This window comes from Urbifossiella limnaea, from assembly GCF_007747215.1.
Classification (GTDB): Bacteria; Planctomycetota; Planctomycetia; order Gemmatales; family Gemmataceae; genus Urbifossiella; species Urbifossiella limnaea.
In genome coordinates this window covers 3036654-3090617 of the sequence record NZ_CP036273.1, presented here as the reverse complement: position 1 = coordinate 3090617, position 53964 = coordinate 3036654, and the positions used below count along the sequence as shown (strand labels likewise).

The 53964-nt window shown below is 69.6% G+C and carries 62 protein-coding genes and 1 tRNA gene (2 of these 63 running past the window's edge); 26 read left to right on the top strand and 37 right to left on the bottom strand.

Annotated features, from left to right (window positions below; translation table 11 throughout):
• The 5 genes from ETAA1_RS12625 to dnaX form a co-directional block, all read right to left on the bottom strand.
• Positions 1–147, bottom strand: the 5' portion of a protein-coding gene (locus ETAA1_RS12625; RefSeq protein ID WP_202920850.1) for a class I SAM-dependent methyltransferase. Its footprint begins 690 nt before the window's first position; the window shows 147 of its 837 coding nt (coding positions 1–147); its start codon is at positions 145–147; the stop codon falls past the left edge of the window.
• 85 nt (positions 148–232) lie between these two features.
• Entirely contained in the window at positions 233–1771 is a 1539-nt protein-coding gene (rpoN, locus tag ETAA1_RS12620; RefSeq protein WP_238389431.1) for an RNA polymerase factor sigma-54, read from the bottom strand.
• A 45-nt stretch (positions 1772–1816) separates the two neighbouring features.
• Positions 1817–2416 carry a recombination mediator RecR gene (gene recR, locus ETAA1_RS12615; RefSeq protein WP_145238477.1) on the bottom strand — a complete coding sequence of 200 codons (600 nt, stop codon included), beginning with the start codon at positions 2414–2416 and terminating at the stop codon, positions 1817–1819.
• Positions 2417–2441: 25 nt separating this feature from the next.
• Complete coding sequence (locus ETAA1_RS12610; protein WP_145238474.1) at positions 2442–2786, bottom strand: YbaB/EbfC family nucleoid-associated protein; 345 nt, start codon at positions 2784–2786, stop codon at positions 2442–2444.
• The gene (dnaX, locus tag ETAA1_RS12605; protein WP_145238471.1) at positions 2786–4561 is read right to left on the bottom strand and encodes a DNA polymerase III subunit gamma/tau; all 1776 of its coding nucleotides are present in this window, start codon (positions 4559–4561) and stop codon (positions 2786–2788) included. Before dnaX ends, ETAA1_RS12610 begins: the two co-directional genes overlap by 1 nt.
• A gap of 107 nt (positions 4562–4668) precedes the next feature.
• On the opposite strand from dnaX, the gene ETAA1_RS12600 reads away from it, so the two are divergent.
• Positions 4669–5964: a PQQ-binding-like beta-propeller repeat protein gene (locus ETAA1_RS12600; protein WP_145238468.1), complete on the top strand. Its 1296-nt coding sequence runs from the start codon at positions 4669–4671 to the stop codon at positions 5962–5964.
• A 12-nt stretch (positions 5965–5976) separates the two neighbouring features.
• Here ETAA1_RS12600 and sthA read toward each other — a convergent pair whose 3' ends face one another.
• A complete protein-coding gene (gene sthA / locus ETAA1_RS12595) occupies positions 5977–7416 on the bottom strand; it encodes a Si-specific NAD(P)(+) transhydrogenase (RefSeq protein WP_145238465.1) in 1440 nt (479 codons plus the stop codon).
• Between the two features lie 139 nt (positions 7417–7555).
• Here sthA and ETAA1_RS12590 point away from each other — a divergent pair, with 139 nt between their 5' ends.
• Complete coding sequence (locus ETAA1_RS12590; RefSeq protein WP_145238462.1) at positions 7556–9844, top strand: WD40 repeat domain-containing protein; 2289 nt, start codon at positions 7556–7558, stop codon at positions 9842–9844.
• A 4-nt stretch (positions 9845–9848) separates the two neighbouring features.
• Here the strand turns inward: ETAA1_RS12590 and ETAA1_RS12585 are convergent, their stop codons facing one another.
• Positions 9849–10847, bottom strand: a complete 999-nt coding sequence (locus tag ETAA1_RS12585; protein WP_145238459.1) for an isocitrate/isopropylmalate dehydrogenase family protein — start codon at positions 10845–10847, stop codon at positions 9849–9851.
• Positions 10848–11016: 169 nt separating this feature from the next.
• On the opposite strand from ETAA1_RS12585, the gene ETAA1_RS33425 reads away from it, so the two are divergent.
• Positions 11017–13530: a zinc ribbon domain-containing protein gene (locus tag ETAA1_RS33425; RefSeq protein WP_202920849.1), complete on the top strand. Its 2514-nt coding sequence runs from the start codon at positions 11017–11019 to the stop codon at positions 13528–13530.
• Positions 13531–13578: 48 nt separating this feature from the next.
• Here the strand turns inward: ETAA1_RS33425 and ETAA1_RS12570 are convergent, their stop codons facing one another.
• Positions 13579–16086 (bottom strand): ComEC/Rec2 family competence protein, encoded by a 2508-nt coding sequence (locus tag ETAA1_RS12570; protein ID WP_145238457.1) that lies wholly within the window; start codon positions 16084–16086, stop codon positions 13579–13581.
• 90 nt (positions 16087–16176) lie between these two features.
• On the opposite strand from ETAA1_RS12570, the gene aroB reads away from it, so the two are divergent.
• From aroB to ETAA1_RS12555, 3 genes are all read left to right on the top strand, one after another.
• Positions 16177–17262: a 3-dehydroquinate synthase gene (gene aroB / locus ETAA1_RS12565; RefSeq protein WP_145238453.1), complete on the top strand. Its 1086-nt coding sequence runs from the start codon at positions 16177–16179 to the stop codon at positions 17260–17262.
• Positions 17259–18485 (top strand): glycosyltransferase family 87 protein, encoded by a 1227-nt coding sequence (locus ETAA1_RS12560; protein WP_145238450.1) that lies wholly within the window; start codon positions 17259–17261, stop codon positions 18483–18485. The genes aroB and ETAA1_RS12560 overlap by 4 nt, the downstream gene beginning before the upstream one ends.
• A 77-nt stretch (positions 18486–18562) precedes the next feature.
• A complete protein-coding gene (locus tag ETAA1_RS12555) occupies positions 18563–19756 on the top strand; it encodes an inositol-3-phosphate synthase (RefSeq protein WP_145238447.1) in 1194 nt (397 codons plus the stop codon).
• 9 nt (positions 19757–19765) lie between these two features.
• Here the strand turns inward: ETAA1_RS12555 and ETAA1_RS12550 are convergent, their stop codons facing one another.
• The 3 genes from ETAA1_RS12550 to ETAA1_RS12540 form a co-directional block, all read right to left on the bottom strand.
• Positions 19766–20614, bottom strand: a complete 849-nt coding sequence (locus ETAA1_RS12550; RefSeq protein WP_145238444.1) for a phytanoyl-CoA dioxygenase family protein — start codon at positions 20612–20614, stop codon at positions 19766–19768.
• Positions 20615–20675: 61 nt separating this feature from the next.
• Positions 20676–21908 carry a PKD domain-containing protein gene (locus tag ETAA1_RS12545; RefSeq protein ID WP_145238441.1) on the bottom strand — a complete coding sequence of 411 codons (1233 nt, stop codon included), beginning with the start codon at positions 21906–21908 and terminating at the stop codon, positions 20676–20678.
• 70 nt (positions 21909–21978) lie between these two features.
• On the bottom strand, positions 21979–23298 hold the full coding sequence (locus tag ETAA1_RS12540) for a Gfo/Idh/MocA family protein (RefSeq protein WP_145238438.1): 1320 nt from the start codon (positions 23296–23298) through the stop codon (positions 21979–21981).
• Between the two features lie 133 nt (positions 23299–23431).
• On the opposite strand from ETAA1_RS12540, the gene ETAA1_RS12535 reads away from it, so the two are divergent.
• Positions 23432–24274 carry a sugar phosphate isomerase/epimerase family protein gene (locus ETAA1_RS12535; protein WP_145238436.1) on the top strand — a complete coding sequence of 281 codons (843 nt, stop codon included), beginning with the start codon at positions 23432–23434 and terminating at the stop codon, positions 24272–24274.
• A 91-nt stretch (positions 24275–24365) separates the two neighbouring features.
• Positions 24366–24454 (top strand) — tRNA-Ser (locus ETAA1_RS12530).
• Between the two features lie 97 nt (positions 24455–24551).
• Here the strand turns inward: ETAA1_RS12530 and ETAA1_RS31860 are convergent.
• The 3 genes from ETAA1_RS31860 to ETAA1_RS12515 form a co-directional block, all read right to left on the bottom strand.
• Positions 24552–25139: a helix-turn-helix domain-containing protein gene (locus ETAA1_RS31860; protein WP_202920848.1), complete on the bottom strand. Its 588-nt coding sequence runs from the start codon at positions 25137–25139 to the stop codon at positions 24552–24554.
• On the bottom strand, positions 25136–25954 hold the full coding sequence (locus tag ETAA1_RS12520; protein ID WP_145238433.1) for a hypothetical protein: 819 nt from the start codon (positions 25952–25954) through the stop codon (positions 25136–25138). Before ETAA1_RS12520 ends, ETAA1_RS31860 begins: the two co-directional genes overlap by 4 nt.
• Before the next feature lie 475 nt (positions 25955–26429).
• Positions 26430–27512 (bottom strand): ParB N-terminal domain-containing protein, encoded by a 1083-nt coding sequence (locus tag ETAA1_RS12515; protein ID WP_145238429.1) that lies wholly within the window; start codon positions 27510–27512, stop codon positions 26430–26432.
• A 398-nt stretch (positions 27513–27910) separates the two neighbouring features.
• Between ETAA1_RS12515 and ETAA1_RS12510 the strand changes: the two genes are divergently transcribed.
• The 4 genes from ETAA1_RS12510 to ETAA1_RS12495 all read left to right on the top strand — a co-directional run bounded on the left by ETAA1_RS12510 (position 27911) and on the right by ETAA1_RS12495 (position 31377).
• Positions 27911–28246 carry a hypothetical protein gene (locus ETAA1_RS12510; protein ID WP_145238426.1) on the top strand — a complete coding sequence of 112 codons (336 nt, stop codon included), beginning with the start codon at positions 27911–27913 and terminating at the stop codon, positions 28244–28246.
• A gap of 215 nt (positions 28247–28461) precedes the next feature.
• Entirely contained in the window at positions 28462–29451 is a 990-nt protein-coding gene (locus ETAA1_RS12505; protein ID WP_145238423.1) for a hypothetical protein, read from the top strand.
• Complete coding sequence (locus tag ETAA1_RS12500; RefSeq protein WP_145238420.1) at positions 29451–30104, top strand: sigma-70 family RNA polymerase sigma factor; 654 nt, start codon at positions 29451–29453, stop codon at positions 30102–30104. The genes ETAA1_RS12505 and ETAA1_RS12500 overlap by 1 nt, the downstream gene beginning before the upstream one ends.
• 238 nt (positions 30105–30342) lie before the next feature.
• Entirely contained in the window at positions 30343–31377 is a 1035-nt protein-coding gene (locus tag ETAA1_RS12495; RefSeq protein WP_145238417.1) for a toprim domain-containing protein, read from the top strand.
• Between the two features lie 363 nt (positions 31378–31740).
• On the opposite strand, the gene ETAA1_RS12490 is transcribed toward ETAA1_RS12495, so the two are convergent.
• The 9 genes from ETAA1_RS12490 to ETAA1_RS12465 form a co-directional block, all read right to left on the bottom strand.
• Entirely contained in the window at positions 31741–32583 is an 843-nt protein-coding gene (locus tag ETAA1_RS12490; RefSeq protein ID WP_202920847.1) for a TIGR02996 domain-containing protein, read from the bottom strand.
• Positions 32584–32597: 14 nt separating this feature from the next.
• A complete protein-coding gene (locus ETAA1_RS31855; protein ID WP_202920846.1) occupies positions 32598–33926 on the bottom strand; it encodes a hypothetical protein in 1329 nt (442 codons plus the stop codon).
• Between the two features lie 133 nt (positions 33927–34059).
• Positions 34060–34530 (bottom strand): hypothetical protein, encoded by a 471-nt coding sequence (locus tag ETAA1_RS12485; protein ID WP_145238411.1) that lies wholly within the window; start codon positions 34528–34530, stop codon positions 34060–34062.
• Between the two features lie 231 nt (positions 34531–34761).
• Positions 34762–34890 carry a hypothetical protein gene (locus ETAA1_RS33420; RefSeq protein WP_261342013.1) on the bottom strand — a complete coding sequence of 43 codons (129 nt, stop codon included), beginning with the start codon at positions 34888–34890 and terminating at the stop codon, positions 34762–34764.
• Positions 34891–35200: 310 nt separating this feature from the next.
• Positions 35201–36052: a hypothetical protein gene (locus tag ETAA1_RS12480; RefSeq protein ID WP_145238408.1), complete on the bottom strand. Its 852-nt coding sequence runs from the start codon at positions 36050–36052 to the stop codon at positions 35201–35203.
• A gap of 239 nt (positions 36053–36291) precedes the next feature.
• Entirely contained in the window at positions 36292–36792 is a 501-nt protein-coding gene (locus tag ETAA1_RS12475) for a hypothetical protein (protein WP_145238405.1), read from the bottom strand.
• 77 nt (positions 36793–36869) lie between these two features.
• On the bottom strand, positions 36870–37097 hold the full coding sequence (locus ETAA1_RS12470) for a hypothetical protein (RefSeq protein ID WP_145238402.1): 228 nt from the start codon (positions 37095–37097) through the stop codon (positions 36870–36872).
• Positions 37098–37107: 10 nt separating this feature from the next.
• Positions 37108–37254 carry a hypothetical protein gene (locus ETAA1_RS31850; protein WP_202920845.1) on the bottom strand — a complete coding sequence of 49 codons (147 nt, stop codon included), beginning with the start codon at positions 37252–37254 and terminating at the stop codon, positions 37108–37110.
• Positions 37255–37309: 55 nt separating this feature from the next.
• The gene (locus ETAA1_RS12465) at positions 37310–37738 is read right to left on the bottom strand and encodes a hypothetical protein (protein ID WP_145238399.1); all 429 of its coding nucleotides are present in this window, start codon (positions 37736–37738) and stop codon (positions 37310–37312) included.
• 169 nt (positions 37739–37907) lie between these two features.
• On the opposite strand from ETAA1_RS12465, the gene ETAA1_RS12460 reads away from it, so the two are divergent.
• A complete protein-coding gene (locus tag ETAA1_RS12460) occupies positions 37908–38255 on the top strand; it encodes a hypothetical protein (protein ID WP_145238397.1) in 348 nt (115 codons plus the stop codon).
• 25 nt (positions 38256–38280) lie between these two features.
• On the opposite strand, the gene ETAA1_RS12455 is transcribed toward ETAA1_RS12460, so the two are convergent.
• From ETAA1_RS12455 to ETAA1_RS12435, 5 genes are all read right to left on the bottom strand, one after another.
• Positions 38281–38532 (bottom strand): hypothetical protein, encoded by a 252-nt coding sequence (locus ETAA1_RS12455; RefSeq protein WP_145238394.1) that lies wholly within the window; start codon positions 38530–38532, stop codon positions 38281–38283.
• A 26-nt stretch (positions 38533–38558) separates the two neighbouring features.
• Positions 38559–39410 (bottom strand): GP88 family protein, encoded by an 852-nt coding sequence (locus ETAA1_RS12450; protein WP_145238391.1) that lies wholly within the window; start codon positions 39408–39410, stop codon positions 38559–38561.
• Positions 39411–39822: 412 nt separating this feature from the next.
• Positions 39823–41217 carry a transposase gene (locus tag ETAA1_RS12445; RefSeq protein ID WP_145233609.1) on the bottom strand — a complete coding sequence of 465 codons (1395 nt, stop codon included), beginning with the start codon at positions 41215–41217 and terminating at the stop codon, positions 39823–39825.
• 119 nt (positions 41218–41336) lie between these two features.
• Complete coding sequence (locus ETAA1_RS12440; protein WP_145238388.1) at positions 41337–41852, bottom strand: hypothetical protein; 516 nt, start codon at positions 41850–41852, stop codon at positions 41337–41339.
• A gap of 88 nt (positions 41853–41940) precedes the next feature.
• Positions 41941–42297 (bottom strand): hypothetical protein, encoded by a 357-nt coding sequence (locus ETAA1_RS12435; RefSeq protein WP_145238385.1) that lies wholly within the window; start codon positions 42295–42297, stop codon positions 41941–41943.
• Between the two features lie 482 nt (positions 42298–42779).
• Here ETAA1_RS12435 and ETAA1_RS12430 point away from each other — a divergent pair, with 482 nt between their 5' ends.
• From ETAA1_RS12430 to ETAA1_RS12410, 4 genes are all read left to right on the top strand, one after another.
• Positions 42780–43151, top strand: coding sequence for a hypothetical protein (locus ETAA1_RS12430; RefSeq protein WP_145238382.1), 372 nt, complete (start codon positions 42780–42782; stop codon positions 43149–43151).
• Between the two features lie 138 nt (positions 43152–43289).
• Positions 43290–43976, top strand: a complete 687-nt coding sequence (locus ETAA1_RS12420) for a hypothetical protein (RefSeq protein WP_145238379.1) — start codon at positions 43290–43292, stop codon at positions 43974–43976.
• Positions 43977–44154: 178 nt separating this feature from the next.
• Positions 44155–44481, top strand: coding sequence for a hypothetical protein (locus ETAA1_RS12415; RefSeq protein ID WP_145238376.1), 327 nt, complete (start codon positions 44155–44157; stop codon positions 44479–44481).
• 9 nt (positions 44482–44490) lie between these two features.
• Entirely contained in the window at positions 44491–44730 is a 240-nt protein-coding gene (locus ETAA1_RS12410; protein WP_145238373.1) for a hypothetical protein, read from the top strand.
• A 24-nt stretch (positions 44731–44754) separates the two neighbouring features.
• On the opposite strand, the gene ETAA1_RS12405 is transcribed toward ETAA1_RS12410, so the two are convergent.
• Positions 44755–45054 carry a hypothetical protein gene (locus ETAA1_RS12405; protein ID WP_145238370.1) on the bottom strand — a complete coding sequence of 100 codons (300 nt, stop codon included), beginning with the start codon at positions 45052–45054 and terminating at the stop codon, positions 44755–44757.
• Positions 45051–45236: a hypothetical protein gene (locus ETAA1_RS12400; RefSeq protein ID WP_145238367.1), complete on the bottom strand. Its 186-nt coding sequence runs from the start codon at positions 45234–45236 to the stop codon at positions 45051–45053. The genes ETAA1_RS12405 and ETAA1_RS12400 overlap by 4 nt, the downstream gene beginning before the upstream one ends.
• A gap of 210 nt (positions 45237–45446) precedes the next feature.
• Here ETAA1_RS12400 and ETAA1_RS12395 point away from each other — a divergent pair, with 210 nt between their 5' ends.
• Positions 45447–45827 carry a hypothetical protein gene (locus tag ETAA1_RS12395; protein WP_145238364.1) on the top strand — a complete coding sequence of 127 codons (381 nt, stop codon included), beginning with the start codon at positions 45447–45449 and terminating at the stop codon, positions 45825–45827.
• A gap of 15 nt (positions 45828–45842) precedes the next feature.
• Here ETAA1_RS12395 and ETAA1_RS12390 read toward each other — a convergent pair whose 3' ends face one another.
• Positions 45843–46436, bottom strand: a complete 594-nt coding sequence (locus ETAA1_RS12390; RefSeq protein WP_145238361.1) for a hypothetical protein — start codon at positions 46434–46436, stop codon at positions 45843–45845.
• A gap of 216 nt (positions 46437–46652) precedes the next feature.
• On the opposite strand from ETAA1_RS12390, the gene ETAA1_RS12385 reads away from it, so the two are divergent.
• From ETAA1_RS12385 to ETAA1_RS12370, 4 genes are all read left to right on the top strand, one after another.
• Complete coding sequence (locus ETAA1_RS12385) at positions 46653–47165, top strand: NUMOD4 motif-containing HNH endonuclease (RefSeq protein ID WP_202920844.1); 513 nt, start codon at positions 46653–46655, stop codon at positions 47163–47165.
• Between the two features lie 105 nt (positions 47166–47270).
• Entirely contained in the window at positions 47271–47576 is a 306-nt protein-coding gene (locus tag ETAA1_RS12380; RefSeq protein ID WP_145238332.1) for a hypothetical protein, read from the top strand.
• Between the two features lie 2 nt (positions 47577–47578).
• Complete coding sequence (locus ETAA1_RS12375; RefSeq protein WP_202920843.1) at positions 47579–48148, top strand: sigma-70 family RNA polymerase sigma factor; 570 nt, start codon at positions 47579–47581, stop codon at positions 48146–48148.
• Positions 48149–48210: 62 nt separating this feature from the next.
• Positions 48211–48927, top strand: a complete 717-nt coding sequence (locus tag ETAA1_RS12370; RefSeq protein ID WP_145238326.1) for a type 1 glutamine amidotransferase domain-containing protein — start codon at positions 48211–48213, stop codon at positions 48925–48927.
• Between the two features lie 93 nt (positions 48928–49020).
• On the opposite strand, the gene ETAA1_RS12365 is transcribed toward ETAA1_RS12370, so the two are convergent.
• The 4 genes from ETAA1_RS12365 to ETAA1_RS32865 form a co-directional block, all read right to left on the bottom strand.
• The gene (locus tag ETAA1_RS12365) at positions 49021–49605 is read right to left on the bottom strand and encodes a hypothetical protein (protein ID WP_145238323.1); all 585 of its coding nucleotides are present in this window, start codon (positions 49603–49605) and stop codon (positions 49021–49023) included.
• Positions 49602–50237: a hypothetical protein gene (locus tag ETAA1_RS12360; RefSeq protein WP_145238321.1), complete on the bottom strand. Its 636-nt coding sequence runs from the start codon at positions 50235–50237 to the stop codon at positions 49602–49604. Before ETAA1_RS12360 ends, ETAA1_RS12365 begins: the two co-directional genes overlap by 4 nt.
• An 87-nt stretch (positions 50238–50324) precedes the next feature.
• Positions 50325–50894, bottom strand: coding sequence for a TapB family protein (locus ETAA1_RS12355; protein ID WP_145238318.1), 570 nt, complete (start codon positions 50892–50894; stop codon positions 50325–50327).
• A gap of 28 nt (positions 50895–50922) precedes the next feature.
• A complete protein-coding gene (locus tag ETAA1_RS32865) occupies positions 50923–51627 on the bottom strand; it encodes a hypothetical protein (RefSeq protein WP_238389430.1) in 705 nt (234 codons plus the stop codon).
• Positions 51628–51705: 78 nt separating this feature from the next.
• Here ETAA1_RS32865 and ETAA1_RS12345 point away from each other — a divergent pair, with 78 nt between their 5' ends.
• The 4 genes from ETAA1_RS12345 to ETAA1_RS12335 all read left to right on the top strand — a co-directional run bounded on the left by ETAA1_RS12345 (position 51706) and on the right by ETAA1_RS12335 (position 53576).
• Complete coding sequence (locus tag ETAA1_RS12345; protein WP_145238315.1) at positions 51706–52230, top strand: hypothetical protein; 525 nt, start codon at positions 51706–51708, stop codon at positions 52228–52230.
• A gap of 30 nt (positions 52231–52260) precedes the next feature.
• Positions 52261–52410 (top strand): hypothetical protein, encoded by a 150-nt coding sequence (locus ETAA1_RS31845; RefSeq protein WP_202920842.1) that lies wholly within the window; start codon positions 52261–52263, stop codon positions 52408–52410.
• A 180-nt stretch (positions 52411–52590) separates the two neighbouring features.
• A complete protein-coding gene (locus tag ETAA1_RS12340) occupies positions 52591–52791 on the top strand; it encodes a hypothetical protein (RefSeq protein WP_145238312.1) in 201 nt (66 codons plus the stop codon).
• Positions 52792–52928: 137 nt separating this feature from the next.
• A complete protein-coding gene (locus ETAA1_RS12335) occupies positions 52929–53576 on the top strand; it encodes a hypothetical protein (RefSeq protein ID WP_145238309.1) in 648 nt (215 codons plus the stop codon).
• A 14-nt stretch (positions 53577–53590) separates the two neighbouring features.
• On the opposite strand, the gene ETAA1_RS12330 is transcribed toward ETAA1_RS12335, so the two are convergent.
• Complete coding sequence (locus ETAA1_RS12330) at positions 53591–53821, bottom strand: hypothetical protein (protein WP_238389429.1); 231 nt, start codon at positions 53819–53821, stop codon at positions 53591–53593.
• On the bottom strand, positions 53818–53964 hold the 3' end of the coding sequence (locus tag ETAA1_RS12325; RefSeq protein ID WP_145238307.1) for a hypothetical protein. Its footprint extends 240 nt past the window's final position; only the last 147 of its 387 coding nucleotides appear in the window; its start codon lies beyond the right edge, outside the window; the stop codon is at positions 53818–53820. The genes ETAA1_RS12330 and ETAA1_RS12325 overlap by 4 nt, the downstream gene beginning before the upstream one ends.

Genomic DNA, 53964 nt, shown 5'->3' with positions numbered 1-53964 from the left:
GAGGGTGAGCACCCTGCCGAGTTCGACGAGGTAGCGCGGGCAGTCGTCGTGCGAGAAGGGCTTGTCCAGCATGAAGCGGGTGCCGGCCTGGGCATCGACACCCGCGAAGAACCGCTCGATCTGGGCGACTTCACCTGCCTTGGGCATGACGGGTTCTCGGCGGCCAGTGGAGGCTCGACCGCCGGAATTACCCATTCTTCGGTCCCGAGGTCAACCCGAACTCCCCACCGGCTCACACCCGCGACCAGTCCTTCCGCTGCCGGCTCGACGGGATTTTCAGCATCTTGCGGTACTTCGTCACCGTCCGCCGGGCGACCGGGTAGCCGGCGTCGTTCAGCCTCGTCACCAACTCCTCGTCAGAAAGCGGGTTCGCCTTGTCCTCGTCGCTCACCAGCTCCATCAGCTTCTGCTTCATCACCTCGTAGGCCACGTCCTCCTGCGTCTGGACGTTCACCTTGCCGCCGCCGAAGAACCGCTTCAGCGGGAACACGCCGCGCGGCGTCTGCACCCACTTGTCGTCCACGGCCCGGCTCACGGTCGTCACGTGGACCTTCACCAGGTCGGCGATCTGCTGCATCTTCAGCGGGTGGATGTGCTCGGGGCCGGCGTCGAGGAACGCCCGCTGGTGGTCGATGATGGCCTTCGTCACCTTCATCAGCGTGTTCCGCCGCTGCTCGACGGCGGACACGAGCCACTGTGCGGACTGCAGCGACTTCCGGAGCTTCTCCTTGGCCGCCTCGTCGAGCCCCTTCGACTTGTACAGCTCGAAGTACCGCTTGCTGATGCGGATGTTCGGCACCCAGTCGTCGGTCAGCCGCACGTCGTAGTCGCCGTCGTCGTTCCGCTCGACCACCACGTCGGGGACGACGTACTGCACGCCGCTCTCCGCGAACTTGAGGCCCGGCTTCGGGTCGAGGTGGTGCAGCGCCTCCACCGCCTCCTGAATGGTGGGGATGTCGAACCGCGTCGCCTTCTGGATCACGGGGATGCGGTTGTAGCCGATGTCGTCCAGGTGGTCGCGGACGAGCACGCGCAGCACGTCGGCACACGGCGTCTCGTCGGTGATTTGCAGGAGCAGGCACTCGCGGAGCGTGCGGGCGCCGATGCCGGGCGGGTCGAGCTTCTGGATCACGCTGACGAGCACGTCCTCGACCTCGTCCTCGGTGACGAGCTGGTCGTAGGTCTGGGCGATCTCCAGGAGCGTGATCGGGCTGAACGTCTCGCGCGCCTCCGACTCGTCGTCGGTCTCGCGGCGCTTCGTCTTGATCCGGGAGCCGAGGTAGCCGGTGCGGTCGATGAAGCTGCACACGTGCTTGGCGAGGGCCCGCACCTCGGGGTCGAGTTCCAGCTCGCCGAGCTGCTCGTCGAGGTGGTCCTGCAGCGACCGCGGGCGGTCCGGCATGTTCGCCATCGCGTCCATCTTGCGGTCGCCCTCTTCTTCGAGGGCGCCGCGGCTGCCGCGGTGCTCCTCGTTGAAGTGGTCGTCCCAGTCGCGGTTCAGCGCCTCCAGCCGGCTGAACTCCAGGTCGCCGGTGTCGTCGTGCTTCAGCGGGGCGTCGGGGTTGAACTCCTTCTCGGCCCCCTCCTCGTTCTCGCCGAGTTGCTCCTTCTGCTCCAGGAACGGATTCTCCTGGAGTTCCTTCTCGATCTTCGCCTGCAGGTCGATGATGGGGAGCTGCAGGATCTCCATCGACTGGATCATCCGCGGCGCGAGAATCATCTGCTGATTCATGCGCACCGAAAGGTCCATGCCGATCCGCATCCCGCTCATATCGTCTCCGCCTAAGGTCAACCCGGGCCGCCCGGGTGGGTCGGGTCAGAACGCCCGCCGCCCCTGGAGGGCGTCGGTCAGCATCTGCGCATTCGCCAACTCAAGGGACGCACCGGAAGGCAACCCGCGTGCCAACCGCGTCACCGCCGCACCGCTCCCCGAAAGTACGTCGGCCGCGTACAGCGCCGTGCCGTCGCCTTCCAGCGTTGGGCTCGTCGCCAGGATCACCTCCCGCACGCCGCCGCGCTTCACGCGATCGACCAGCGGCGCGAACGTCAGCCGGTCCGGGCCGACGCCGTCGAGCGGGGCGAGCCGTCCGCCGAGGACGTGGTACAGCCCGCGGAAGCTGCCGGCGCGCTCGAACGAGGCCACGTCGCGGGGCGTCTCGACGACGCACAGCAGGGCGGCGTCGCGGCGCGGGTCGGAGCAGATCTCGCAGACTTCCCGGTCCGTGAGGGTGAAACACTCCCGACACGGCCGGACGCGGTCGGCTACGGCCCGCAGCGCGTCCGCGAGCTTCGTCGCCTGCGACCGGTCGCCCGCCAGCAGGAAGTGGGCGATGCGCTCGGCACTCTTCGGCCCGATGCCGGGGAGTTTGGCCAACTCCTCCAGCAGCCGCCCGATCACCCCCTGCGGTTCGCCCACGACGCCCTCACAGACTTGCGGTTCGTCACGACAGCCCCGGCAGCCCGCCGCCCAGCATCCCCGGCGGCAGCCCCATGTTCTCGGCCATCTTTGCCGTCGCGGTGGCGACCTGCTCGCGGGCTTTGGCCATCGCGTTGTTCACGGCCGCGGCAACCAGGTCTTCGAGCATCTCGCGGTCGGTCATGGCGTCGGGCGTGATCGCCACGGACACCACCTCCATCCGGCCGTTCACCTTCGCAGTCACATAGCCGGCGCCGGCGGCCCCCTCGGCGACGATTGTCCCGAGCTGGGTGTTCAGCTTCTCCATCTCCTCCTTGAGCTTGCCGGAGTTCCCCATCAGGGACATCAGCGAGCCGAGCTTTCCGAACATCACGTCGCCTCGTCGGTGTCGTCGGTCGGGGTCGCGGGCTGGGGGGCGACGGCGGCCGGGTCGAACGCCTCGTCCACGTGCCACAGCTGCGCCCCGAGCGAGTCGGCCGCCTTCTGGAAGAACGGCAGCGTCATCAGCGTCTTCTTTCGCTCCGCGGCAGAGGTCGCCGGCAACTTCGCGGGCGATTCGGCGGGCCCGCCACTGGGCGGGGCGTCGAAGCGGACCGTGACCGGCTTGCCCGTCACACGCTTCAGCGCGTCCTGCACGCGAAGCAGACCCTGCTCGGTGGCACTCGCCTGGTAAGCGGAATTATACCCGGGGGGAAACCGGATTGCCAGCGAATTTGGCCCGAAAATTGCAGGCACAAGTGCCGAATCGAGTTGACTGGCGAGAAGCGGCGCCCGCTCGTGCAGAATCCGCTTGGCGTCCTGCCACACCGCGGCGACCGACTCCACGGTCAAGTCTCGCGGAGTACCGTCACCAACTGCCGAATTATCCCATCCGGTTCGATCCGACGCCAGCGTCAGCGGGCTGTTTTTTTTTACGCCGTCGACTGACGCACCGCCCATTGTTGCCACACCGTTGCCGCCAGGCGCGGCATGCGGCGGCCCACCCTGGGCGATCGACCGGAGCAATTGCCCGACGGAAAGCGCCTCGTCCATGCGGGCGAGCCGCACGGCCGCCATTTCTAGCAGCACCTGGCCGTGTCCCATGCCGCGCACACGGGCTTTCGTCGTCGTCCACACGTCGAGCCCGGCCAACACAGTATCGAGGCTGATTCGCCCGACGACCTTACTGACGCTCTCCAGAACGAGTGGCGAATGCGGGAGTTCTTTCAACTCCGGAGCACAACTGACAAGCATGAGCGCCCGCCAGTACTCGATCAGCTGGTCGAGAAGTTCGCCGACCTGGAGTCCGCGGTCGATCCACTCGCTGAGCAGGTTCAGTGCCTTCGCAGCGTCGCGGTCCAGGATCGCGGCGGCGAGCCCGATGACGCGGTCGTCACCGGAGGTGCCCAGCACCGCGTTCACGTGATCGGCGGTCAGCGTGCCCGTCGCCGACGCGAGCAACTGATCGAGCAGTGATTGCGAGTCGCGCATCGAGCCGGCGGCGCGGCGGGCGACGAGCTTCAGGGCGTCGTCGTCGGCCTGGTGCCCTTCCCGGCTCACGATCGCCTTGAGCTGGTCGAAGATGCGGCCGGGGCCGACGTAAGCGAAGTCGAACCGCTGGCAGCGCGACAGGATCGTGACCGGAATCTTCTGTACTTCCGTGGTGGCGAAGATGAACTTGACGTGCGGCGGCGGCTCCTCCAGCGTCTTCAGCAGCGCGTTGAACGCGCTCGTGGACAGCATGTGGACTTCGTCGATGATGTAAATCTTGTAGCGGCCGCGGGTGGGGCGGAAGCCGACGTTCTGCCGCAGGTCGCGGACCTCCTCCACCTTGTTGTTGCTGGCCCCGTCGATCTCCAGCACGTCCACGTCCTCGCCCGCGGCGACGGCGAGGCAGCTGTCGCACTTGTCGCACGGCGTGGGGGTGGTGCCGGTCTCGCAGTTGAGCGCCTTGGCCAGGATGCGGGCGGCGCTCGTCTTGCCGACGCCGCGGGCGCCGGTGAACAGGTAGGCGTGGGCGACGCGGCCCGACTGCAGGGCGTTCACGAGCGCCTGGGCGACGTGCTCCTGGCCGATGAGCTCGGCAAACTGTTGAGGCCGGTAGCGCCGCGCGACGACCGTGTACTCGGCCGCGGCGGGGTCCGGCGGGGGTGGTTTGTTCGCCATGTCTCGGCATCTTACCCGCCGGCCGGGGCCGGTGCCATCACAGTCATTGCCGCTGGCGTGGCGCGAACCCCCGGGGTACGATCACCCCACCCTTCGGGAGAGTCACCATGCTCCGCCGCGCCGCACTCCTTCTTGCACTCGCACCCACCCTCGCACTCGCGGCCGATTGGCCGCAGTTCCGCGGCCCGGCGCGCGACGGGCACTCCGCCGACACCGGACTCCTGAAGTCGTGGCCGGCCGGCGGCCCGAAGCTGCTGTGGACGTTCGCCGAGGGCGGTGTCGGCTACGCCGGCCCGGCGGTGGTCGGCGACCGCCTCTACACCTGCGGCGGCAAGGGCGGTGACGAGTACGTCTACGCCCTCGACCTGACAAAGACCCCGGCGGCGGTGCTGTGGTCGGCGAAGATCGGCCCGCTGTTCACGTGGCAAGGAAACAGCTGGAACGCCGGCCCAAGCGTCACCCCCACCGTGGACGGGGACCGCGTCTACGCCCTCGGCGGCTTCGGCGACCTCGTCTGCGTCGAGGCCAAGACCGGGAAAGAACTGTGGCGCGCGAACTACGCCAAGGACTTCGGCGGCGAGGTGAACCCGATCGGCGGCGGCCTGACGCAGCCGTCGCCGCTGGGCTGGGGGAACAGCGCCGCCCCGCTCGTGGACGGCAGCACGCTCGTATGCGTGGTAGGGGGCAAACGCGGCCTGTTTGCCGGGCTCGACAAGACGACCGGAAAGCTGCTGTGGCGCAGCGCCGACGTACCGGAGCAGGCGCCGTACTCGTCGCCGGTGGCGGCGAAGCTCGGCGGCGTGCCGCAGTACGTGAGCGCCACGAACAAGGGGCTCGTCGGCGTCGGTCTGAAGGGCGAACTCCTGTGGCGGCACGACCGCGCCACGGCGTTCGACGACGTGGTGATCTCGACTCCGGTCGTGCGCGACGGCGTCGTCGCGGTGAGTGTCGGCTTCGGCGAGGGGATCGAGGCCGTAACCGTCGCCCCCGGCGCGGGCGGCAAGCTGACGGCGACGAAGCAGTACGCCTCGAAGGAGATTCAGAACCGCGACGGCGGTCTGGTGCTGCTCGGCGACCACCTGTACGGCCACTCCGAGCAGGGCGGCTGGGTGTGCGCCGAGTTCAAGACGGGCAAGGTGCTATGGACCGAGGGGAAGGCGCTGGGCCGCGGGGTGATCTCGGCCGCCGACGGGAAACTCTACTGCGCCGCCGAGAAGGGCGGGGCCGTGGTGCTGCTCGACGCCGCGACCGACGGCTGGAAAGAAGCGGGCCGGCTGTCGCTACCGGCGACGTCGAAGCTGCGGAAGCCGCAGGGGATGCTGTGGACGCACCCGGTGGTCGCCAACGGCCACCTGTACATCCGCGACCAGGAGCTGCTGTTCTGCTACGCCGTCAAGGGATAGGTGCTCGCTGAGCTAACTCACCACCGCGCGCGGGATGCGGCCGGCGTGCCGGGCTCGCCGGATCAGGGCGTCGTGCGTCGCCAGCTTGTACAGGTCGCCGAGCGTCGGGTAGTTGAAGCACGTGTCCAGGAACAGCTTCGCCCCGCCGCCGGCCATCAGCGCCAGCAGTCCGATGTGTACCAGTTCGCTCGCCTGCTCGCCGATCACGTGGACGCCCAGCAGCTTCATGTCCGCCGCGTCGAACACCAGCTTTAGGAAGCCGGACTTGTCGCCGATAATTTTGCCGCGCGGGTTCTGGGCGTAGTCGGCCCGGCCGACCACCACCGCGTGCCCCGCCGCCAAGGCCTCCGGCTCCGTCAGCCCGGCGGCGCTCACCTCCGGGATCGTGTAAATCCCGGCCGGCAGGAACTTCGCCACCGCGTCCTTCTCGTCCGACCCGAACATGTGGCACGCCGCCACCCGCCCCTGTTCGGCGCTCGTGCTCGCCAGCGCCGGGAAGCCGATCACGTCGCCGACCGCGTAGACGTGGGGCACCGTGGTGCGGAAGTGCTCGTCCACCGCGATCAGCCCCTTCGGCGTCAGTTCGAAGCCCGCCGCCGCCGGGTTCAGCTCCACCGTGCGGGCCGACCGACCGGCGCACACCAGGACCTGGTCCACCTGCAACTCGGCCCCGCTGGTCAGCGTCAGCGTCGTCTCGCCGATCCGCGGCGTGTCGCACTTCGCCACCTTCTCGTTCCACCAGAAGCGGATGCCGCCGGCGGTCATCGCGCCTTGCAGCGCCGCCGACAGGTCGGGGTCGAGGAACGGCAGCAGTTTGTCGCGGCCGTCGACGAGATGGACGCGGGTGCCGAGGGCGGCGAACATGCAGGCGTACTCGCTGCCGATGACGCCGGCCCCGATGACGGCCAGCGACCGCGGCAGGGCCGAGATGTACAGCAGCTCGTCGGAGTCGTGGACGCGGTTCGACTGGAACGGGAACAGGGTCGGCCGCGCCGGTGTGGAGCCGGTCGCCACCAGCACCTTCTCGCCGCGGAGGTACACCTCGCCGCCGGGTGGGGTCGGCCGCACGACGCGGACGGTGTGTGCGTCGTGGAAGCCGCCGGTGCCGTGGACGACGGTGACGCCGTAGGCGTCGAGGCGGGCGCGCATCTGCGTCGCCTCGGTGGCCTTGACCGCGCGCTCGTGGCGGAGCAGGTCGTTGACCGTGAGTCCGCGGCGGAGCGAGAGGTCCACGCCGTGCAGCGCCCTGCTGCGGACGCCGCTGAGGGCCAGGGCCGTCTCGCGGAGCGTCTTGCTGGGGATGGTGCCGGTGTTGACCGCGGCCCCGCCGACGAGCGGCGTCGCCTCCACGATCGCAACCTTGCGACCAAGCAGCGCGGCGGTCTCGGCCGCGGCAACGCCGCCGGGGCCGGCGCCGATCACAACCAGGTCGAACGGCAGGGCGTCGGGCATGTCGCGGCTCCGGGGGCTAAGTCATCCTACGGGCGGGCGCTTCCGGCGCGGGCGGCGGTGTGGTATCACAAACACAGCCGCAGGAGCCGAAGCCATGCCGGGTTCGACACCGTCCCGACGTCCGTCCGCCGGCGCTCAAGTGCTCATCCTCCTCGCTGTGCTCGGCAGCGCGATGCTCGTGTGCGGCGGGGGCGTGGGAGCACTCGTGTTCTTCGCCTTCCAACCGGGGCCGCAGGTCGCCGAGCACCCGCCGGAGGAGCCGCCCCCGCCGGCGCCGGAGCCTGTCCCGCAGCCCGAGCCGCTTACGACGAAGCCGATCACATTCGAGAAGCGCTGGACGACACCCGGCGGCCCCCCGGTAAAGGGAGCGTTCTTGCTCCTGTCCGACGACGGCAAGCGGTTGTTCGCCCAGGACGGCGGCGGGGTGCGCGTGTTCGACGCCAACACCGGCACGCAGACGGCCCGCATCGCCGGCACCGGCGTGCCGCCGGTCGGCGGCGAGTTGCTTCCGATCGGCACCGAGCGCGTGATGGTGACCACGCCGACGTACCCGTTTCCGGTCGTGTTCCACGTGACAGGGACGCAGGCGGGCGAACTCCTCCCGCGGCAGATGCTCCCGCCGCCGGTGCCGCGGAGCGTCACGAAGTTCGCCCTCAGCCCCGACGGCAGGCACGCCTTCGTCGGGTCGAAAAATCCGTCCGGCGGGCCGCCGGGGAGCAACATGTTTCGCTTGTTCGACACCGCCTCCGCTCAGACGATCGGGGCCGGCTTCTGGGAGCCCGGCAGCGCGAAGTTCACGGCCGACGGCACCCGGCTGTTCGTCGCCGAGCCGATGGGCCGGTGCCGGTGGCTGAAGGTGCCCGGCGGGGCGCTCGACGGGGGTTGGCAATATCCGGACGCCCGGGTGCCGACGCCTCTGCTGTCGATGTCCGCGGACGGCGGCGTGATCCTGTACGCCGGAGCTCCGGTCGGCCTGGATCGCGGCCGGTACGTTCTCGACGGCAAGACCGGCCAGGTGCTCCGCCGCCTCAGCTTCGACTTGGCTTCCGGCCCGTCGCACGTCAGCGCGGACGGCCGCCGGTTGATCGAGGTGAGGGACGGAACCGCAATCGTGACCGACACCCGTACCGGTATCGAGCTGGGCCGCGAGAAGGTGGGTGCGGACGGCGAGAACGTCGCGGTGCGCGCTGATGGCAGGGCCGTGGCCGTCCGCGACCCGACCGACGGCGAACTGTCCGTGTTCACGCTCAAGGGCGATCCGCCGGCCGCGTCGAGTCCGCTACCCACACCGCTCAGCCCTGTGCCCGACGCGCTGCCGCCGAATGCCTTCGGCGGCCCGTTCCCGCAGGCCGGCCCGTTCCCGCAGGCCGGCCCGTTCCCGATGCCGCCGCCGACGATCACGCCGACGCCGCGGCCCGCCCCGCCTCCGGCGCTGAAGGCGCGCTGGACGGCCCCGGCGGACGTGGGGCAGCTCGCGCTCAGGCCGGAATTCGCGCCGACGTTCACCCGCGACGGCGCGATCCTCCTCCAACACGGCGGCACCACGGGCCTGATTCTGGCCTACGACTCCGCCGACGGCACCCCGCTCCCCGGGTATGCTGGGCACCCGGGGAGCGAGTCCCTCGGCTGGGTGGCCCCGTTCGCCGACCGCGTGGCGTCGTCCGGTAAGGACGGGAACGTGAAGGTGTGGATGGCCCGGACCGGGGCGCCTGCGTCCGACCTCGTGTTCCCGCAGTTGTCCATCCCCGGGAAGCAGACCTACGCTTCGTACAAGGCCGTGTCGCCCACGGGCCGCTACACGGCGCACGGTCGGCAGTCGCCGATGAGTGGCACGGCGGGGCAGTTCCGGGTCATGGACACGACCACCGGCAAGGACGTGATCGAGGGGAACTGGCTGGCGTCGTCCGGGTCGGGGCACATCTCGTTCACGCCGGACGAGTTGCGGGTATTTGTGGTGAACGGCACCGGTAAGGCGGCGTGGTACAAGCTGCCGTCCGGCGAAAAGGACCTCGAGTGGGGTGGTAAGGGGCCGCAGCCGACGAATAGCGTGGCGTCGGTTTCGGCCGACGGCGGCCGGGTCGTGTTCTACGGCAAGCTCACGAGCTCGCTCGAGACAAACGTCGTCGACGGCAGGACGGGCGAGATCGTGCGGCCACTGCGGGCGCCGTATCAGCCTGCCGTGGCATCACTCTCGCCGGACGGATCGCTGCTGGCGGTGCCGATTTCGGAGCTGCGCGACGGCGTGCAGTGGCACGTGGACGTGCTGGAGGTGGCGAGCGGAAAGAAGCTCGGCCGCATCTCACCCCCGCGGGAGGGTGGCAGCGACCAACCGATTCCGCGATTCTCGCCAGACGGCAAGTCGATCGCGGTGACGTTTCGCGCGGCCCGGCAGATCGCACTGTACGCCCCGAGGCCAGAGCCACCGTAGCGCGTCACCGCGCGACCTGCCGCACCAGTTCGTCGGTGAGCGTGGCCGTGGTGCCGCTGCCGCCTAGGTCGGGCGTCAGCCCCACGCCCGCCTGGAGCGTCGCCGCCACCGCCCGCTCGATCTGCGCCGCCGCCTCGTGCCGGCCCACGTGGTCCAGTAGCATCGCCGCACTGCGAACCACGGCGATCGGGTTCGCCCGCCCCGTCCCCGCGATGTCCGGCGCGCTGCCGTGGACGGCCTCGAACACCGCGTTCCGGCCGCCGATATTCGCCCCCGGCACCACGCCCAGGCCGCCCACCAGCCCCGCGCACAGGTCCGAGATCAGGTCGCCGAACTGGTTCTCCATCACCAGCACGTCGAACCGCGTGGGGTCGGCCGCCAGCTCCAGGCAGACGTTGTCGATGGCCTTCTCGTCGAACAGCACGAACGGGTAGTCGTCGGCCACGGCGCGGGCGCACTCCAGGAACAGGCCGTCCGAAAGCCGCATCACGTCGGCCTTGTGGCAGAAGGTGACGACGCGCCGGCCGCGGGCGCGGGCCAGCTCGAACGCGAACCGCACGATCCGCTCCGCCGCCGCCCGCGTCACCAGCCGCACGCTCTCCACCACGCCCGGCACCACCTCGTGCTCCAGCCCGGCGTACAGCCCCTCGGTGTTCTCGCGGACCACGACCAGGTCCACGTTCTCGTACGGCGTCGTCACCCCGGCCAGCGACGTGACCGGCCGCACGCTCGCGAACAGGTCGAGCCCCTGCCGCAGCCGGACGTTGACGGAGCGGAAGCCGCGGCCGACGGGCGTGGTTACCGGCCCCTTCAGTGCCACGCGGTAGCGGCGGATGAGCTCCAAGGTTTCGTCGGGGAGCGGGTCGCCGTAGTCGGCCGCGGCGGCGGCTCCGGCGGGGGCCCGAATCCAATCGACCTTCACCCCCGCGGCGGCGACGACGCGGCAGGCCGCGGCGGTGACCTCTGGGCCGATCCCGTCGCCGTCGATGAGCACTGCTTGCACGGGTGGCCCTCCGGGTGTGCGGCACGGGGTCAGGATGCCGACGCCGCCCGCCGCCGGCAACCCGGCGGGGCGGGTAGTGGGGGTTCTAACGGGAATACGGCCACGGCGTTTCGCATCGGGAACTTCGTCTGCTAGAATCGACTCCAAGAGGGAAACGAGGGACACACGGATGGACGGGACGATCCGCGCGACCTGCCCGAGCTGTAACACCGGCCTGAAGATTCCTGCCAAGTGGGCGGGGCAGTCGGTGAAGTGCAAGAAGTGCGGGGCCGTCGTGCGTACCAAGAGCGCCGGCGACACGCCCGCGCCGGCGGCCCCCGTCGAGCAGCCGGCGGACAACGCTTTTGCGGAACTCGGCCCGACGCGACCGGCTGCGTACAACCCGTTTGACCCCGATGTCGGCGGCGTAGCCCCACCCCCGCCGGCCTACGACCCCGCCGCGTATCACCCCGCCGGGTACGGCCCACCCCCGGGCTATCCGTATCCCATGCCGCCCGGGTACGGCCCACCCCCGGGCTACCCGTATCCCATGCCGCCCGGGTACGGCCCACCCCCGGGCTACCCGTATCCCATGCCACCCGGCTACGGCCCACCCCCGGGCTACCCGTATCCCATGCCACCCGGCTACGGCCCACCCCCGGGCTACCCGCAGCCGGCGCCGTACGACCCGACCGCGGCGGCATACCCCCAACCCGCCCCAGTCCCCGCCCCCGTGGCGCCCCTGCCACCGACGCCCGCCCCTGTGCCCGAGTCGGTAAACGGGTTCAAGCCCGGCAAAGAGTTCAAGGCCGTCTCGGAGGCAACCGCCGCCCACAGCCGCGGCAAGGCCGGCTACCAGCGCGGCCGCGGCAGCAGCAAGGCGGCGTGGATCGGCGTCGCCGTCGCGCTCGCGGTCAGCCTCGTCGCCGGGGTCGCCGTCGGGGTGCCGTACTTCAAGAAGCTGAAGGAGCAGGCCAACAACCACCCGACGAACCCCGACCCGGGTAACCCGAAGGGCGGCCCCGCGTCGAACCCGAACCGTTCGCCGCTGGTGACCGGCTCGTCCGGCCTGCCGCGGCGGCTGCTGTTCATCCAGGTCAGCAACTACCTCTACCTCAACCCGCTGACGACGGCGTCGATGGTAAACGGCAGCAAGGGGCCGGACCTGACGCTGCACGCCGCGAACCGCCTCGCCCACGAGTGGCGAGTGCCGCGGGACAAGGACAACAACCAGGCGTTCGTCGTCTCCGACAAGGAGCAGCCGATGAAGCCGGTGATGGCCGGGGCCATCGACCTGTTCCTCGACACCTGCCGCCCGCAGGACCGCATCGTCATGTACTACGGCGGCCACGTCTTCACCAAGAAGATGGAAGACAAGGAGGAGGCGTTCCTGGTGCCGATGGAGGGCGACCCCGAGGACGTGGAGACGCTCATCCCCGTTGCCGACGTGTTCGCCAAGGTGAAGGCCTGCAAGGCGACGCAGAAGGTGATTGTGTGGGACGTGTGCCGGTACAACCCGGAACGCGGCCGCTTGAGGCCCGGCAGCGAGCCGATGAGCGAGGCGGTCGCCAAGCTCCTCACCGAGCCGGCACCGGCCGGCGTGCAGGTCATTCTCACGTGCCAACCCGGTGAGAACGCCCTGGAGTATTACAACCAGTCGTTCGACACGCTCGACCTGAACAAGAAGATCGCCGGGAGTGCCTTCCTCGACCTCACCCGCTTCGTGAAGGGCGGCGGCAAGAACCTCGGCGAGAACGACCCGATCCCGGTGGACGACTGGGCCGCGACGCTGGCGAAGAAGGTGAACGAGGCCGCCGCGCTGGCGTCGTCCGGCGAGAAGGGCGGCAAGTTCGCCCAGACGGTGAAGGTCTACGGCACCGCCCCGCAGGCGCTCACAGCGGCCAACAAGGACGAGGCGCCGGCGAAGCGGTTCGAGATGCCGGCCCCGCCGAAGGGTGCGTCGGTGGCCGACCTGGTGGCGGAGTTCGCGCTGCCGCCGATCACCGGCGACGACGCGATCGCCGAGTTGGGGGCGTTCCCGTTCCCGGCCGACACGCTCGCCGCGTACAAGGCCGACGTCTCCGTCAGCGAGATGAAGATGCCCGGGAACAAGGAGAAGTACGCCTTCCAACTGGCGGTCGTCGAGGGCTTCGAGACGATGCGCGACGTGTGGGGCGACTCCGGCCGCGGGAAGCTCCGCGACTCGTTCACCGGGGTCATCGACGAGCGCCTCAAGAAGGAGGTCGGCCGCGAACAGGACTACCTGGCCGTGGCGACGCCGCGGGTCGAGCAGGTGCTGTTCCTCCTGGAGGCGGTCGAGCCGAAAAAGCCCCAGCAGTCGAAGCGGTGGCAGGCCCACTACGACTACGCGGTGGCCCACGCGAAAGCCCGGCTGGCGTACCTCCACGAGTACAACCTGGCGCTGGGCAACATCAAGACCGAGGTGCTGCCGGCCCGCGACCCGAAGTTGCACGACGGGTATCGGCTGGTGTCCAGCCCGACGATGAAGGTGAAGAAGGAGAAGCAGTACCTCGTGGAGGCGCACGAAATCTTCGACGCGATGATCACCACGTACAAGGGGACGCCGTGGGCCATCGTGGCGAAGCGCGACCGGGCGCTGGCCCTCGGCCTGGCGTGGCAGCCGTACAACTCGAAGGGCGACCTGACGCCGCCGGAGCCGCCGATGGCGGCCACGAAGGAGTGACTCGCGCCCGACGCCCGCCCACCCGCCGAGGCGAGTGGGCGTCGGGCGTCACCAGCCCCGCCGCACCACCCGCACCTCCCCCGTCCGAAACGCCTCCACCACCAGTCCCGACGGGTGACTCCGGAGCACGATCGCCCCGGCGGTCGGCGTGTCCCACACGTCGGCTCCGACCGCGCCGTACGCGACACGCAGGTGGTCCGTGGGCCCCGCCTTCTGGCACGACACCGCGAGTCGCGGCCGCGCCCACAGCGCGATCGGGCCTGGCTCCCAGCGGTCGACGCCGGCTCGCCGCGTGTTCGCGTCTTTCGCCCCGTGGTGCGGGGCGAGCATCACGTCAACATGGGGCGCCGGCAGTCGCGTCACGCGATCCTGCCCCTCTCCCTCCAGGTCGCCGGTCAGCAGGACGGTATTTCCCGCGTGGCGGACGAGTAGCACCAGGCTTCGGACGTTCTCCTCGCCCGGCGGGCCGTCGGCCGGGGGGTGTAGCACCTCGAGCGTCACACCCCCCGCAGCGAACACGTTCCCGGCCGAGGCCACCCGCGTCGGCACGGTCCGTTTCTCCAGGTACTCCAGCGTCGCTCGCACGGCCGGGGTTGGCCGGTCGCGGAAGCTCGGCGTCAGCGTGACGAGCCCGACCGGGAATCGGTCGAGGAGCGCAGGCAGACCGTTGTAGTGGTCGAGGTCGGCGTGCGACACGAACACCTCGTCCACGCGCCGGACGCCGCGGTGCCACAGAAACGGCGCGACCGTGCGGCGGATCGCGTCCGGCCCGAGCGTAGTCCCCGCGTCGTAGAGGACGACGCGACCGTCCGGCGGTTCGAGTACGACACACCCGCCGTGCCCGACGTGGAGGAACGTGACGCGCAGTTCGTCCGCGGGCAGTTGCCGGGCCGGCGGCGCGAGGCCGAGTAGCAGCCACGCCGCGGTCGCCGCCACGGCGACGCGGCGGCCGCGCCCGTCGAGCAGCACGACGACCGCGACGGCGGCGTAGAAGCCGACGAGCCACCACGCCGGCGGGGCGGGCGCGTACACCCAGCCGCCAGGGGTCCGCTCCGCGAGATCGACCAGCCACCCGCAGCCGGCGAGGCACCACTCGGTGGCGCGGGCGAAGGGCCACGCCAGCCACCCGGCCAGCGGCGCCGTGAGAAGCACAACAAACCCCGCGACCAGAGCGACCGACGTCAGCAACACCAGCGGCGGACCGAGCACCACGCCGACCGGCGAGGCGATGTTCTGCCACGCGAGTACAAGCGGGCCGTTCGCGGCGGCGAGTATGAGGCTCACCGCAAAGCCGACAGCCGCCCACCGAGCGCCGCGGCGGATGAGTTTCTCCGGTAGCGTCCGCGAGTCCTCAACCAGTTCCTCCAGCGGCGTGAGCGGGCGCGGCGCGAGCCAGCGACCGGCCCCCCACACGAGCACAAACACGGACACGAACGACAGCTGACAGCCGGCGGTGAACGGGTCGGCGGGGTTGAAGCCGAGCACGATCAGCCAGGCCAGCGCGAAGGAGTTCGCCGGCCGCTGCGGACGGCGGAGGACGATCGCGCCGCACACGACCGACACCATCACTGCCGCGCGTACCGCCGACGGCCGTCCGCCGGTCAGTACCGCGTAGCCGACCAGGAGCAGCGCCACGACCCAGGCGCCGCGCCTCCGCCGCACGCCGGCGACACGCAGTACGAGCCACGCGAACCAACCGAGGACGACGAGGTGTTGGCCCGAAATCGCCAGCACGTGGACGACGCCGGTGCGGACGTACGCGTCCCACTCGGCGCGGTCGAGCGCGGTACCGTCGCCGAGCAGGAGCGCCGCGGCGAGCCCGGCCTCGCCGGGGTCGATCGCATCCGAGAGCGTGCGCGCCCCCGAGCCGCGCAGGGCCGCGACCCAGCCCAGCGGCGAGTGCCGCCACCCCTCGTCGAGCCGCGTCACCGCTTCGGTCGAGCCGCGGCCGCGGAGTGACGCGGTGACGCGGCGGTCCCGGAGCAGGGAGGCGTAATCGAGTTCGCCCGGGTTCGATGGGCCGTCCGGCAGCGACAGCAGCGCCACCACCTCGACCGTGTCGCCGAGGTGAAGCCCGTCGAGTCGGCCGTCGACGGTCAGCCGGGCGCGGCCGCTCGCGGGGCGCCAGCCGTCGCGCGTCTCGACAGCAGTCACGGCTAGAGTCGTCGACGCGGTCGCCGGCGACGGCCGGCCCAGGAGTGGGTCCGGCCGCGGCGGCCGAAAGCGGGCGGGCTCCTCGTCGAGGGTGCCGCGGACGCGCGCCGGTGCCGGCCGGGCGGTGGCGAAGGCCGCGATGTCGTCCGCGTCGAAGGCAGCACGGTGCGTGTGATGGTGGGCCGCGGCAACGCCGGCTGCAGCGAGCCACAGCCACGCCGCCCGCCGACTGACGCCCCACGCCACGATACCGGCTCCGGCCGTGAGCAGTTCCGCGGCGAGCGGCCCACCCGCGTACCGATCAAGCACTAACCCGACTGCTGCGGCGAGCGCGACCGGCACGAGCGGCGCGCGGGCGAACTCGCGCCAGGCGGGTTCGGCGGTCGCGGTCGGCTCGCCCATCCGCTCCTGTTTCGCCGCTCGACGGGTGCCCGTCCAGCGAAAACCGCCCGCACTCTTGGCGATGCCGCGGTGGCGTCGTGAAATGCCGGGATGGAGTCCGTCCACGTCCGCCTCGGGCCGCGGTCTTACGAGATCGCCCTGACGACCGCGCAGCCCGCCGGCGTCGGCCCGTTCGCCCGCCGCGCGCTGCCCGCGTCCACAGCGGCGCTCGTCGTTTCCGACGCCAACACCGCCTCCCTTGCCAACGACGTAGAAGCCACGCTCCGAGCCAACGGCTTCCGCACCGCCAGTGTCACCGTCCCCGCCGGCGAAGGGACGAAGTCCCTCGCCGAGTTGTCGAACCTGTACGACGCGCTGTACGCGATGACCGCCGACCGCCGCACCGCGGTCGTGGCCGTCGGGGGCGGCGTCGTCGGCGACCTCGGCGGGTTCGCGGCCGCGACGTACAACCGCGGCCTGCCGCTGCTCATGGTGCCGACCACGATGCTGGCGATGGTCGATTCGTCGGTCGGCGGCAAGACCGGCGTCAACCACCCGAAGGGGAAGAACCTCATCGGGGCGTTCCACCAGCCGGCCGGCGTGTGGATCGATACCGCCTTCCTCGACACACTCCCCGACCGAGAGTTCCGGAGCGGCCTCGCCGAGGTCGTGAAGTACGGCGTCATTCTCGATGAGCCCTTCTTCGACGACCTGGAGGCGAACGCTGGAGACCTGCTGGCCCGCGAACCGGCGACGCTTCGGCACGTCGTCGGCAGGTCTTGTCGGCTCAAGGCCGATGTCGTGGAGAAGGACGAGCGCGAGGAAACCGGCCTCCGGGCGGTGCTGAACTACGGCCACACGTTCGCCCACGCCTTCGAGACGGTCGGCGGGTACGGCGGCTGGCTGCACGGCGAGGCGGTCGCCGCCGGAATGGTGTGCGCGGCACGGCTGGCGGAACGCCACGGGCTTATCGGCCCGGTTCTCGGTCAACGGCAACTCGCGCTCCTGACGAAGTTCGGCCTACCCACCGCTTCGAAGCCCGAGTGGCCGATGGATGAGCTGATCGCCGTGATGCGTCGCGACAAAAAGGCGGCCGGCGGCAATCTGCGGTTCATCCTGCCGACGCGGCTCGGCGAGGTGCGTCTGTTCGACGACGTGCCGGAAGCCCTCGTCCGCGACGTGCTGGCCGCGCCATGACCGACGCGACCACGGCCTCCTGGCTGCGCGACCGGCTGTGGATCGCCTGGGCGACCGCGGTCGCCGTGTGGTCCGTCTGGATCGGCAGCCTGGCGCTTGGTACTCCCGCGTGGAAGCGCGACGCCGAGGGGATGCTCCTGTGCGCGGACCACATCGCGTTCTACTCCGCCGCCACGCTCCTTCGTGACGGCCGGCCCGGCGAGTTGTACACGCCCGACGCCATCGGCGAGGTGCAGCAGAACGCCGTCCGCGCGGACGGCGAGTGGCCGTACCACATGGCCTACCGAAACCCGCCGTTCTACGCCCTGCTGTACGTCCCCACAGCCGGGTTGCCGTTCGTCGGCAGCGTGCTCGTGTGGATGGCCGTCAGCTTCGCGGCGATCGGCTTCGCGGTGTGGTGCCTCCGGCCGGCGCGGCCGTGGCGCACCTTCGCGCGGGCGCTGGCGTTCTACCCGGTATTCACGGCGATCACGTTCGGGCAGAACACGCCGCTGAGCCTCGCCGTCTACGCCGCCGTCTACCGGCTGGCTGCCGACCGGCGGCCCTTCGCGGCCGGGCTCGCCGCGGGTTTGCTGTGGTACAAGCCGCAGTTGCTCATCGGCCTGTTCGTGTGGTGGGGGCTGGCCCCGCGGCGGCACCGGTGGGAGTGGCTCGGCGTCGCCGCCACGGGGTTTCTGTTGGCGGCGGTCAGCTGGCTCGTCATTCCGGAGGCGAGTCGGGCGTTCGTCGAGACGCTCCGGGCTAACGTGACCTACGGCGGCGAGAACGAGTGGAACTTGCACTCGCCGCGGAAATTCTGGGCCGTCCTCCTTCCGGGCGCGGCCGCTGAGCTCCTGATGTCGTTGACGCTGCTCGCCACCGCGGCCGCGGTCGGCGCCGCGGCGTGGTTACGTCTCCGGACGGGCGGGGCGCTCGCGGTGATGTTCCCGGCCGCCGTGTTCGTGACGCTCTGGGCGTCGCCGCACACACTCATCTACGAGTGGGCGCTCCTGTTCGCCGCGGCCGTGGTGCTGTGGGAACGCCTGCCGGCCCGCCGCGACACGTGGCTCACGTGGTTCACGGTCGCCTGGCTCGCACTCACCGTAAGTACCACGGCGACGCTCGTGCAAAAGCGATTCCTGGGGTGGCCCGTGCTTTTCCAGCTGAGCATCCCGGTGCTGGCGGTCGTGGGGGTCCGGTTGTTCCGGTCGCTCGGCGGCCGTGAGGCGGTGCCCGCAACTTGAATCCGCGCGTCGGCCCCGCGAGAATATAAGAACGCCTGCCCGCCCGCGCTCACCTCCCCTCGACGGACCCCCCGGACATGGCCCAGCGGCGCGTCGGACTGTGGATGATCGGTGCCTGCGGCGGCGTCAGCGCCACGACCGCCCTGGGGCTCGCCGCGCTGACCCGCGGCCTCACCCCGACCACCGGCCTCGTCACCGCCCTACCCCGCCTCGCCGCCCTGGACCTGGACGAGCCCGCGGCCTTCGTCGTCGGCGGTCACGACGTGCGCCAGGCGACGCTGCTGTCGGCGGTGCGCGAACTCCACCGTCGGTCCAACGTCTTCGACGAGCGGACGATTTCGGCGTGCGCCCCGGATCTGGAGGCGTGGTCGGCGAACGTCCGCCCCGGCGTATCGTTCCGGCCTAACGCCGCACTCGCCGCCCTGGCCGACCGACCGGACGTGCGCGCCGTACCCAGTCCGAAGGCCGCCGTCGAGTTGGTGCAGCGCGACCTCCGCGCCTTCCAGCAAGCGCACAAGCTCGACCAACTCGTCGTCGTGAACGCCGCCTCGACCGAGCCGCCGTTCGAGCCCGGCCCCGAGTGCGACGCCGCAGACCGCCTCGCCGCCGCGCTGGAGAAGTCGACGACGGCGCTGCCGACGAGCACGCTCTACGCCTACGCCGCGATCGACGCCGGGTTCCCGTACGTGAACCTGACGCCGTCGCGCGGGGCGTCGCTGCCCGCAATCGAAGGTTTGGCCCGCGCCCGCGGCGTGCCCCTCGCCGGGCAGGACTTGAAGACCGGTGAGACGCTGCTGAAGTCGGTGCTGGCGCCGATGTTCGCCCGGCGGAACCTGCGCGTTCACAGCTGGGTCGGCCACAACATCCTCGGCAACCGCGACGGGCAGGTGCTGAACGACCCCGAGAACAAGGCGAGCAAGGTGCGGAGCAAGGACGCGCTGCTCGCGGAGTTGCTCGGCTACCGGCCGCAGTCGCTGGTGTCGATCGAGTACGTGGAATCGCTGGACGACTGGAAGACGGCGTGGGACCACGTCCACTTCGAGGGGTTTCTCGGCACGAAGATGACGCTGCAGTTCACGTGGCAGGGCTGCGACTCGCTCCTGGCGGCGCCGCTGGTGCTGGACGTGGCCCGGTTGTCACTGCTGGCCCAGCGCCGCGGCGAGAGCGGAACGATGGGCCACCTGGCGTGCTTCTTCAAGAGCCCCGTCGGGGTGACGGAGCACGACTTTGGAAAGCAGTTCGAGATGCTGGAGCTGTACGCGGGCGGCTAAGTCGTCGCGTCATTCACGGTCGAGCAGCGACTTCGCGCTGCTGTCCCGCTGGTCTTCGAGCCACGCCACGTCGCCCGAGTCGGCGAAGCGCTTCACCCCCACCTCGCGGATTGCCGCGTCCGGCACCACCTTCAGCGGCGTGTACCGCGGGTGGTGGCTGTCCTTGTACGGGTCGTTCCGCGCCGCGTTGTAGCAGCAGATCATCGCCCAGCGCGGGTGGTCCGACGTGTTCTGATCGGAGCGGTGCAACAGGTTCGGGTGGAAAAACAGCGCGTCGCCGGGGTCCATCTCGACGTACACCAGCGGGAACCGCTCCGGCCGCTTCAGCACCTCGGCCACGCGCTCGCGGTCGGCCCCGGCCTGGTCGCCGGTGAGGACGTGCGTGATGCGGCCGCAGTGGTGCGAGTTCGTCACCACCTGGAGGCAGCCGTTCGCCCGCGTGCACGGGTCCACGGCGATGAACACGCTGGTGAGAAGCGGTTCGAGCACGCCGTTCTGGTACCAGTAGCCGTAGTCCTGGTGCCACGCCCAGGCGCCGCCGACCTTCGCGTCCTTGAGGATCATCTTCGAGTGGTAGTGGTACACCTCGCCGCCCAGCAGCGCCTCGCAGCTGCGGACCAGCCTCGCGCACCGCGCGAACATGCCGTACACGCCGTCGCCGGGGTGGTTCCACAGGCTCAGCCGCACCACGCCGCCCTCGCCGTCGGCCCGGCCGAACGAGCGCCGGTCCAGCTCGTGGTCTTCCTTCGCGGCCCGGCGCAGCAGGTCGATTTCGGCGGCGTCGAAGAAGCCCTTCGCCAGCACGGAGCCGGCGTCGTGGTACTCGCGGACTTGCTCGGCGGTGAGGGGAGAGGGCACGGCACGGCTCCGCGGGGTGGGTGCTGACGGTTTAGCGACCCCACCCCCGGCGGACAGCGGATCAGTTGCCGGCGGTGAGCACGACCTGGCCGCCGACCACTTCGGCCCGCACCGGCACGAAGGCGGCGACGCGGCCGGTCCACGGGAACGTCACGTCCGGCGCCGCCGCGACGACGCGGCCGGTGCCGGCGGGACCCGACTGACGAATTTCCAGTGACATCTTGCGACGCGGGTTCGCGATTCCGGTCGGGGCCGGCGGCAGTGGGAGAGTCAGAGTCGTGCGGCTGCCAAAGGTGGCGAACACGCCGGTGATCGTCTCCGGCATCCCCTGCACGGTCGTCGTCCGCTCCTCGACGAGTTGCACGGGCACGAGCACGTCCGACCCGCCCTTCCCCGCCCACTCACCGGTCACGACGGCGGACTTTCGGTCGGCACTGACCTCCACCCGGAGGTTTCGCACGCCGGCTACGTTCCCGGCGGCGACCGCACTCACGAGCACCGCCCCCGGCCGCGCCGGGATGGCGCGGGTGAAGGCCGCCCGGCGCGAGTCCTTCGGGGCGGGCACCGCGACCGTTTCGTTGTGCGTCTGCCGCTCGACACGCGTGCCGCTGTCGAGCACGCGCAGGACGGCGACGAGTGTTCCCTCGGCGGGCGCGTCCACCTTCACGGACTGGGCCTGCTTCGCGGCGGCGGTGGCGTTGTGCGCCATCAGCTGGATCGGGAACGCGCCTGGTTTATCGAACGTGACGAGCCGGTCGATCCTGCCGCCGCCGGCGACCTCGAGCCGGCCGTCGCCGTAGTCGAAGACGCAGTTGTCGGCGTCGGACACGTCGGCGGTGAGGCGGAAGGTGGCAGGCGCGACCGAGGCCGACGACACCGGGCTGACGGCGAACGTCGAGATCCTCGGGAGCAGGCGCGGACCGGTTTTCGCGCCCCCGCCCACCTCCACGCCCACGGACCGCTCGTTCTCGTCGGCGGTGAAGTTGCGGACGACAAGCTTGATGCTGTAGTTGCCGGCCTTGGTGTAGGTGTGCGTGACGGACGGGACGGACGGCGTGAACGGCTCGAGCGGGCTGCCGTCGCCGAAGTCCCACCAGCCGGTCTCACCGGTGGCGTGGTTCTGACAGGTGACGGTGAGGCCGTCCGCGGCGGCCGCGAAGTTGGCGACCGGTAGCGGCGGCTTGACCACCTTGTCGATCAGGGCGGTGGTGTACGTGCCGGCGGCGCCGCCGCCGAGGCCCAACACGCCGACGACGGCGGCTTTTAGCCAGCCGCCCTTTTTCGCCTCCGCCATGTGCGTACCCTCCCGCGTGGGAGGGGGGAATAGCACGACGGCGGGGGTGGGGCAAGGCGAACCGGCGGCGTCAGGTGCCGGGCAGTTCCCACCCGCGGCGGTACTCCCGCGCCAGGTAGCGGTCCGCGTCCGCCGAGTCGGTGCGGCCCGTCTCGGCGTTCCAAGTAATCGGTCGGCCGGCGCGGTAGGCCACGTTCCCCAGCAACACCGCCTCCGCGAGCCGGCCGGAGTAGTCGAAGTTGCACGTCGTCGGGCCGCCGGTCTTCACCGCTTCGGTCCACTCGCGGTGGTGCCCGATCGACGCCGGGATGGACCGCGGCGGCGCCTTGAAGTCACGCGCGGCGGCGTCCGGCAGCACGCGCAGCTTGCCGTAGTCGGCCAGCAGCTGTGCCTTGTCGCCTTCGAACAACACGCCGGAGCCGAACCCTTCGTGCCGCACCGAGCCGTCGAGCGCCGGCCCCTGGACGCCGTGGTACCACGTCAGATGCACCTCGCCGCGGCCGGCCGCGGCCGGGAATCGGTAATCGACCTGCATCACGTCGGGGACGGTGTTGTCGCCCTGGTACGTCTTGCGGCCGGTAGCCTCGACTCGCGTCGGCAGGCCGAGGTTCAGCGCCCACGCCGGCAGGTCCATGAAGTGGCAGCCGAAGTCGGCCAGCTGCCCGCCGCCGAACTCCCACCAGTACCGCCAGTGGAAGTGCGGCCACGGGCGGCTCGGGCTGGCGTGCGGGCTGCCGGGGTGCTCGGCGTCGAACAGCGGCGTCGTGGACGGGCCGGCCCACAGGTCGATGTCGAGCTTCGGGCTGGCCTTCGGCCCCTTCCGCACTCCCGCCGGCGGCTTCCCCGCGAGCCACACGTGAACCCGCCGCACGTTGCCGAGCAGCCCCGCCCGCACGATCTCGACCACGCGGCGGTAGTTGTCGCCGGCGTGAATCTGCGTCCCCATCTGCGTCACGAGCTTCCGCTCGACGGCGAGCTTGCGCATGAGCCGGCACTCGGCCACGGAGTACGCCAGCGGCTTCTCGCAGTAGACGTGCTTGCCGCGGGTCATGGCCAGCGCCGCGGGCAGGCAGTGCGAGTGGTCCGGCGTGCTGATCACGACGGCGTCGAACCGGTTGCTCGCGCGGTCGAACAGCTGGCGGTAGTCGATGAACGTTTCCGCCATCGGGAAGCGGGCCTTCGCGGCGTCGAGCCGGGCCGGGTCGATGTCGCACAGGACGGCGACGTTCTCGTGCTGCACGCCGGCGAGGTTCGCCGCGCCGCGGTCGGCGACACCGATCACGGCCAGGTTCAGCCGGCTGTTCGCGTTCTGCGCCCGGACGTACATCGGGGCGGCGAGAGCGGCGGGGGCGGCGGCGAGGAAGCGCCGGCGGGTGGTGCGGTGCGACATGACGACCCGGTGGTGGGAGGAACGGACGAGGGCGAGTATACGTCGGGTGTCGCCCCGGCGAAAGGCGCTGGCGGACGGGTGGGGCGCTCGCCATAATCACCGCACGAGCCGCGAACCGAAATCGGAGACGGAAATGGCCATCGAGCCGCTGGCGATCGGGGTGTGCAGTTGGTCGTTGCAGGTGACGAGTATTCCGGAGTTGAAGGGGTTCCTGGACCGACTCGGCGTCGACGTGGTGCAGATCGCGTGCGGCGACCCGCACCACGCCTCCTGGGCCGAGGGCGACGCCATGCCCGCGGCGGCGGTCGCGGCCGGATTCCGCATGAGCGGGGCAATGCTCGGCTTCCCCGGCGAGGACTACACCACCCCGGCGACGATCGAGAAGACCGGCGGCTTCGGCGACCCGGCCACGCGCCCGGACCGCCTGTCGCGCCTGAAGTGGGCTCTGGCCCGCACGCGGGAGTTGGGCCTGAGCGACCTCATGCTGCACGCCGGCTTCATCCCCGAGGTCGGCTCCGACGACCGCAAGCCGTTCCTGGACACGCTCACGACGGTGGCTGAACTGGCCGGCAGCGCTGGCATCACCGTGGCGTTCGAGACGGGGCAAGAGTCGGCGGCGCTGCTGCGGCGAACCCTGGACGACCTGAAGTGTCCGAACCTGAAAGTGAACTTCGACCCGGCGAACATGCTCCTCTACGACAAGGACGACCCGCTGGCGGTGCTCGACCTGCTGGCCCCGGACATCCGCAGCGTCCACGTGAAGGACGCGAACCGGCCGCCGCGGCCGGGGGTGTGGGGCGCCGAGGTGCCGCTCGGCACGGGGCAGACGAACACGGCCGGGTTCGTGAAGGCGTTGAAGCGGGTGGGATACCGCGGTCCGCTGTGCATCGAGCGCGAGGTGGGGTCGCAGGAGGACCGCTTCCGCGACATCGAGCACGGCGTGCGATTCCTACGAGAGTGCCTGGCGACCGCGTGAGGTGTTCGAAAACGCGACCGGGCGGATTGTCGGCCCGGGGTCGGGTGCTAAGATTGCGGTACGTCGTCGCGGGCCTGAGTCCGCGGCGAACGGAGAGGTGGCTGAGTGGTCGAAAGCACCGCTTTGCTAAAGCGGCGTAGGGGTAAAACCCTACCGCGGGTTCGAATCCCGCCCTCTCCGCTAACATAAAGCCGCCGCAGGGTTTGCGGCGGCTTTTCATTGACTGGCTTGCTCACTTCTGGTTGCTGCACACCTTGGTTGCTGCTGTGGTTGCTGTTCATCGGCGCCCACTCCGACCCTTCGCCTCGAACGCCTCCACGTCCTCCAGCTTGAAGCGGAGAACCTGCCCCCGGCGGAACTCCTTCAGCAGGCCCTCAGACCTCCACCGGGACACCGTCCGAGTCGAGACCTGAAGGCGGTCTGCAACCTCCTGCTTGGTGAGGAAGTCGCTCGCAGCCTGGGCCGCAGCCCTTGAAGGCGCCGGTGACGGGTTAGTCTTCGGCGGGGTTGCCGCCTTCCAGCGCAGGTTCCCTTGCTTGTACGGGAGAGCCTTGGCCTTGCGGACGACCCGGTGAGCAGGCGAGGGGGCTCGACCGACCTCCATCAGGAAGTTGTCGAAGTCGAACCGCATGTCGCCCCCGAAGTCGATGACGGGGACGAGCAGGGGCTGCAACCGCTGCCATTCGGCCCACTCGACCGGGCGCTCGGACGCCCAGGCTTGCTCCCGACGTGCCCGCTCCGCGTCAGCCGCCGCCTGTGCCCGGGTCGCTCGTTCCTTCTCGGCCCGACCCTCCGGGCTCGCCGTCCACGCCGCAGACTCGGCGTCCTCCTCGGCGTGGAGCAAGTCCTCCTTCACTCGGCTCATGCTGACGCCCTCTTGGCCCTGCTTCGAGACGAGCGGTCGGCCGAGGAGATGAGGGTCTGCACCCGCTTCCCCGTCAACGACCCGCTCTTGCTCCGGTAGAGGGCCTCGGCCACGGCTGTCACCGCCGCCCACCGCCGCCGCAACAGCCGCTCGGCCCACCGCTCGGCGCGGACGACTTCCGCCAGCACCTCGGCCGGGGCGACCTCGGGCGGGGTGATGGGGCCGGTGGGCCGGAACGACATCTCGCTGTCTTCCTCGTCGCCCAACATCTCGAACTCGTCAGCCGACGGGTCGCCCTCGCGGACGGCGACGAACGGCCCGGTCACCCAGTAGAAGTCGGCCCGGCCGTGCTGGTGCAGGATGTCGGCCCGTACACGCCGCTCGTCCCACCTCCCGGCGTCGTGCAACGTCAACCGGCGGCACACCTCCCGGGCGAGGAACCAGGCCTCGGCCGTGTCGCACCTCGCCGCCTCGTCCCCGGTCTCGCCGCGGCGGATGCGGGCGCTCAGCAAGCGCCACGACACCTCCCAGTCGCCCGGGTCAAGTCGGTCGGCCCAGCGCGAGCGGGTGTACATCGACTCCTCGGCCTCGTGGAGGAACTCGGCCAGCGGACCGGCCACGAGGTGGACGAGCTCCCGCCGGACCTGGGCGATGGACTGGCCCTCGGCCCAGTCCAGCCACCTCACCCCGCCGGACGAGTCCTCGCGGATGTAAACCTCCTCCGGCCGGCACCCGAGGCCCATCCCGGCGACCACATGGCCGGCCTCGTGGTAAGCGGTGTCCATCGCCGTATCCGAACAAGCGTACTTGAGCATGATGCTCTCCAGGTAGGGGGATGAAGGCGCGCAGCGGGGCACGTCGGCCCATGGGCCTCGTGGATGACCTCGCTGCTCAAGTTCTGTCAGATGCCCCTGTGGCGCCAGGGCCGATGCTACCACCGACGATGGAGGTCGGGCCGAGGACTCACCCTGCGCGGGGACGGCCCGCGACGGCTGCGACGAGCCGGAGTGTGGACTTCAGGCTCGAACCGGAGGGCGTTGGGTGGATTCGTACGGGTAGTCGCCGTCCGTATCAGACCACGGTTTCCGCATCTGTCAATACGTTGAAATAAAAGGTGGGCCGAGGACGAGAAACTCGTGATTAGATGCGTTGAATAACGGGGCCGAAATCGGTCCTAACCGATTACATTTATAAGCATTGCGGCTCGGAGCTGTCGCCCAACACGCCATCGGCCCGTCGAGCGGTGGCGGGCATCACCATGCCAATCGTGATGTATTCGGTGCCGCCACGTCACGACCCAATACTTTCTTCTCTTCGCGCCGGCCGGTCGAGCTGCGCCCGTCCGAACGCCTCAAGGAACCGGGCGAACTTCTCCTCCGCCTGCGCCTGTACTGCCGGGGGGAACGACAACGACCGCGGGTCGGACCGACAGTCCTTCAACCCCCACGACTTCTCCCCGGTGTCGGCAACCCGGACGACCAAGCGGATTCCGAATGGGTGAAGCACCCTCCGGTTGAGCTCGAACAGCAGCCCGCTGTCAATCATGAAGTCGATGTCCAACGGGTCCGTCGCCCAGTCCCGGGTCCGTGCCGCGGGCGCGGGCGGGGCAACATCGACGGGTGGTCCGCTCGGTGGGGCCGACACGAGCTCGGGCGCGGCGTCGTGAATCGGCGGGGCAGGGTCGGCCGGTCCCTCAACCACCGGAGTGGATGGGACTTCGGGTCGCTGGTCCGTATTGGGTGAGTTCGAGACGGACGCACCGCTGGTGTTTGGTATCGCCGTCTTTGCTTGACCCGTCGCCATCGTGTAGGTGGTGCCCTTCCGGCGCACAACCCTCATCTGCGGAATTTCCGCGGATGGCTTCTGCGGATTTTCCGCGGATAGCTCCTTACGGAGTGTGGCTACCGTCTTGTCGTTCAGCCCGCTCAGACGGCCAATCTCCCGGTCGCCCCACGCCCCCCACTCCGGGCTCCTGAGCAGGAGGGTGGCGACTTGCTTGCGGTCGGCTTTGGTCGCAGCCAGCCCGTGCTTCAGGTTGGCCTGGGCGGCGTACAAGAAGGCGTCCGCCTCGCTTCCCTCGTGAATCTCCGAGACGAGCTTGTCCCGCCCGGCCACCTTCGCGGCCTCGACCCGATGCCACCCGTCGGCCAGCCAGAGCACGCCGTCCGGGTCGCGGAAGACCACCACCGGGCTGAAGCTCTGGTCGTCGGCCAGTACCTCCGCGTACCGCGTGATTGTGTCCGGGCAGGGCTTCACCCGGACCCGGGCGGAGACTTCCATCCGGAGTTCCGCCAAGAAGAGGTACCCACGGACGGGCAGGACCGCTCGGCCCGCCGGTTCTCGGCCGCTGATGGTCTCGCTCCTCTTCGGCATTCTCTCTCCTTGGACGGGGGCCACGGGGTGTCCGTAGACCCCTGTATCAGACCACGGGTTGTGAATCTGTCAATGGGGGTGGAAACGACTTCTCCGCTCGCGTCGACGCGAGTCAGCTGCGACGCTCGCGGTCGATTTAGCCGCGGGAGCTAGTTGACAGACCTCAAAGTCAGGTTACCATCAGGCGAAACCTCGACGAACGAGCCCTGCCGCAATCGGCCGGTCGGCTCGATTCGGGTCAACAACCACACCAGCACCTCGTAGGCCCTCGGGGCCGTGCGCTCCAGCGGAACAACGCCGCCTGGGCCGGGGTGCGCAACTACTGGAGGGACAAGAGCTTGAGGACGAGCGCGAGGGAGAATGAGCAGGAAGTTCAGGCTGTGGACGCCGAGCGGACCGTGTTCGAGGTCCTGCTGCGGGCCGGCATCGACATGGTCGAGGCCGACTACGACGCCATGCACGACGACTTGGACCTCCTCCGGGTCGCCATGTTCAAGGGCGGCGTCGAGGTCGAGAACGAGTCGCTCGTGGCAAAGGTGTGGTGCGAGACGAAGTCCTACCTCGCCGCGGTCCTGCCGGACGGGTGGGACATCGAGGCCGGGAGCTACGGGCAGGTCCGGCTGTTCACCGCGAGCGGCTACGCCACCTTCCACCACGTCGAGCGGACCGAGGAGTACCTGCCGTTCACCCGCGGGATTCCGGGCGCCGACGTGCCCGACCGCGACCGGTGGTGACCCCCACCCTTCGACTGACCAAGACCTAGCTGGACAGAAGTTGACCGTAGGCGTCGTGCAGCGGGGCCGGCGTTCCCGGCTGCGCGCGGACGAATCGGACCCGGCTAACACTCACGCCAACGACTTGACCATCGAGCGGGTCAACATCGACCCAACGGGCGGGTGCGCGCCGTGACGGCGCAGACCGCCCCCTTAACCCCTTACCAGGAGACACTTTGACGACCGACGACCGGGACGCCGCCCTGCTGGAGTCCCTGGAGCACAAGCAGCAACTCATCCGGGACAGGGTCCAGGGCGTGGCCGAGGGGTATCAGACCGGGTTTTACTTGTGGGGTGAGGGCGGCACCTCCAAGAGCTACACGGTCGAGCAGACCCTCCAGCAACTGGGCACGCCCTACAAGCTGACGAACAGCCGGTTGACGGGCAAGGGCCTGTTCAAGCTCCTTCGGGACTTCCCCGACGCCGTCCACGTCATCGAGGACGCCGAGGCCATGTTCGCGGACAAGACCACGTCCGGCGTTCTGCGGTCGGCCCTCTGGGGGCAGGTCGGCCGGGACGGTAAGCAGGAGAGGCTGGTGTGCTGGCAGACCGGCCCCCTCCGCGACGAGTTCGTCTTCACCGGCGGCATCATCCTGGTGGCCAACTGCGGGCTCGACGACCTCCCGCAGCTGCGGGCCATCAAGACCCGCGTTCCGTGCTTGCAGTATCTCCCTACCAACGAAGAGGTTGCGGCGCTGATGCGGGTCATCGCCCGGAAGGGGCACGACCACGGGCCATACGCGCTGTCGCCGGACGAGTGCTCGGAGGTGGCCGAGGAAATCATCGCTCGGTCGAGTCGGCTGCGGCGGAACCTCGACCTGCGCCTGTTGGTCAACACGTTCAAGGACCGCATCCAGTTCGAGAACGGGTCGTCGGTGACACACTGGCTCGACCTGCTGGAGAGCCGGATGAAGGAGCGGGTGGTTGCTCCGCTGGGCGGCTTCGGTGTCCGCGCGCAGAGGAACGCCCAGGAGGTCGAGGTGGCCGGCCGCATCGCCCATCTGCCGGCGCCGGAGCGACTTGTGGCATGGCAGGCCGAGACGGGGAAGTCCCGGGCTGAGCTGTACAGGGCCTTGGCCCTGGTCGGGACGGCCGCGTCTCAGCTGTCTCAAGTGTCTCAGCTGTCGGCCGGTGAGACGGAGGCCGGGACGAGCGTGTCAGCTTGATGAGCCAGACGAACCATGCGTCGGCCGCGGCGAGGAAGCGGCTGTACCGGGAGTTTGCAGACTACTACTCGGCCGAGCGGTGTCGGTGGGCGCCACCCAACCCCCTGCGGTTGTTCAACCTCGCCTTCAAGACGGTCTACCCCCGGTTCCGCGACCGCCTCACCGAGGAGGAGTTCGTCGAGGCGATGTACACGACCCTCGGCTTCCCTGGGTCGCGGCCGCGGGGACTGTTTCGGACGTTCGACCCTGCCAAGTGCCACGACCGGCTCCCGCTGGGGGGCCACTTCGCCAACCTGTTCAAGGCCCAGCTGGAGTACCGGGTCCTCGACCGGCTCCGGCGGGAGGCCAAGCGGCGGCGCAGAAGGGTTCGCCGGGAGGAACTCACGCCCGGGGCCGAGCGGCGGCTCCGGCGGGACGGGGGGAGCCCCTACGACCGGGTCGAGCGGGAGTGGGTCGACGCCCTCCCCGAGGCCCTCGGTCGACTCGCCCCTGACGAGTTCGTCGTGGTCCGGATGACGTACTGGGAGCGGTACTCGCTCCGGGAGGTGGCGGTCGCGTTGGGGCTCGACCGGGGGACCGTCCGCCGCCGGCACAACGCGGCCATCGCAATGCTGCGGGCGTTCTACGGGGTGAGCCGGAAAATCGCCGGGTAGCGGGATTTCGTGCCGCCAGTTGAGCCAGTTGGGAACGATTACCCTTTCAGTAGATGATTCGGAGCGACCGGCATGGGCCGGCTCGCCACGGGAGGTCAAACTCGCCAAACGAGGCCGACCGACAGGCTACACGTCCTTGCGGGTAAGGCGGAAGGAAGGGTGGGGGCTGTCGCGGGGTGGCCCGCCCCTCGCCTCTCCTCCCCTCTTCCCGCCTTACCAGCGGAGCAACAGGAGCTAGATGGAGAACTGGAACGCGGCCAACAACGAGTTGTCCGCTGCCGTGCTGGCGTCCGGCCGACTGGACGAGTTGCTGGCCGAGCTCGGGTGCGAGGTGAAGGGCTACCCGGGCGGGGACCGCTTCCGGGGCCGGTGCCCGGTCCACAAGGGGGCGGACACGAACTTCGTGGTGGGGACCGACGGGGAGAAGTTCCCCGTCTACTGGGCCTGCCACTCCCACAGGTGTCACAAGGCCGCGAAGCTGAAGGGGAACCTCCTGGGGCTGGTCCGAGGGGCGCTGACGGGCGACCCCGACCGGCCGGCGACGATGGCCAAGGCCGTCGCCTTCGTCGAGGACTTCCTCGCCCGCGAGGGCGACCGCCCCACGGCCGTCCGCCAACCCGCTGAGCGGCCGACGCGGCCGACCCTGTCGCTGACCCGTGCGGAAGTCCGGCGGCGGCTCCTCCTCCCCTCCCCGTACTTCCTGAGCCGGGGGTTCTCGCCCGCCGTGCTCGACCGCTACGACATCGGGGAGTCCCGGAGGTACGGGTGGGCGGTAGCCCCCGTGTACGACGACCGCGGCCACGCCTGCGTCGGCGCCGTCTACCGCTCGACGAAGCCGCCCTGCGGCACTTGCTCGAAGTGCCACCACCCGGCCGACAGCTGCGCGCGGGGGGAGCCCAGGTGGTGGTTCCCCCAGGGCTTTCCGAAGGGCGACTACCTGTTCAACTACGCCGCGGCCGTCCGGTCCGTCAGCCCGTTCGTCCTGCTGGTCGAGGGCGTCACGGACGTGCTCCGCGCGGCCGAGGCGGGCGTCGTCGCTGTCGCCGGGTTCGGGACCGACCTTTCCGTGCCGCAGGCACTCAAGCTCGCCGTCCTGAACAAGCCCGTTGTGGTGGCGTTCGACAACGACCCGGCCGGCACCCGCGCCGCCGCGTCGATTGTGACCTTGCTCCGTCGGGAAGGCGTCAGCGCGACCGTCCGGCATCCGCCGAGTGGGTACAAGGACGTGGGCGAGATTCCGGCCGCGGAGGTGACGAGGTGGCTCGCGGCTTGACCCTCGCCGCCCGGGGTTTCTACTCAAAGTTCTTGTCAATGATTTGACATCTCTTCGCGGTCGGCTGTGACACAAGCCCTTCAGGACAAACGGTATCTGGCATGGGGCGGCGCAGGCTGGACCCCTCTCCTGCTCACAACACACGATGGAGGCGATGAACAACCACATCGGCTGGCGTCGACTCGGCGCCGGCCACTACACGACCACCGACGGCCGGTGGGCGGTGCGAAGCTGGATGAAGAACCAGTGGTGGCTCTTCAAGGAGGGAACACTCTGGGGCGGCTGGCGCGAGGAGCGCGGGTGGCGGCGGTACGAGCCGTTCAGGACGATGCGGGAGGCGAGGGCGGCAGTGAACGTCGAGCTTCACGGGTCGCCCGGCATCCGGAAGTCCGCCCGCGACCCGAACGACTCTCGCAAAGCACCCTCGCTCTCCCTGCTGAACCGGTTGACCCCGAGCCGGACGTAGGCCAGCCGGGACAATACCGGAGACGACATGAGCGTGTCCGCCCCCGCATCGGAGAGGTCGTTGTTCCACAGGTCGAGGGCGGTCAGCCGCGTCAGGCGCGGCGAGCCTGCAATCGCAGCCAGCCCGCCGTCCCCGATGCGGCAGTGGGTCAGGTCGAGCTCCTCCAGGTTGCACAGATGCGGGCACCGCGCGAGGTACGCGGCCCCGGCTGGGCCGATGGCCTTGTGTGCGAAGCTGGCCGACCGGAGCCTGCCGAGGTACGGACAGGCCGTCAGCTCGGGCAGGAGCGCCGTCGGCGTGCGGGAGAAGCTGACGTGGCGGACCGGGGCGCGGGCGAACATCTCGTTGGCGCTGCGTAGAAACGCGCGACCGCTCATCCCGACCTCCTCAACGAACCCCCGCCGGAAGCCGACGTACTCCACGAGCGAAGACACGCCTCCATCCCAATCCCAGCCCCGCAGCCGAACCAGTTCTTGGTCCTGCTCCTCCAGTGCCGGGTCGAGATTCCCCTCGAAGCGGAACTCGCGGTCGGAGATGCACAGCATCGAGCGGGCTCGGGCGACCAGCTGGTACGGGTGGGGGTGGGCGGCGAGGAGACGGGCGAGCTGGCACTCGATGCGGACGAAGTCAGCCCGGTCCGGGCGGTTATAGTCGTCCCACCAGTCGGCAAGAACGAGGCGCGGCGTCTCGTCGTCCGGGGCAGCGACGACCGCGGCGAGCAGGGCGGTTTCGTCCGTCACAGAGGCCTCCCTGCTCAGTGCCGCAGGTACTCGGACACCCGCTCGTCGCTGTCCAGCCAGTCGGGCGGGACCGGTTCGACGGCCGTCAACCGGCACGCCTGCCCGTCCTGGTCCCAGGTCAGCCGGAGCGTCGTCCAGGATTCCCCCTCGATGAAGTCGTACTCCCACACCTCCGACCACTCGTAACGCTTCCCCACCTTCCGCGACCACTGCCGGACGAAGTCCGGCGACCCGACGAGCCCGAGCACGTCCGCCGCGGCCATCCCCGGCTGCACATCCGCCGCCCGGTCGCGCCGGTCCGCGAGGAGTTCGGGCATGTGCATCCGCTCCCGCGAGACGCCGAACTCACCGGCACCGAAGTAGTAGGTCGGGAAGCCTCGCGGGACTTCACCGAGCAATTTCAGGGCGTGGTGGACGACCGGCCGGAACATCTGCCCGTCCAGGGACCAGTGCCGGCGCAACGCGGTCGAACTCGTGGAGTACGACATCCAGTCGACGGCCTCCCACGCGCGTAGGTACGGGACGCACTCCCGGAGCCGGTGAACGCCGACGAGGTGGATGGCGGCTCGAACCCGGAAGGTGTCGGGGAGCAGCGGGTCCTCGGCGTAGTTCTCAGCCACCCGTCTGCTGATGAGAGCGCGGACCTCCTCCATCCGGAGGGTCATGCCCGCCAAGAACTGAACGACCAGCCTCCTCTCCTCGTCGGTCGCTGCCCGGTGGAGTTCGGGAGGAACCTGCCCCTCCCCCGTGTACGGCACCCCCTTGCCGAGGTCGATGACCAGTCGCTCCCCCCAGGCCGTCCGCCACGAGAAGTACGGCGCGCTGTCGTGCTCGAAGAAGAACCGCCACGAGTCGCCCGCCCAGTACACCCCGGCGGTGGAGAAGGACGCCCGATGGAGTACCCAGTCGACGCCCTCTCGCGCTTTGGGCTTCTCATCTTCGTCTGGCTCGTCGCGGTCCCAGTCGGCCCCGGCGATGCGGACCCGAGCTCGGTCCCGACCGTCCGGCCCGACGGCGATGACCTCGGGCGCGAACCCGTGAGTGCGGATGACGGCCCACCCGGCCGGAGAGACCACGACTTCATGGGGCGAGTTTTCCCGCAGCGGTTGCCACCGCTCCCAGATGACGCCCATTCCGTCCGGGCTCGTCCGGTCCGCCGCGCGGTTGTCGAGCAGCCGGTATCGGAAGTTCCGCTGGTGCTGGCGGTACTTGGCGGGGAACTCGTCCATCGGCATCCGCCCGTCACGGTACGGAATAGTTCCGTTGTGCGGCGACCGGGCTTCGAGTGTGTACCGGCCGTCCTCGGACGTGGCCTCGCAGTCCGGGTAGTAGATGGCAGTCACGCCAGCCCTCCAGCGGTCGGTCCCGGCGCCCTGTGTCACCCCGGCCACGGCACTGTAGCCGATGCTGGCACTCGCGTCAGGCCCTCCGCGTCGGCTTGACGCGCGAGACCGGGGGGTGGGTTCACGTCACGGTTCAGAACGCCCCGTGAACCGCCAGCGCGATTAGCCACGCCCGCTCCTCGTTCGCCGCCGCCTCGGCAGGCCCCGCGGTCGTCAGCCCCTGCTTGTGGACCATCTTGCCGCTGCTGTCGAAGACCGCTTCCACCACCAGCCACCGCTCGAACGGCCGCTCCAACAGCCTTTTTCGACCCTCCACACAGACGCGCCACCCGCCGCCCCCGCGACCCCCCTCCAGCCCCCGGTAGCGGCTGACCGTGTAGGTGACGCCCGCAGGAGCGAAGTGGTCGCGGTAGGTCACGGTGAACTTGAGGTCCCCGCGCTCCCGGTCGTAGCTCACTGTCTTGAAGTCCTCGTATCCGGGGGGCAGCGTCTCGCGCAGGCGGGACTCGACCTGTTCCTTGGTCGGGTTCGGCCGTAGCACGATGACGAGGTACACGCCGAGGCCGATGACGGCGAGCCCGCCGACGAACATCGCGGCGAGCATGACGACGGCCTTCGCCGGGGGCCGGCTCCGAGTCGAGGCCGGAACTGGGACGACGAGTCGGGTCCGACACCGCGGGCAGGTCGTTCGTTGGCCGGTACGGTCGTCGTCGACGGTGTAGCGGGAGTAGCAGGTCGGGCAGCTGAACTGAATCATGGGGCACTCGATGGAGGGAACGAAGGCCCGGCCGCGCACGGGTGCCGTGGCGGGCGGGTGAGCAGGAAACAGCAGGGGTCAGTCGTCGCCCAAGATGGCGGCGAGGAGGAAGGCGATGACGAACGCCAGCGCGAAGACGACCGCGAAGAAGTCCGTCTGGAGCGCGCCAGCCAACAGGAGGACTGCGAGCACATGCGGCTCGGTCACGAAGCACCTCGGGTCGAGGGGTTCAGGGAAGTCGGGAAGCTACCGCTCGGTCCCGCATTCCGGGCAACCGTCGCGGTGGGTTTCGCAGACCGTCAGCTGACAAGCCGCGCACGTCCAGGCCGGGAAGCGCCTTCCGCAGTGGTGGCACGCGACGAAGAGCGGCCGACGGCGCGCGATGGGTGGTCGACGGTTCAGCCAGTCGGCATCGGCGCGTACGGGTGGCGGGTCCCTCATGGAGGGCCTCCTGTTGTCAGTGGTGGGAACGGGATGGAGTCGGGCCGAACGGCCCTCCTGCTGAAGGTGGTAGGCGTCAGGCGGCGAGGGCACGAAGACCCGCCAGCAACTCGCCGTCGTTACAGCCCGCGTCGTCCAGGGCGTCCGCGAGCACCCCGCACCGACCCCAGACCCGGTCGTTGAGGATGCCGCTCGTCAGTCCGAATACCGCCTCGGTCCTCCAGTCGTCCGGGATGTCCACGGTCAGCTTGCACACCGCCCGGTAGAGCAGCTTGTTCAACCACGTGGTGGTCAGGCCCCGCTTCCGCTTGCCGGGGGTGATGGACCAGCCCGCGTCCCGCAGGCTCTTCATGGCTCGGGTAATCTGGATGAGGCGCGTGGGCTGGTAGCTGTCCTCGAACGACAATGTTTCCAGGCGGGGGTCCACCGGGCCGACGCCCAGGTGCTCCTCTGGGTCCCCGTAGTCGCCGCCGTAGACCGTGATGGTGCTGGCCTTCACGTCGATGAGGTACAACCACTCCAAGTCGCCTTGGTTTCCCCACCGCAGGTTGTCGTCCAGGGCGGCGTCCCCCATGAAGACCGCCCGCGGCGCACCCGGGTCGTGTCGGTCCTCGACGTTCACCGCGTCGTGGATGGTCGTCGGCCCGAACACCCCCAGCCCGGCGAACTTCACGCTCTCGGCCCAGACGCAGGCCGGCAGGTCGAAAGCCGTGGCGTCCCGCCCCAGCCGGTGGCTCAGGTACGCCATCCGCTTGAGGAGGAAGCCCTCGCAGTAGCGGGTGGCCTCCACAAGGTCGTCGAGGATGTTGGTCGGCCCGCCGTCGCCGTGGTTGTGGAGGCGGATGGCCTTCACCGCGTCCTTGTCCCGGCCCAGAGTCTGGTGGTCGTCGGTCTGGCCGAGGACCAGAATCATCGCGCGCGTACCCATGCCGTTCTCCCTGCTGAAGGTGGTTGAGTTCAGGATGTCGAGAGGCGGAATCTTGCCGAAGTGGTTGCCGTTAGTCGCTCGGCGCGCGTACTGTTTAGCAGAGAACAGTGGGGTGGTGGGTGACTGCTCCTCCACACGATGAACAGCAAGCACGTCAGGCCGCTCAGATGGGACAGCCCACTCCGGCAACCCGGCCAAGACAAGACACCTTCGGGTGAACGCCCGGATTCCGTCTCGGCTTAGCGGTCGCAGACCAGGGCGAACTCGACTCGCGCGGGAACCTCGGTCGTGACGATGCGGCACTGGTCGCCGTCCTTGAGCTTCCGGACGTACCTGACCGTCACGAACTTGTACCTCGCCGGGCTGATGCTGACCCGCACGAGCCGCTTCTCGCCGTCGACGACCTCCTTGTCCATCGTCGCCTCGTCCAGGTGCCCCAGAACCCGGGTCACGTCCGCGAGCCTCTTCTCCTTGATGTCGATGGCGATGTCCAGGCCGTAGGTCGTCGTCCGGGCCTTGAACCCGGCCCGCTTGAGCAGGAACAGGGCCTCGGCCCACTTCTCGACCTTCTCGGCGGTCGCCTCCTCTGCCTTCTCCAGCGCGTCCGTGTACTGCTGCACCAGCCGGGCGTAATACTTCACGTTCGCCAGCGCCGAGTCCTTCTCGGACGCGACGTGCTGCCTGAGCCGGGCCTCCTTGAGCCGCCGCAACTTCGCGGGCAGGGTGGTGACGGTGTCCATGTTGGTCTCCTGGTGGGGGTGAAACGAACGAGGAGGCCGTCGCGGCCTCCTCGGCTGATGCTCGAACTCGTCGTCCGTCAGGCCCGCTCGGGGTCGCTCTCGTACGTCAGGTTGGCGGCGTTGACCCGCTCGGGCACGTTGCCCAGGCCGTCCCAGGCAATGCGGGCCAGGAGGATGTCCTTTCCCAAGCTCGTGATGTCGACAACCCGGCCCCTTGCGTACGGCAGCGGGCCGGTGAAGCAGCTGATGGACTGGAGGAACGTCCGCCGGTATTTCACGCGGGCGCCCACGGTGATGATGTTCATGGCCTTGTCCTCAATCGTGCTCGATGGCGGACACCAGGGCGACCGGCCCGTTGCGGTCGAGGTCGACTTCGAGCCCGTACCGCTTCAGCACCACCGCCGCCGGCCGCTTCACGACCCGCTCGACCGGCATCGCGTACTGGTCGCCGTCGGTCTGCATCACCAGCAACGCGACGGGCAGACCCGCGTGGAGGTGGGCGAGGGCACGCAGGAGGTCAGCGGCCGTCTACATGGCTGCTCTCCTGCTGAAGATGAGGGCACAGGCCGCGCAGGCTCTCGACGAACGCCAGCGGGTCGCCCGCAAGCCTCTCGAACGTGAACCAGTTGTTCGTGCCGCCGCAGTAGTCCGTCCGGCCCTTAACCGTCCGGTAGTAGAACTGGAGCCCGCCGCCGTACGGCACCGTCAAGCAGACGTACACGGCTTCGGTGTGCAGGATGACCTCGCCGGCCACGGCCGGCCCACCTTTGCAGGACCGAACGTCGCCCTCGACGCCCAGGTGGCCCAGGACGGCGCGGAGGACGGCCCGGCCGACGGCGTGGAACTCGGCCTTGTTCTGCGAGATGGCCCCGGCGGCGAGGCGACGGGCGACCGCCAGCAGCCGGGCGGTGTTCCGCTTCAACGTCACCGGCTTCACGACGCGCATGATGCAGACTCCGTGCGTGGCCGGACGCCACCGCCGTCGCCGGGGGGCGGTCCGTGGGATTAGGAACAGGTTGGTCAGCGGGACGGGGCGGTCGCCGAGGAGGTCCCGCCAGTCCGGCAAGTGGATGGCGGGGTGGTAGGATGGACTGCTGCCACACGAGGTAGCGGCGATGTCGTGGTATCTGACCATCCGGCCGGACCCGAACTACTCCCGGTCCACCCCACTCGGGCCGCTGGTCGAGTACCTCCGGAGCTTGCCCGAACTCATGCAGGATAAGTCGGTGGAGTTCCGGAACGCACCCGGTTCACCGTGGGTCTCCCTCGTTCTCGCGCAGGCGAGCATGACCGGGAACTACGCCGTCAGTAACGACCTACCTTCGACTATCAACGTCGTGGAAATCGTGTGCGGGGATGGTGACGAGGACTGGTACGAGGCCCTGGCCCGGCTGGTCGCCACCTTCCTCCGGTGGGAGGTCGTCGAGGAACACAGCGGACGGACCCTTCTCCCTGGCGGGTGACGACCGTCCTCCCGCATTCGGGGGGCTACCTGTCGTCCGTCCCGGCCCCGTCCAGCGGCCGAATGTCCCCCAGTCCCTCGGCCCCGGCCCCGCGGAGGATGCGGTTCACCAGGGCGCCGATGTCCCGGGCGTGGGTGATGGCCTCCTCGCACTTGTCGTCGTCCACCACGTCGTCCTCCACGACCTCGGCAACGGCCTCGCGGACCGACGCGGCCAGCTGCCAGACGAGCCGCAGGCCGGACACGACCGACGGCGGCAACCTGTTCTTCGCGGCCATGCTGCTCTCCTGCTGATGGACGTGGGCTAGATGACGCTCAAGGGGAACCGCGACTTGCCGTACCCGCTGAACCCGGCGTCCCGCAGAGCCCGCGCGGCCTTCGCGGCCTCACTCCCGGCCGGCTGCTGGCCGTGCAAGAGCAAGGCGAAGTCGTACCCGTGCTCCATCGCGTGCGTGTCGTCGTGGTCGACCTCCAGGCCCTGGTCGTCGGCCTCGACCTGGGAGTACACGACGCTGGCCGACCGGAGCCGGTGCTCCCGAATGAAGTGGTCGTGCGTCCCGCCGTGGGAGGCCGTCAGCACGAGGTTCGGAACGGCGCCCGGCTCGTACCCGTCACCGACCAGGGCGAGCCGCTGGAGCCAGAACGGGAGCGCCTTCGTGTAGGCGTAGAAGGTCGTCCTCGGCCGGGTCTGGGCGACCAACACCCAGGCGTCGAAGTAGACCTGCGAGTAGAACTCGCCGGAGTCGTGGACCCGCACCCACCCGGCGAACGGGGTCAGCGAGTCGAGGATGAGCCGGGCCATCTCCTCGGCCGACCGGCACGCCCGCAGCTGGTCGTAGTTATGCCACCGCGCCCGCCGCACCGAGGGGCGCCGCGCCTCCATCGTGGCGGCGTAACACCGGAAGCGGACGTGCTTCCCGTCCCTGATGATGCCGGTTCCGCGGTCCGACTTGCTCAGGCACTGGCGCGCGAACGGGCAGCTGTGGCCGGCGGGCAGGCTGAACGTGGTGATGGCCTGCGAGAGCTTCGCGTTGCCCTGGCCGAACTTCAACGCCAACCTCTCCTGCTCAGACTTGACTCGAACGGTGATGCTGACCTGGGAGTTCGTCTCGACACGGACATTGACCGTCGCCTTCCTGGGACGTACCTTCGCCATCGTCTTCTCCAGTGACAGCTGGGGAAAACCAGCGGGGCGGGGTGTGACAGCACCCCGCCCCGCGTAGTTGAGGTGAACCGGCCTCGTCGGCGCGTGCCTGACACGCGGACGGCGGGCGGACCCGCCGTTTCGGCCTGTGAGTTGTTCGTGGTGTCCGTTGCTGAGCAGGAAGGGCAAACGGCCCGAGACCTACGGACCGAAGACCGAATTAAAATGAACGAGACAGCGCGCGGTCAAAAACCCGCGCGAGTGGGCGCATCCCGCGCGACCGCGTGAGCAACCGGGCGACATCACGCGCGTCGGGCGAACCCGGGCCGCGTGCGGGACGCCGCCCGGCCGCATCTGGCGGACGCCTGAAAACGAAAACGGCCCGGGGTTTGACCCCCGGGCCAGGCCATTCACGGTGTGAGACTCACGGATTCCGGCTGACTTTCGCCTGACGGGTCTTCTTCCCCTCGTCGAGCAACCGGGCCGTGGAAACATGTGGGCTCTTGTCCTTGATCCGTCGGGTCGCCGTCCTCGTCGGCTTCCGGGGCGGCGCTTTCTTGATCCTCCCAAGGTCGACCTTGCCCGCCCACTCGCGGAGGTGGCCGGCCAACTCCGGGCTGGGCATCGGACCGAACGCCTCCCATTCCGACGCGGGCAGGGCGATCATCATCCCCGCGTACACCATCGCCCACTCCAGCGCCAGGTAATACCCCGACACCTCCTCCTGCACCTTCTTCTCACCATGCACCGCCCGCAGGGCCGCCTTCAGTACGGCCAGCACGTTGTACGCGGCCACCGCCACGCAGAACCCGAACAGCGCGGCCCTGGGGTACCCCAGGGTGTTCACCTCACAGTTCAAGGCGACTGTCAACTCGTGGAAGGCCCCCTCGATCTTCCACCGCTTGAGGTAGATCTCGGCCACCTTCTTGGCCGGCACCTTCGCCGGCAGGTTGGTCAGGATCTCCACCTCCGCGTCCCCGTCCGCGGTCGGCGCCCGCAGCCGCACCCGCACCTGCCGCAGGCGCACCAACCGCGCCCCACCCCAGCAGACCCAGACCCGCCGCTCGCCCACCCAGCCCCGGTCCGTCGCGACCTCGGCCCCGTACCCGGCTTCGGCCTCGACGCTCAGGTTCCCGTGGCGTCGGATGACGACGTAGGCCCGCCGGGCGGCCACCTCACACAGGAACTCCGCCGTGCAGAAGTTGCGGTCCGCGACCCACACGTCCCGCTCCCGCACCAGCGGCACAATCTGGTCGATCAGCGCCCGCTCCTGGGTGTGGGCGTCCTCGCACGGGACGATGTCGGTGACCAGCATCAGGGCCGGGTCGAGCACGACCAAACTCTGCCCGGGCAAGGGGCCGGCGGTGTGCCCCCGGGTGACGCCCAGCCGCCGCTGGGTGGCGGCCAGGTGGTTGCCGTCGAGGACCCGCACCCGGTAGCCCGGCAGCAGGCTCTTGCACCCCCCGCCCAGCGCGGTGATCAGCCCCTCGCACCGGCCCGACACGTGCGCGACCAGCCCCGCGGACACGCCCGTCTCGATGTTCCGGAGCTTGTCGTAGACGCACTTGAGGGTGACCGGGACGCGGTCCCGCAGGTGCCGGTAGGCGGCCTGGACGTGGAGGGCCTTGCCGCCGACCACCAGGGTCATCAGATCGACCGTCGTGGAGAACAGCAACTCCCGGGTGTACCCGCGCTCGGCGGTCCGGTCGAACAGCGCGTCGAGGGCCGAGGCCGAGAGGGCGTGCTCGATGGTCGCCCGGGACATCACGCTGAGCGGGCTCTCCTCTAGGAACCGCTCGAAGACCCCACCGAACAGCATGGGCGCGCCCTCTCCCTGGCTTGGCCAAGTCCCTGCCAGCGGACGGCTTACGACCGGGATGCGTCACCGTGAATGGCCTGGACCCCCGGGCCGATGCGGTTCGTGTTGTCGGTCTCTGTCTACAACTCGCCGGCCTTGACCGCGGCGGCGTGCCGGTCGGTTCGGTCGCGGTACAGCTGGGCCGCGGTTCCGCGGACGGTCTCGGGTTTTCCGAACGCACTTCCCGAAGACGGACGGACCTTTTCCGGGCCGGCGCCCTGGGCGTTCACCCGCACCGGGACGGACATGGCGTAGTGCCAGCCCGAAACGGAGAAGTGTTCCACGAGCCGCAACAGGTCCGGCACGTTCCCGATGACCTGATACGCCGACGGGGCGCCGTCGCTGATGGGCTTCCCGGCGGCGTCGTAGTGCCCGTGGTTGAACTCCACCGCGGTCGGGACGCACCCCAGCGCTTCCGCGGCCCGGACGAACGCCCGACGGACGGCGCCGGGTTTCATCCCCGGGACGGCCGGCTGGATGCGGACGATGACGCCGGCGCCGGAGATGGTGCGGACGACCTCCGCGCCGTCGTCCGTCGTCTCACGGTCGGTCAGTCGCATCGTGCGGACGATGCTGCCGCGGGGGTTGTATCGCACGAGTAGACTCCAGGGTTCCCGCGTCCGGGCTTGTGACCGGACGGCGCGTTAGTCCCGGCGGGCGTGCCGGGACCACTCCGCGGGCGGGTCACGACTGGGCTTCGGCCGGCGTCCCGTTCACGGACGGGGTCGCCCGGCCCCGCCGCTTGACCGCGTCCGGCACTTCGCCCGCGACGTACCCGAGCACGGCCCCGGTAGCGGACGCCGCGGCGGCGCCCCGCACGTCCTTGCCGGTGATGGTGCGGGCGCGGTCGTCCGACGTGTTGACCCGGACGGACAGGTTGACCCCGCCCGAGCGGGCGGCGTCCATGAACGCCCCGTCGGACAGGTCGGTCGGGACGGTGTCCCGCATGACGATGGTGCGGGTCTCGTTACCGTGCTTGACGCGGGCGGACGCCTTGACCTCGCGGGCACCGAGCAGGGCGGACATGAAGGGGTCGGACATTGTGATTCCTCCGGCCCGACCGGGTAAACCCGAGTCGGGGAGTGTGTCCCGCGTTCCCCGGGGCCGAACGTCGGCCCGCGGCTCGCGGGGGTGTCGCCCGGCCCGCGGCCTTTTCGGCCACGAGTGTTCCGGCACGACGTGGCCGGTTTCGCCGGCCGCGGCCACCGACACGTCGTCGGGGGCACTGACATATAGGGGGGTTTTTCCATTACCCGGAGGCGGGCGCCCCGGCCGTCACGGGAGCGACAGGGGAGCAGGAGCGATGGGTGTTTCGAGGTGCCCCAGTCTCACCTAAACCCAGCGGAACATCACGGGCGGCTCGACCGATGCCCCGGAGCGAGGTGCGGGGCGGCGACGGAGCCGGCCGGGCGGTGTGGTGCGACTTGAATGGGTTGGTGGTTGTACCGGGGCGGTTGAGCCGGGATGATGGCGTGCCGGCCGTCTTGCTCAAGACGGCCCCGTAGACGACCCGGGTGGCACAGATGAACTGCTTCGCCCACCAGGCCGCGCCGGCGGTCGGCATCTGCCGGGCCTGCGGGAAGGGCGTCTGCGCCGCGTGCGCGGCCGACACCGGGGCCGGGCTCGCGTGCCCGGGGGCGTGTGAGGACCGGGTCCTCCTGCTCGGCCGCATGGTGGACAGCAACGCCCGGGTGATGCGAACCGCGGACCGCCAGGTGTGGTCCTCGGGAATGCTCGGGGTCGTGATGGGCGTCCTGTTCCTGGCCCTCGCCGTCTGGACGTACAAGGAAGTGCACGTGATGCTGACCGCCTTGACGGGCGGGATGGGGCTCATCTTCCTCGGGCACGGGTTCTTCCGTCTCACGGCTGAGCGGTTTCCCCGCTCGGGCGGCTGACCCGAACTCGACCGTCTGGCGCGGTGTCAAACGCCGGCGGCGACTGGAGCCGCGTCGAGCCGCTCGTCGCGGAGCAGCTGTGCGGACGTGGGGTGAGCGTGACCGTGTACAACTTCGAGTGAGGCCAGAGGCCGTGTCATGGACGCCGCGACGTTCCGTTTGGACCTCGCCGCCTTCCTCGGCGCGGACGAGTACCGGAAGTTCGTGCGGCAGGCTCGGCAGGCCGGTCGGCTCCGGTACTGGCACGAGCGGGAGCTCAACCGGTTCTTCGACGCTCGCCCCGACCTTCGGCTGGGCGGCGACGAAATTTTCGCCGCGCTCCGAGTGTGCGAGCTCCACGGTGACGAGTTGATGGCCGGCACAGCCGAGGTCATTGGGGGGCACGTCGCCTACGCCGATGAGTACCTCCGCACCAGGCGCGACCGGTTCCCGAACGCTGCGTCCGGGCCGTTCTACACCCAGGGCGGTCGGTCTCCGGGTCCGTTCGTCGAGGTCTGGTACTGCCCCGCGTGCCGGGAAGCCGAGGCCGCGTGGCAGGAGGCCAACGGCAGTCGCTCCCGCGACCCGGTGACGGCCTCGCTCAAGCGGAGGACCACCTACCGGGAGTACGTCCTCAAGTGGCTGGGCGACGACTGGAGCAAGCTCCCGAAGCCGTTGCGGGAGCGAGCCAAGGAGCGGGAGGCCGAGGTGAGCGCGAAGCTCCGGCCCGGCGACGAGTTGTGGGAGTACGAGTTCGGGGACCGGAACTCCTTCGCATACGTCTCCGGGCTCGCAGTGGTGCGGGGCGGCGTCGTGGTCGAGCACTGGGCCGAGTGGAAGTCGTAGCCGGCCCTGCCGAGAGGATGCGACCATCGACGCGCCCGTCCCCGACGCCTGGACCCGCCGGCTCGCCGCGGCCCTCGCCGCCGCCCTCACCGAGGCCGCAGCCGACCTCCTGGGCGTCCCGGTCGTCCGACTGGCGGTCGACTGCCACCCGTGGAACGGCATCCTCCAGTTGGGCATCTTGACCGCCGCCGAGGCGGACGCCGACGGGAGACTGCTCGACCCGCGGGAGATGGCGGCGTGGGGTCGGTACTGGTACACCGACGAGCTTCCCGCCTGGACCCCGGTGGCCGAACTGGGCCAGGAGATGCGGCCGGCCTACGAGGCAGCGGCTGGGACCACGGGTGAGCATCGGGAAGTGGCCGAAGCGTACTTTCAAGCCTGTGCGAGAGCAGTGGCGAGCCCGGAGGTGGGCAAGGCCGTGGACTTGTTCGTGCGCGACCTGCGGTTCCGGCTCACCGTCACCCACCCGGACGACGGGCGGGAGTTCTACCCGCCGAGCGAGTGAGGAACGCTGATGTCAGCCGAGGAGGCGGTGCGGGCCACCGTCGCGTTCAATCAGTTGGTCGAGGTTCATCCCGCCGTCGAAGTCTGGTCAGACGACGGACAGGCCGAGGGCGGGTACTCGTACTTCTGGGTCGTCACCCGTGACGGGACCGCCGTCCGGCAGCTGGCCTACTTCAGGTGCCGGACCGGCGGTGTGGAACGGCGGTCTTACGACGAGAGCGGGGACGACCACTGGTCGATGGTCGAATGAGTAGGAAGGGTAACCCGCCGGCCGTCACCACGCCCAGCCCCGCGTAATCACGAACCCGCCGGCGCCGGCGCCCGCCAGGAACGTGTGTAGCCGGCCCAGCATGTCGTGAGTCCCCCTCGGCACGGTTCCCTGCTCAAGAGCCTGCCCGAGCAGTTCCCCGAACAGCTTCGTGCTGCGGCGGTCGAGCCCGGCGAACGCGGAAGGGCTATAACCCCGCCGCCGCACAACCTCCGCGGCAGTCTGCCAGTCCTTCTCCTGCATCTTGAACGCCTTCGGCCGATGCTCCCAGGCATTCGGCGAGAGAGTGATGCTGTACTGGCTCACCGGCCGCTCCCGGTCGGGGCCGGCACGACGACGTTCTGTCGGCCCGCCAAGTAGTCCGTCATCAACCCCCGCAGCAGGCTGACCCAGGACACATCCCGGTTCTCCCTGGCTGCGATTTTTCGAGACTCCTCTCGCATCCGCCCTACGGCGACCGGGTCCAGCGCTACCGCGTACTTCTTCATCGACTCCTCTACTCGGATTCAGGGTTCCCACTGGGTAAATACACCGGGCCGGTCCCACCACGAGGGTTTGGTGGGTCGGGCGTCCCGAGATTCTTCGAGGCTCTTGGAGTACCGCGGTGTATTGACTGACGCGCCCCCGAGGTCGGGTCAGGTCTCGGACAACTTTCCTGGTGCTTGGCCGCGGGGCGCCAACACACCCCACGAGGTTCCATGCAGCTGAAGAAGGTCCGTTTGACCTTGAACACCACTCGGTTCGTGAGCTCCGAGGCCGAGTTCGACGAAGACAAGCCAGGTAAGATGCTTGTGCTGCCGGCGGTCAGCTTCCGGAAGGCCGTCGCCCTCGCTGAGACGACCGGGTTTCGCGCTCCACGCGGGTCGTTCATGCCGTCGCACACGGTCGAGTTCGCGCGTGCCTTGAAGGAGGCCATGAGCAGGAAGGCCAAGATTGTAGCCGGCCCCCGCGGGTCGAGCGGCATCTCAGCCGAAGGGCAGCTGCGGGATTTCTTCGCCCAGCCCGCCCAGGCGCGGCTCCTGAAGCGGCTGCTGGAGTTCGTGGTCGATGGGGGGTCGCTCGACGTGAGCGACGCCTGACGAGGACGGCCGAGTTCAGGTCGCAGTCGGATACCGTCGCCGGAGCTCCAGCCCGTCGCCATACAGGTCCTCCGAGTTCCGACAGAACCCGAACCAGACCGACGGTCGCCACCCCGGGGGGCCGTCCAGCGGCACGAGGACGGCCTCGTCGTCACCCAGCCGCAGTGTGAGTCGGTCTTCGCCCTGCTCCCAGCGGCCGAGTTGGCCCATGCCGACCAGCCCGTGCTCGCCCTTCGGTCGGGCGATGTCCCAGTTGATGACGACGACCCCACGGCGGAAGAGACGCAACCGGACGGTCGTCCGGCCCCGCACCCCAACGCACTCCTCCACCAAGTTGAACCAGCTGGTCTCCCACAACTCCTGCACGACGCTCGGGAGGGACAGGACGACCACGATGGTCCCCCAGTCGAGGAGGACCGCCGCCCAGGCGTACGGCCGGAGCGGTGGGAGCAGTAGGGCGCCGACACCGAGGCAGAACCCGCCGACGAAGGGGATGGCCGAGTGGAACTTGCCGGTGCGCCAGGACACGAGGAGCACGACCCAGTTCAGCAGGGACACCCAGCTGCCGAGGGCCAGTAGGAGGCCGGCGATGGTCTGCTGCCACTCCACAGCGGCCTCCCCTGCTCACCATCCAGGTTCTGCTGAGACGCCCGCCGAAGGTGCTCGTTCCGCACCCTCAAGGCGGCTCCCGATTTGGCAGTACGCAGTCGTCCATTGACCCGGTTTCCCCTTCCTCCTGCAAGCACATCAGTTGCGGAAAGCCGCCAAACCAAATGAGAAGTCGAGCGGGCCACCCGGGGTAGTTCCCTGATGGAGGTCAACACCATGACGAGCAACGAAGAGGAGTGGAAGTCCATCCCGGGCTTCCCAGGCTACGAGGCGAGTTCGTTCGGCCGCATCCGGAACACCCGGCGGAACCACATCCTCGACGGCACCACGACCCACAAGGGGTACAAGCAGGTCAACGTCCGCGGCGAGCGGGGACGCAGGAGCGCCGCCGTGCATCGGCTGGTTGCCCTCGCCTTCCTCGGTCCGCCCCCGTCACGCTACGTCTGCCACCACATCAACGCGGTGAAGGACGACAACCGGCCCCAGAACTTGGTCTGGCTGACCATCGGTCAAAACGTCCGCCTCGCGCACCAGATGCGCTTGGTCCCCTTCGACCACATGAAGGGCGAGCGCAACCCGGCCGCGAAGCTGACGGACGACCGGGTGCGCGCGATGCGAGCGCAGGGGCGAGCCGGTGAGACCTCGGTCGCCCTCGCGGCGGCGTTCGGTGTCTCCGTCCGGTCGGTCGACAAGGTGCTAGCGCGACAGGCCTGGAAGCACGTCGAGTGAGCGCCGTGGGCGCCAGAAGCCGGCGGTGACACAACGAGCGCGCTGAGACAGAAGATTCAAGAAATGTCGTCGGCCCGGCCGGCGGCATCCACCCACGAGGAGAACATGAAGCTGCATCTCATCTACGACACGGCAACGAAGCAGTTCACCGGCGGGAGCGTCGGTGGCCGCATCCTGCACGGCCTGTCGTCGGTCGTCCTGAACAACGGGAAGGCGACCGTGCTGAACCACGAGGGGCGCGACCTGCTTGCCCCTGAAGCACCGGCCAGCCCGGCCTCGACCCCGGCCCCGTCGGCCGTCGAGCAGGGCATCGCAGCCTGCTTCGGGCTGGACGACATGGCCCCGTCCGCCGAGACCGATTCAGCCGACGACATTGACCGCTGGGACTTCAATCGGTGGTCGTCGAGGTGACGTTGCCTCCGACTATCAGCGAGGCCGAGTTCCTCGCCGCGACCGCTCACGCCGCCAAGGTCCTGTACCGCAAGTTCGGCACCCACGTCGGCTCGCCCGAGGACTTCTCACAACAAGTAATCGTCTGGAGTCTTGAGGCAATCCCGGCTTACGACCCCAACCGCCGCCTGGAGAGCTTCCTGATGACCAATGCCAAGAACCGGGCACTCAACTACTATCGTGACCACGTCAGCCGACGAGACCCACCGTGCAGAAGCTGTCACGAGGGGACGCCCTGCGCCGACGGCGAGCACTGCCGCCCGTACGCGAAGTGGCTGGCGCGGAACAAGGCGAAGGCCAACGTCGCAAGGCCGCTCGGCATCGAGCCCATCCTGGGGATGACGACCCCGTCGTCGGTCGAGCCCGAGGCCATCGGCTCCGAGCTCTCCCTGCTCATCGACCAGCAGCTGCCTCTCGACTTGCGCCCGTTCTACTTGATGATGCTAGCGGGAGTCCCCGTCTCGGCGGACCGGAAGCGGCGGGTGCAGCGGGCCGTTGCTGAGATACTGGGGGACCCCACGCTCGCCCCGTAGTGAGCGCTCGAACTGGCCCGAAACTTGCCACAGCCTCTCACACCACACCGTGGAGGGCTCTCATGCCGACGAACCGCATCCTGGCAGTCGTCACCAACGTCGGGGAGTACGAGAAGGTCGGCTACCGGACCGGGCTGTGGCTCGGGGAGCTGACCCACTTCCTCGACGTGGTGGAGGAAGCCGGCTACCGGGTGGACATCGCCAGCCCGGCGGGGGGCTACGTCCCCATCGACCCCGAGAGCCTGATGTTGCAGGAGATGGGCCACGCCGTCGGGCTCCCAGGGAAGGTCCACGAGCACTACGCCGACCGGGCGTTCATGGACCGGCTCGTGAACACGATGAAGGTCCGGGGCGCCGACCCGACGGACTACGACGCCATCTACATGACCGGGGGCCACGGGGTCTGCTTCGACTTCCCGAAGAGCGCTGCCTTGGCCGAGTTGACGACCCGGCTGTTCGAGGCCGGCAAGGTCGTGTCGGCCGTCTGCCACGGCCCCGCCGGACTGCTGGAGATGAAGCTGAGCGGTGGCGACTACCTTGTCCGCGGCAAGAAGCTGACCGGGTTCTCGTGGACGGAGGAGGGACTGGCGAAGCGTGAAGATGCGGTGCCGTACAACTTGGAGGAGGAGCTCAAGAAGCGGGGGGCCGACTACGACAAGTCGAGCGTGCCCTTCAAGAGCTACGTCGTCGAGGACGGCCTGCTCATCACGGGACAGAATCCGGCGAGCGCGGCGGGGGTGGGCGAGGCGGTGGTCAAGAAGCTGAAGGCGGGTGCCTGAGCGGCCCGCCGGCACACCTCCCTGCTCATCCACCGAGGCCCGCGGCGAGTGCTGCGGGCCTCGTCGTTCTTCCCCTTCCCGCGGACCCGCGGGTCAATCTTTCGCCGGGGCGAAGGACTTCAGGACGGCAAGTGCGTCGGGGGACTGCCGCTTCACGAGGCCGACGCCTGGGGCATACCACTCGGTCGCGGGCGGCAGAAGTTGCCACCGGGACACGACCTGGATGCAGCTGAACTCCCCGGCGGGGACCGTGACCCGCACCGGGCCCCACGCCGTCGCCCGTGCGTCCGGTCCTCCGGGCATCCAGGTCTGCCCATCCCGGTGAGGGAGTTTCAGGGCGCACACCGAGTCGTCGGGTCGCCCCCCGTTGGCCAGATTCTCGCTCCAGAAGAGCCCTCGGCTGGAAACCACCATCCGCCAGTTCGGGCCGAGGCCACCCTTTGCTGCGAGTCGGCCGATGGTGACGACCTTGGTCCCTTCGGCCCCCTCCTCGACGGCGACCACGCCATCGACCGTCTCGTGTTCCGGTAGGTTCTTGTAGCTGTGGGTGTACGTCCACTTCGCCCCGACCTTCGTCGGGAAGTACAGCACCGTCGCCTTCGCCGCGTCCGGGATGGGCGCCGCCGCGGCTAGCGCCGTGAAGAAGATGAGCAGGAGGGGGAGGGTGAGCTTGGTCACGGGGTTGCGTCCTTGCCGGGGGTGAAGGACTTCAGCACTTCGACCGTGGTGCCATTCACTTCCTCAACCTTCTCCTTCACCATCCCAATTCCGGCCGCGTACCACGTCGTCGTCACGCGGCGCTCGTCGCGGAAGGTGAGGTCCATCTCCACTCGGACAGCCCTGTACTTGCCGGCCGGGACCTCGACCCACTCGGGGCCGTGGGCCGTCGCCTTCGCCGTCCGCACGACGCCGACCCCGACGATGTCGAGGACCACGTCCCACTTCTTCCCGGCCTCGGCGGGCGTCCGGAGCAGCCAGAACGGTTCCCCGAAGTCGCCACCGATGGCCGCGACCACCCCGACGCCCCGCGCGGACACGTTCAGCATCTGGTATGGGACGTACCCCGCCCCGTACTTGTGGTAGGTCGTCACTGCCCTGGCCCCGTCTCGCCGGTTCCGGACGGCGGTCACCTCCAACTCGGATTCGATGTCCCGCTCGCCCTCTCTGCTCAGCACATAGACCCACCTCGCCCCTACCGTCGTCGGGAAGTAGTGTGCGACCTCCCGCGGCGGCGGGGCGACAGGAGCAGCCGGGGCGTCAGCGGTCACCAGAACGAGACCGACGGCGAGAGCGGCGAGCAGGCGCATCATCCTGGGCCTCCACGGGTCGCCGCAGCGTACCCGGTCCGGGCGGCGGCGCCGAGGCGGGAAGTCTGGAAGGCCTTCCTGCTGATGCGGCTAGGGCCGGCCCGGGGTGAACGACTTCAGCAACAGGGTGACAGTCTCCTTCCCCTTCGGGGAGACCGACGCCTGCTTCACCCGTCCGACACCCGGCGCGTACCACGCCACCAGTTGTGCCCCGCTATCGTGCTCGTCGACGACCTTTACGGCCTGGAACCGACCTGCCGGCACGTCCACCGCCTCCGGCCCGTGTACCGTCCTCTTCATTTCGCCAACGGCCCACGACTCTCCAGCCTTCAGCGGCAGCTTCAGCACCCACACCACCTCCGACTTACCCGTTGGTGTCAACCGACTCTCCCGCAGCCCGGCAGGCGACACGAACACCTTCGCATACCGCCACGCGGTTCCGTCGGCCCCGGCCCGACTTACGACCACCTCTTTACCCGACTTCTCAACTGACACGACCCGGACCGGCTCCTGCTCCACGCCCGCGCGCTCGTACACCCACTTCGCCCCGACCGTTGTCGGGAAGTAGAGGGGCTGCTCCTTTGCGGCCTCGGGGATGGGGGCGGCGGCGACCGGGCACGCGGCGGCGAGGAAGGCGACGGTGAGCAGGCGAGGCGTCATGGTCGGTCTCCGAGTGGTGCTCTCCTGCTCAGGTCTTGCCCAGCACCAAGTCTACCAGCCAGCAGCCTCGAACGTGAGTGTTCGGCCCCCGGCAGTACTCCAGCAACTCGATGCAGTCGCAACCTGCGTCCTCAAGAGCGTCCGCCAGGACGGGCATCCTGTCCCACGCCCGCTCCTCGTAGATGCCGCGGGCCAGGGCCACGACGGCCTCGGTGCGCCACTCGGGGGAGAAGACGACGGGGTGGAAGGGGTTGCCGAAGATGTCGCGCAGTGCGTCGCACTGCTCGCGTCTGGCGGCTTCTTTAGCACCGTTGAGCATTCGCTCGATGGCACCTGCCTCGTTCTCGTAGTCGGTCGTGGTCGAGGCGTTGAAGTACGAAGCGTCTTGGGCGTGCCGTGCACTCAACTCCACTTCTCGAACGTCGAACGGCGACGAGACTGCCCACCCAGCCGCTGCGGTCGCGCTCGACAAGGTGTTCGACAGCGTCTTGGCCTCGAAGTACCTGCCGCGGGAGAAGACGATGAGGTCCCGGTCGGTGGCGAGGCCGTCCGCGAACCGCTCCGCGACCTCGACTGCCCGTCGGCTCGTCGCGTCGTCGATGAGCGGCCAGATGAGGCGGCAGCACGAGACGGCGAACAGCCGCAACTTCCGCTCGCTCACCGGCCCGCGGTCCCGGAGGAACGAGAGCATCGCAAGGGGGTCGGTCGAGGTGGCCCAATCGGACTCGGTCATGGTGCCCCCTGCTCAGCCGACCGCAGCGAACCTTTACGTGACCTACAGTTGCGAAACACACGCCGCCCGGGTCAGTGTATGTTCCGGTTTATGACGCCCGTCGCCCTCCTCGGCATCCTGGCGTGGGGCATCCTCACCGGCATCTGGTTCGCCCGGGCCGGCCCGGACACCAGCCGAGAAGTGGCCGACCGGCTCCGCGCGGGGATGACACTGGCCGAGGCCGAGAGGGTTGTCGGCGCCCCGCCCGAGGACTACCGCCTGGAGCACGACCGGAGCACGACGTTCAGCTTCAGCTGCGCCCTACCCCGGGTCATCACCTGGACCACCTACCACGGGCGCATCACCGTGGTGGACGGGTACGAGACCATGCTCGGGAAGCCGGGCGTGCCGACGGCGCAGTACCCGGGCGGGGTCATCGACTCGGTGGACTGGTCGCCGGTCGAGCCGCCCGCGTACTCGTGGCGGGTGCGGAGCCCGCTGGCGGTGACGGCCGCTGTGCTGGCGGGCCTCCTCCTCGTGCTCCGCGCAGCCCAGGGGTGCGGCGCGCGGCGACACGTGCGGGGCGATGACGCCGTCGTGCCGGACACCGCTCAGTCGTCCTGATGGCGCAAGCCGCGGGTCCTGTACCGTTCAATGGTGTGGTACTCCTCGCAGGGGGATACAGCCATTAAGAAGCAGGGCGATGTCAGCAGGAAGCGGCGGCTGGTGGGCAGCGAGGCGAAGTGCCGCTGGTACGCGAAGCGAAGGGCCGAGCGGTTCGCCGCCCGGTACTGGGGCGCCTGACCGGCGCCCCCAGATAATCCGCCCGACCCGCTCATCTTTCTTGCCGTGCCGAGATGATTACCCTCATGCTCGGCCCCAACCCGCCGCCCACCTGCGCAGCAGGGCTTGGGGTTGACCACCCCGGCGCGGAACACCATAGCGGCCCCGCAAACGTCTTCACCCTCACAATCACGAAGGTCCATGAACGTCAGCACTCTCACCTTCTCGCACGACCAGACGGCCGGCACGGGCCACGCCCTCGGGTCCTCCACGTCGAAGTGGTTCGCGGAGTGGAAGGCCCGCAAGTCGTCCGCGCCGACGCCAGCCGCCGAGCCCCAGGCTCCTCCTGCTGACGATGCCGCGGACGCCCTCGCCCAGTGGCTCTCCAGCGACGGGAAGTAGTCCAGTCCGACCGCCCGGATGCGTAAGCCCTGACACCAGTGGGGGTTGTCGCCGGACCGACGTGACACTACGACACCTGTGAGGAGAACCCCCAGGGCAGGACGGCCCCACCCACGTCGCCCCGGAGTCCGTCCTACATGGCCACCGCGCCAGCCCCGACCGTCTGGTCCGTCGTCCGCGACATCCTCTCGTCCAACATCAACCTGAGCGCCGACGAGGTCATCACGAAGGCCAAGGCCAAGGGCCTGAAGGCTCCCGACGCGGTCATCCGCGGGACCGTCTACACCGTTCGGAAGAAGCTCAAGCAGAAGGTCCCCGCCGCGAAGCCGGTCCTGGCCGCGGCCCGCACGACCGCGCCGGCGAAGCCCGCGAGCCCGTCCGTCTCGTCGGTCGTCCGGGCCATCCTGTCGGCCGACCTGGACCTGAGCGCCGACGAGGTCGTCGCTAAGGCGAAGGCCCAGGGTCTCACTGCCTCGGACACGAGCATCCGCGCCTCGGTCTACAACATCCGGGGCGAGCTGAAGCGGAAGCCGGGTCAGACCCCGAAGGCTGCGGTGGCCCCGTCGAAGCCCGCCAGCGCTCCGGTCGCGGCACCCGTCGCCCAGGCCCCGGCCCCGGTCGCGGTGACCACCGTATTGTCGAACGTCGCCCTGGTGAACGGCGCGGTGGCGGCGAGCGGCGGGGTCGAGCAGGCCCGGAAAGTGGCCGAGGCGGTCCGCGCGTGCGGCGGGCCGGAGGCGTTCGCCCAGTACCTCGACCTCGTTGCCGGCATCCGCACGGCCTGACCCCGGGCTGGCCGTTACTTCTTGCCGAGCGGTGGCCACTCCTTGTCGAGGCCCTCGTCCTCGACTTCGACCACCGTCTCGGCGTCCACCCCGAACCGGGCCGCGACAGCCTGCCGCGACTTCTTCACACCCAGGCCCTCGTCCTGTGCGGCGACCAGGGCTGCAAACAACTCGCGGCGCTGGACCTCGGTCAGTTCTGCCGTCTCAACTTCCATCGGCGTCTCCTTGATGATGATGTGGTTCACGCCCAAGCCCACCGGCTCCTGGGGACCATGACGAACCCGCCGGTGGTCAGCGGGAAGCGGTCGAACCGGCCTACCCGGGTCGGAACCCCGCCCACGACGAGCGTGTCGCCCCTTCGCAAAACCCGAGCAGGGGGCGGGTCGCC

Coding starts and splice junctions, on each gene's coding strand:
- rpoN (WP_238389431.1), bottom strand. CDS start 1,771: ATGAGCGGGATGCGGATCGGCATGGACCTTTCGGTGCGCATGAATCAG.
- ETAA1_RS12610 (WP_145238474.1), bottom strand. CDS start 2,786: ATGTTCGGAAAGCTCGGCTCGCTGATGTCCCTGATGGGGAACTCCGGC.
- dnaX (WP_145238471.1), bottom strand. CDS start 4,561: ATGGCGAACAAACCACCCCCGCCGGACCCCGCCGCGGCCGAGTACACG.
- ETAA1_RS12600 (WP_145238468.1), top strand. CDS start 4,669: ATGCTCCGCCGCGCCGCACTCCTTCTTGCACTCGCACCCACCCTCGCA.
- sthA (WP_145238465.1), bottom strand. CDS start 7,416: ATGCCCGACGCCCTGCCGTTCGACCTGGTTGTGATCGGCGCCGGCCCC.
- ETAA1_RS33425 (WP_202920849.1), top strand. CDS start 11,017: ATGGACGGGACGATCCGCGCGACCTGCCCGAGCTGTAACACCGGCCTG.
- ETAA1_RS12570 (WP_145238457.1), bottom strand. CDS start 16,086: ATGGGCGAGCCGACCGCGACCGCCGAACCCGCCTGGCGCGAGTTCGCC.
- aroB (WP_145238453.1), top strand. CDS start 16,177: ATGGAGTCCGTCCACGTCCGCCTCGGGCCGCGGTCTTACGAGATCGCC.
- ETAA1_RS12560 (WP_145238450.1), top strand. CDS start 17,259: ATGACCGACGCGACCACGGCCTCCTGGCTGCGCGACCGGCTGTGGATC.
- ETAA1_RS12555 (WP_145238447.1), top strand. CDS start 18,563: ATGGCCCAGCGGCGCGTCGGACTGTGGATGATCGGTGCCTGCGGCGGC.
- ETAA1_RS12545 (WP_145238441.1), bottom strand. CDS start 21,908: ATGGCGGAGGCGAAAAAGGGCGGCTGGCTAAAAGCCGCCGTCGTCGGC.
- ETAA1_RS12540 (WP_145238438.1), bottom strand. CDS start 23,298: ATGTCGCACCGCACCACCCGCCGGCGCTTCCTCGCCGCCGCCCCCGCC.
- ETAA1_RS12535 (WP_145238436.1), top strand. CDS start 23,432: ATGGCCATCGAGCCGCTGGCGATCGGGGTGTGCAGTTGGTCGTTGCAG.
- ETAA1_RS31860 (WP_202920848.1), bottom strand. CDS start 25,139: ATGAGCCGAGTGAAGGAGGACTTGCTCCACGCCGAGGAGGACGCCGAG.
- ETAA1_RS12520 (WP_145238433.1), bottom strand. CDS start 25,954: ATGCTCAAGTACGCTTGTTCGGATACGGCGATGGACACCGCTTACCAC.
- ETAA1_RS12515 (WP_145238429.1), bottom strand. CDS start 27,512: ATGCCGAAGAGGAGCGAGACCATCAGCGGCCGAGAACCGGCGGGCCGA.
- ETAA1_RS12500 (WP_145238420.1), top strand. CDS start 29,451: ATGAGCCAGACGAACCATGCGTCGGCCGCGGCGAGGAAGCGGCTGTAC.
- ETAA1_RS12495 (WP_145238417.1), top strand. CDS start 30,343: ATGGAGAACTGGAACGCGGCCAACAACGAGTTGTCCGCTGCCGTGCTG.
- ETAA1_RS12485 (WP_145238411.1), bottom strand. CDS start 34,530: ATGCTCGCCGCGATGTTCGTCGGCGGGCTCGCCGTCATCGGCCTCGGC.
- ETAA1_RS12480 (WP_145238408.1), bottom strand. CDS start 36,052: ATGGGTACGCGCGCGATGATTCTGGTCCTCGGCCAGACCGACGACCAC.
- ETAA1_RS12475 (WP_145238405.1), bottom strand. CDS start 36,792: ATGGACACCGTCACCACCCTGCCCGCGAAGTTGCGGCGGCTCAAGGAG.
- ETAA1_RS12470 (WP_145238402.1), bottom strand. CDS start 37,097: ATGAACATCATCACCGTGGGCGCCCGCGTGAAATACCGGCGGACGTTC.
- ETAA1_RS31850 (WP_202920845.1), bottom strand. CDS start 37,254: ATGCAGACCGACGGCGACCAGTACGCGATGCCGGTCGAGCGGGTCGTG.
- ETAA1_RS12465 (WP_145238399.1), bottom strand. CDS start 37,738: ATGCGCGTCGTGAAGCCGGTGACGTTGAAGCGGAACACCGCCCGGCTG.
- ETAA1_RS12460 (WP_145238397.1), top strand. CDS start 37,908: ATGTCGTGGTATCTGACCATCCGGCCGGACCCGAACTACTCCCGGTCC.
- ETAA1_RS12455 (WP_145238394.1), bottom strand. CDS start 38,532: ATGGCCGCGAAGAACAGGTTGCCGCCGTCGGTCGTGTCCGGCCTGCGG.
- ETAA1_RS12450 (WP_145238391.1), bottom strand. CDS start 39,410: ATGGCGAAGGTACGTCCCAGGAAGGCGACGGTCAATGTCCGTGTCGAG.
- ETAA1_RS12445 (WP_145233609.1), bottom strand. CDS start 41,217: ATGCTGTTCGGTGGGGTCTTCGAGCGGTTCCTAGAGGAGAGCCCGCTC.
- ETAA1_RS12435 (WP_145238385.1), bottom strand. CDS start 42,297: ATGTCCGACCCCTTCATGTCCGCCCTGCTCGGTGCCCGCGAGGTCAAG.
- ETAA1_RS12430 (WP_145238382.1), top strand. CDS start 42,780: ATGAACTGCTTCGCCCACCAGGCCGCGCCGGCGGTCGGCATCTGCCGG.
- ETAA1_RS12420 (WP_145238379.1), top strand. CDS start 43,290: ATGGACGCCGCGACGTTCCGTTTGGACCTCGCCGCCTTCCTCGGCGCG.
- ETAA1_RS12410 (WP_145238373.1), top strand. CDS start 44,491: ATGTCAGCCGAGGAGGCGGTGCGGGCCACCGTCGCGTTCAATCAGTTG.
- ETAA1_RS12400 (WP_145238367.1), bottom strand. CDS start 45,236: ATGAAGAAGTACGCGGTAGCGCTGGACCCGGTCGCCGTAGGGCGGATG.
- ETAA1_RS12395 (WP_145238364.1), top strand. CDS start 45,447: ATGCAGCTGAAGAAGGTCCGTTTGACCTTGAACACCACTCGGTTCGTG.
- ETAA1_RS12385 (WP_202920844.1), top strand. CDS start 46,653: ATGACGAGCAACGAAGAGGAGTGGAAGTCCATCCCGGGCTTCCCAGGC.
- ETAA1_RS12380 (WP_145238332.1), top strand. CDS start 47,271: ATGAAGCTGCATCTCATCTACGACACGGCAACGAAGCAGTTCACCGGC.
- ETAA1_RS12370 (WP_145238326.1), top strand. CDS start 48,211: ATGCCGACGAACCGCATCCTGGCAGTCGTCACCAACGTCGGGGAGTAC.
- ETAA1_RS12360 (WP_145238321.1), bottom strand. CDS start 50,237: ATGATGCGCCTGCTCGCCGCTCTCGCCGTCGGTCTCGTTCTGGTGACC.
- ETAA1_RS12355 (WP_145238318.1), bottom strand. CDS start 50,894: ATGACGCCTCGCCTGCTCACCGTCGCCTTCCTCGCCGCCGCGTGCCCG.
- ETAA1_RS32865 (WP_238389430.1), bottom strand. CDS start 51,627: ATGACCGAGTCCGATTGGGCCACCTCGACCGACCCCCTTGCGATGCTC.
- ETAA1_RS12345 (WP_145238315.1), top strand. CDS start 51,706: ATGTTCCGGTTTATGACGCCCGTCGCCCTCCTCGGCATCCTGGCGTGG.
- ETAA1_RS31845 (WP_202920842.1), top strand. CDS start 52,261: ATGGTGTGGTACTCCTCGCAGGGGGATACAGCCATTAAGAAGCAGGGC.
- ETAA1_RS12340 (WP_145238312.1), top strand. CDS start 52,591: ATGAACGTCAGCACTCTCACCTTCTCGCACGACCAGACGGCCGGCACG.
- ETAA1_RS12335 (WP_145238309.1), top strand. CDS start 52,929: ATGGCCACCGCGCCAGCCCCGACCGTCTGGTCCGTCGTCCGCGACATC.